The 55,764-nt window shown below is 63.5% G+C and carries 55 protein-coding genes and 1 pseudogene (1 of these 56 only partly in view); 26 read left to right on the top strand and 30 right to left on the bottom strand.

The window, feature by feature from the left end:
• From rsmI to YY7_RS0120140, 7 genes are all read left to right on the top strand, one after another.
• Positions 1-296 carry the final stretch of a 16S rRNA (cytidine(1402)-2'-O)-methyltransferase gene (rsmI, locus tag YY7_RS0120170; protein ID WP_028164796.1) on the top strand. Its footprint begins 658 nt before the window's first position, so 296 of the gene's 954 nt are visible here — the last part of the coding sequence; the start codon falls outside the window, past its left edge; it ends in the stop codon at positions 294-296.
• Positions 283-696, top strand: a complete 414-nt coding sequence (locus tag YY7_RS0120165) for a YraN family protein (RefSeq protein ID WP_028164795.1) — start codon at positions 283-285, stop codon at positions 694-696. Before rsmI ends, YY7_RS0120165 begins: the two co-directional genes overlap by 14 nt.
• 28 nt (positions 697-724) lie before the next feature.
• Complete coding sequence (gene gshB, locus YY7_RS0120160) at positions 725-1,672, top strand: glutathione synthase (RefSeq protein ID WP_028164794.1); 948 nt, start codon at positions 725-727, stop codon at positions 1,670-1,672.
• Positions 1,673-1,831: 159 nt separating this feature from the next.
• Positions 1,832-2,803, top strand: coding sequence for an MBL fold metallo-hydrolase (locus YY7_RS0120155; RefSeq protein ID WP_028164793.1), 972 nt, complete (start codon positions 1,832-1,834; stop codon positions 2,801-2,803).
• A gap of 112 nt (positions 2,804-2,915) precedes the next feature.
• The gene (locus YY7_RS0120150) at positions 2,916-4,454 is read left to right on the top strand and encodes a YifB family Mg chelatase-like AAA ATPase (RefSeq protein WP_028164792.1); all 1,539 of its coding nucleotides are present in this window, start codon (positions 2,916-2,918) and stop codon (positions 4,452-4,454) included.
• 108 nt (positions 4,455-4,562) lie between these two features.
• Entirely contained in the window at positions 4,563-5,030 is a 468-nt protein-coding gene (locus YY7_RS0120145; RefSeq protein WP_028164791.1) for a hypothetical protein, read from the top strand.
• Positions 5,031-5,185: 155 nt separating this feature from the next.
• A complete protein-coding gene (locus YY7_RS0120140; RefSeq protein ID WP_028164790.1) occupies positions 5,186-7,429 on the top strand; it encodes a PAS domain-containing hybrid sensor histidine kinase/response regulator in 2,244 nt (747 codons plus the stop codon).
• 133 nt (positions 7,430-7,562) lie between these two features.
• Here YY7_RS0120140 and coaA read toward each other — a convergent pair whose 3' ends face one another.
• The 7 genes from coaA to hisB form a co-directional block, all read right to left on the bottom strand.
• Positions 7,563-8,519 (bottom strand): type I pantothenate kinase, encoded by a 957-nt coding sequence (gene coaA / locus YY7_RS0120135; protein ID WP_028164789.1) that lies wholly within the window; start codon positions 8,517-8,519, stop codon positions 7,563-7,565.
• 75 nt (positions 8,520-8,594) lie between these two features.
• Entirely contained in the window at positions 8,595-8,918 is a 324-nt protein-coding gene (locus YY7_RS0120130; RefSeq protein ID WP_028164788.1) for a phosphoribosyl-ATP diphosphatase, read from the bottom strand.
• A 74-nt stretch (positions 8,919-8,992) separates the two neighbouring features.
• On the bottom strand, positions 8,993-9,769 hold the full coding sequence (gene hisF / locus YY7_RS0120125) for an imidazole glycerol phosphate synthase subunit HisF (RefSeq protein ID WP_028164787.1): 777 nt from the start codon (positions 9,767-9,769) through the stop codon (positions 8,993-8,995).
• Between the two features lie 8 nt (positions 9,770-9,777).
• A complete protein-coding gene (gene hisA / locus YY7_RS0120120) occupies positions 9,778-10,518 on the bottom strand; it encodes a 1-(5-phosphoribosyl)-5-[(5-phosphoribosylamino)methylideneamino]imidazole-4-carboxamide isomerase (RefSeq protein WP_028164786.1) in 741 nt (246 codons plus the stop codon).
• Complete coding sequence (gene hisH / locus YY7_RS0120115) at positions 10,515-11,165, bottom strand: imidazole glycerol phosphate synthase subunit HisH (RefSeq protein WP_028164785.1); 651 nt, start codon at positions 11,163-11,165, stop codon at positions 10,515-10,517. Before hisH ends, hisA begins: the two co-directional genes overlap by 4 nt.
• Positions 11,162-11,692, bottom strand: a complete 531-nt coding sequence (locus tag YY7_RS0120110) for a DUF2628 domain-containing protein (protein ID WP_028164784.1) — start codon at positions 11,690-11,692, stop codon at positions 11,162-11,164. Before YY7_RS0120110 ends, hisH begins: the two co-directional genes overlap by 4 nt.
• A 108-nt stretch (positions 11,693-11,800) precedes the next feature.
• Entirely contained in the window at positions 11,801-12,394 is a 594-nt protein-coding gene (hisB, locus tag YY7_RS0120105) for an imidazoleglycerol-phosphate dehydratase HisB (RefSeq protein ID WP_028164783.1), read from the bottom strand.
• Between the two features lie 182 nt (positions 12,395-12,576).
• Here hisB and hslV point away from each other — a divergent pair, with 182 nt between their 5' ends.
• The 3 genes from hslV to hslU all read left to right on the top strand — a co-directional run bounded on the left by hslV (position 12,577) and on the right by hslU (position 15,132).
• Positions 12,577-13,134: an ATP-dependent protease subunit HslV gene (gene hslV, locus YY7_RS0120100; protein ID WP_027581383.1), complete on the top strand. Its 558-nt coding sequence runs from the start codon at positions 12,577-12,579 to the stop codon at positions 13,132-13,134.
• A gap of 124 nt (positions 13,135-13,258) precedes the next feature.
• Complete coding sequence (locus tag YY7_RS0120095; protein ID WP_028164782.1) at positions 13,259-13,741, top strand: GNAT family N-acetyltransferase; 483 nt, start codon at positions 13,259-13,261, stop codon at positions 13,739-13,741.
• A gap of 89 nt (positions 13,742-13,830) precedes the next feature.
• Entirely contained in the window at positions 13,831-15,132 is a 1,302-nt protein-coding gene (hslU, locus tag YY7_RS0120090; protein ID WP_028164781.1) for an ATP-dependent protease ATPase subunit HslU, read from the top strand.
• A 97-nt stretch (positions 15,133-15,229) separates the two neighbouring features.
• On the opposite strand, the gene YY7_RS0120085 is transcribed toward hslU, so the two are convergent.
• From YY7_RS0120085 to YY7_RS0120075, 3 genes are read right to left on the bottom strand one after another with little or no spacing between them, the layout of a single operon-like run.
• Positions 15,230-15,817: a Smr/MutS family protein gene (locus YY7_RS0120085; protein WP_028164780.1), complete on the bottom strand. Its 588-nt coding sequence runs from the start codon at positions 15,815-15,817 to the stop codon at positions 15,230-15,232.
• On the bottom strand, positions 15,814-17,373 hold the full coding sequence (gene mltA, locus YY7_RS0120080; RefSeq protein ID WP_080663786.1) for a murein transglycosylase A: 1,560 nt from the start codon (positions 17,371-17,373) through the stop codon (positions 15,814-15,816). Before mltA ends, YY7_RS0120085 begins: the two co-directional genes overlap by 4 nt.
• Entirely contained in the window at positions 17,297-17,995 is a 699-nt protein-coding gene (locus YY7_RS0120075; RefSeq protein WP_028164778.1) for a Tim44/TimA family putative adaptor protein, read from the bottom strand. The genes mltA and YY7_RS0120075 overlap by 77 nt, the downstream gene beginning before the upstream one ends.
• Before the next feature lie 417 nt (positions 17,996-18,412).
• Between YY7_RS0120075 and secB the strand changes: the two genes are divergently transcribed.
• Entirely contained in the window at positions 18,413-18,907 is a 495-nt protein-coding gene (secB, locus tag YY7_RS0120070; RefSeq protein ID WP_028164777.1) for a protein-export chaperone SecB, read from the top strand.
• Between the two features lie 11 nt (positions 18,908-18,918).
• On the opposite strand, the gene dnaQ is transcribed toward secB, so the two are convergent.
• Genes dnaQ through YY7_RS0120050 form a run of 4 tightly spaced genes read right to left on the bottom strand, consistent with a single transcriptional unit; the run spans position 18,919 to position 21,744 of the window.
• On the bottom strand, positions 18,919-19,629 hold the full coding sequence (gene dnaQ / locus YY7_RS0120065) for a DNA polymerase III subunit epsilon (protein ID WP_028164776.1): 711 nt from the start codon (positions 19,627-19,629) through the stop codon (positions 18,919-18,921).
• 31 nt (positions 19,630-19,660) lie between these two features.
• Positions 19,661-20,260 carry a dephospho-CoA kinase gene (gene coaE, locus YY7_RS0120060; RefSeq protein ID WP_028164775.1) on the bottom strand — a complete coding sequence of 200 codons (600 nt, stop codon included), beginning with the start codon at positions 20,258-20,260 and terminating at the stop codon, positions 19,661-19,663.
• Between the two features lie 25 nt (positions 20,261-20,285).
• On the bottom strand, positions 20,286-20,894 hold the full coding sequence (locus tag YY7_RS0120055) for a Maf family protein (RefSeq protein WP_028164774.1): 609 nt from the start codon (positions 20,892-20,894) through the stop codon (positions 20,286-20,288).
• Positions 20,895-20,904: 10 nt separating this feature from the next.
• Positions 20,905-21,744, bottom strand: a complete 840-nt coding sequence (locus YY7_RS0120050) for a pyruvate, water dikinase regulatory protein (RefSeq protein ID WP_028164773.1) — start codon at positions 21,742-21,744, stop codon at positions 20,905-20,907.
• A gap of 447 nt (positions 21,745-22,191) precedes the next feature.
• On the opposite strand from YY7_RS0120050, the gene hemJ reads away from it, so the two are divergent.
• A complete protein-coding gene (hemJ, locus tag YY7_RS0120045; RefSeq protein ID WP_196237297.1) occupies positions 22,192-22,626 on the top strand; it encodes a protoporphyrinogen oxidase HemJ in 435 nt (144 codons plus the stop codon).
• 260 nt (positions 22,627-22,886) lie between these two features.
• On the top strand, positions 22,887-24,152 hold the full coding sequence (gene rho / locus YY7_RS0120040; RefSeq protein WP_027581395.1) for a transcription termination factor Rho: 1,266 nt from the start codon (positions 22,887-22,889) through the stop codon (positions 24,150-24,152).
• A 93-nt stretch (positions 24,153-24,245) separates the two neighbouring features.
• Here rho and YY7_RS61960 read toward each other — a convergent pair whose 3' ends face one another.
• Positions 24,246-24,506, bottom strand: coding sequence for a hypothetical protein (locus YY7_RS61960; protein ID WP_196237298.1), 261 nt, complete (start codon positions 24,504-24,506; stop codon positions 24,246-24,248).
• On the opposite strand from YY7_RS61960, the gene mnmE reads away from it, so the two are divergent.
• The 6 genes from mnmE to YY7_RS0120010 all read left to right on the top strand — a co-directional run bounded on the left by mnmE (position 24,442) and on the right by YY7_RS0120010 (position 31,181).
• Complete coding sequence (gene mnmE, locus YY7_RS0120035) at positions 24,442-25,776, top strand: tRNA uridine-5-carboxymethylaminomethyl(34) synthesis GTPase MnmE (protein ID WP_028164771.1); 1,335 nt, start codon at positions 24,442-24,444, stop codon at positions 25,774-25,776. The two genes, YY7_RS61960 and mnmE, sit on opposite strands and share 65 nt — an antisense overlap.
• A gap of 304 nt (positions 25,777-26,080) precedes the next feature.
• The gene (locus tag YY7_RS0120030) at positions 26,081-26,365 is read left to right on the top strand and encodes a hypothetical protein (RefSeq protein ID WP_028164770.1); all 285 of its coding nucleotides are present in this window, start codon (positions 26,081-26,083) and stop codon (positions 26,363-26,365) included.
• A gap of 207 nt (positions 26,366-26,572) precedes the next feature.
• Complete coding sequence (mnmG, locus tag YY7_RS0120025) at positions 26,573-28,456, top strand: tRNA uridine-5-carboxymethylaminomethyl(34) synthesis enzyme MnmG (protein ID WP_028164769.1); 1,884 nt, start codon at positions 26,573-26,575, stop codon at positions 28,454-28,456.
• Positions 28,457-28,592: 136 nt separating this feature from the next.
• Complete coding sequence (gene rsmG, locus YY7_RS0120020) at positions 28,593-29,258, top strand: 16S rRNA (guanine(527)-N(7))-methyltransferase RsmG (protein WP_028164768.1); 666 nt, start codon at positions 28,593-28,595, stop codon at positions 29,256-29,258.
• A gap of 31 nt (positions 29,259-29,289) precedes the next feature.
• The gene (locus tag YY7_RS0120015; protein ID WP_028164767.1) at positions 29,290-30,141 is read left to right on the top strand and encodes a ParA family protein; all 852 of its coding nucleotides are present in this window, start codon (positions 29,290-29,292) and stop codon (positions 30,139-30,141) included.
• Positions 30,142-30,296: 155 nt separating this feature from the next.
• Positions 30,297-31,181: a ParB/RepB/Spo0J family partition protein gene (locus tag YY7_RS0120010; protein ID WP_028164766.1), complete on the top strand. Its 885-nt coding sequence runs from the start codon at positions 30,297-30,299 to the stop codon at positions 31,179-31,181.
• Between the two features lie 4 nt (positions 31,182-31,185).
• On the opposite strand, the gene holA is transcribed toward YY7_RS0120010, so the two are convergent.
• The 4 genes from holA to YY7_RS0119990 all read right to left on the bottom strand — a co-directional run bounded on the left by holA (position 31,186) and on the right by YY7_RS0119990 (position 38,166).
• Positions 31,186-32,214 carry a DNA polymerase III subunit delta gene (holA, locus tag YY7_RS0120005; RefSeq protein ID WP_028164765.1) on the bottom strand — a complete coding sequence of 343 codons (1,029 nt, stop codon included), beginning with the start codon at positions 32,212-32,214 and terminating at the stop codon, positions 31,186-31,188.
• Positions 32,215-32,320: 106 nt separating this feature from the next.
• Positions 32,321-32,875 (bottom strand): LPS assembly lipoprotein LptE, encoded by a 555-nt coding sequence (lptE, locus tag YY7_RS0120000; protein ID WP_028164764.1) that lies wholly within the window; start codon positions 32,873-32,875, stop codon positions 32,321-32,323.
• Entirely contained in the window at positions 32,862-35,486 is a 2,625-nt protein-coding gene (gene leuS / locus YY7_RS0119995) for a leucine--tRNA ligase (protein ID WP_028164763.1), read from the bottom strand. Before leuS ends, lptE begins: the two co-directional genes overlap by 14 nt.
• A 982-nt stretch (positions 35,487-36,468) precedes the next feature.
• Positions 36,469-38,166, bottom strand: coding sequence for a diguanylate cyclase domain-containing protein (locus YY7_RS0119990; RefSeq protein ID WP_028164762.1), 1,698 nt, complete (start codon positions 38,164-38,166; stop codon positions 36,469-36,471).
• 211 nt (positions 38,167-38,377) lie between these two features.
• On the opposite strand from YY7_RS0119990, the gene YY7_RS0119985 reads away from it, so the two are divergent.
• Positions 38,378-39,067, top strand: coding sequence for a YggS family pyridoxal phosphate-dependent enzyme (locus YY7_RS0119985; RefSeq protein ID WP_028164761.1), 690 nt, complete (start codon positions 38,378-38,380; stop codon positions 39,065-39,067).
• 162 nt (positions 39,068-39,229) lie between these two features.
• Here YY7_RS0119985 and YY7_RS0119980 read toward each other — a convergent pair whose 3' ends face one another.
• Positions 39,230-39,799 (bottom strand): L,D-transpeptidase family protein, encoded by a 570-nt coding sequence (locus YY7_RS0119980; protein WP_035690486.1) that lies wholly within the window; start codon positions 39,797-39,799, stop codon positions 39,230-39,232.
• Positions 39,800-40,019: 220 nt separating this feature from the next.
• On the opposite strand from YY7_RS0119980, the gene YY7_RS0119975 reads away from it, so the two are divergent.
• On the top strand, positions 40,020-40,706 hold the full coding sequence (locus YY7_RS0119975; RefSeq protein ID WP_027582830.1) for a response regulator transcription factor: 687 nt from the start codon (positions 40,020-40,022) through the stop codon (positions 40,704-40,706).
• Positions 40,707-40,747: 41 nt separating this feature from the next.
• Entirely contained in the window at positions 40,748-41,188 is a 441-nt protein-coding gene (locus YY7_RS0119970) for a cyclic nucleotide-binding domain-containing protein (protein WP_028164759.1), read from the top strand.
• A 134-nt stretch (positions 41,189-41,322) separates the two neighbouring features.
• On the opposite strand, the gene YY7_RS0119965 is transcribed toward YY7_RS0119970, so the two are convergent.
• The 4 genes from YY7_RS0119965 to YY7_RS0119950 form a co-directional block, all read right to left on the bottom strand.
• Entirely contained in the window at positions 41,323-42,138 is an 816-nt protein-coding gene (locus tag YY7_RS0119965) for an exodeoxyribonuclease III (RefSeq protein WP_028164758.1), read from the bottom strand.
• A 151-nt stretch (positions 42,139-42,289) separates the two neighbouring features.
• Positions 42,290-43,093, bottom strand: coding sequence for an outer membrane lipoprotein carrier protein LolA (locus tag YY7_RS0119960; RefSeq protein ID WP_051396811.1), 804 nt, complete (start codon positions 43,091-43,093; stop codon positions 42,290-42,292).
• Positions 43,094-43,244: 151 nt separating this feature from the next.
• Positions 43,245-45,716 carry a DNA translocase FtsK gene (locus tag YY7_RS0119955; protein ID WP_028164756.1) on the bottom strand — a complete coding sequence of 824 codons (2,472 nt, stop codon included), beginning with the start codon at positions 45,714-45,716 and terminating at the stop codon, positions 43,245-43,247.
• A gap of 20 nt (positions 45,717-45,736) precedes the next feature.
• Complete coding sequence (locus YY7_RS0119950; RefSeq protein WP_028164755.1) at positions 45,737-46,963, bottom strand: aminotransferase class I/II-fold pyridoxal phosphate-dependent enzyme; 1,227 nt, start codon at positions 46,961-46,963, stop codon at positions 45,737-45,739.
• 174 nt (positions 46,964-47,137) lie between these two features.
• Between YY7_RS0119950 and YY7_RS0119945 the strand changes: the two genes are divergently transcribed.
• A complete protein-coding gene (locus YY7_RS0119945; RefSeq protein WP_028164754.1) occupies positions 47,138-47,374 on the top strand; it encodes an AbrB/MazE/SpoVT family DNA-binding domain-containing protein in 237 nt (78 codons plus the stop codon).
• Positions 47,371-47,781, top strand: coding sequence for a type II toxin-antitoxin system VapC family toxin (locus YY7_RS0119940; protein ID WP_028164753.1), 411 nt, complete (start codon positions 47,371-47,373; stop codon positions 47,779-47,781). The genes YY7_RS0119945 and YY7_RS0119940 overlap by 4 nt, the downstream gene beginning before the upstream one ends.
• Positions 47,782-47,972: 191 nt before the next feature.
• Here YY7_RS0119940 and YY7_RS0119935 read toward each other — a convergent pair whose 3' ends face one another.
• The 4 genes from YY7_RS0119935 to YY7_RS0119920 all read right to left on the bottom strand — a co-directional run bounded on the left by YY7_RS0119935 (position 47,973) and on the right by YY7_RS0119920 (position 51,826).
• On the bottom strand, positions 47,973-49,415 hold the full coding sequence (locus YY7_RS0119935) for an ammonium transporter (protein ID WP_028164752.1): 1,443 nt from the start codon (positions 49,413-49,415) through the stop codon (positions 47,973-47,975).
• A 38-nt stretch (positions 49,416-49,453) separates the two neighbouring features.
• Entirely contained in the window at positions 49,454-49,792 is a 339-nt protein-coding gene (locus tag YY7_RS0119930) for a P-II family nitrogen regulator (protein ID WP_028164751.1), read from the bottom strand.
• Positions 49,793-50,100: 308 nt separating this feature from the next.
• Positions 50,101-51,402 (bottom strand): ammonium transporter, encoded by a 1,302-nt coding sequence (locus tag YY7_RS0119925; protein WP_028164750.1) that lies wholly within the window; start codon positions 51,400-51,402, stop codon positions 50,101-50,103.
• 85 nt (positions 51,403-51,487) lie between these two features.
• Positions 51,488-51,826 (bottom strand): P-II family nitrogen regulator, encoded by a 339-nt coding sequence (locus YY7_RS0119920; RefSeq protein ID WP_028164749.1) that lies wholly within the window; start codon positions 51,824-51,826, stop codon positions 51,488-51,490.
• Between the two features lie 251 nt (positions 51,827-52,077).
• Between YY7_RS0119920 and YY7_RS0119915 the strand changes: the two genes are divergently transcribed.
• Positions 52,078-52,965: a DUF4339 domain-containing protein gene (locus tag YY7_RS0119915; RefSeq protein WP_028164748.1), complete on the top strand. Its 888-nt coding sequence runs from the start codon at positions 52,078-52,080 to the stop codon at positions 52,963-52,965.
• Between the two features lie 205 nt (positions 52,966-53,170).
• Here YY7_RS0119915 and tesB read toward each other — a convergent pair whose 3' ends face one another.
• Positions 53,171-54,031 (bottom strand): acyl-CoA thioesterase II, encoded by an 861-nt coding sequence (gene tesB / locus YY7_RS0119910; protein ID WP_028164747.1) that lies wholly within the window; start codon positions 54,029-54,031, stop codon positions 53,171-53,173.
• 116 nt (positions 54,032-54,147) lie between these two features.
• On the opposite strand from tesB, the gene YY7_RS0119905 reads away from it, so the two are divergent.
• A complete protein-coding gene (locus YY7_RS0119905) occupies positions 54,148-55,368 on the top strand; it encodes a ubiquinone biosynthesis hydroxylase (RefSeq protein ID WP_028164746.1) in 1,221 nt (406 codons plus the stop codon).
• A gap of 133 nt (positions 55,369-55,501) precedes the next feature.
• Here YY7_RS0119905 and YY7_RS61955 read toward each other — a convergent pair.
• Positions 55,502-55,764, bottom strand: a pseudogene (locus tag YY7_RS61955) (IS4 family transposase); the annotation flags it as partial.

Genomic DNA, 55,764 nt, shown 5'->3' with positions numbered 1-55,764 from the left:
AGCTGACAAAACTGCACGAAGAGATCAGGCGCGCCCCGATCGCCGAACTGGCGGCGGCCAGGGACGCGGTGGAGACGCGCGGCGAATTTGTGCTGGTGATCGGTCCGCCGCCGGCGGACGCGCAGGTGATGGGGCAGGATCAGCTCGACGAACTGCTGCGCGCGTCACTCCTGCGCGACAGCGTCAAGGATGCGGTTGCGCATGCAGTCGAGCTTTCCGGCCGACCGCGTCGCGAGGTCTATGCCCGCGCCCTCGAACTCGCAAAGGAACTGCGGGGCGACGATGGCCAAGAGTGACGGCAGCTCGCCGCAGGGGGCGGACACAAAGCTCGCCTCGCCCGAACGGGTCGCTGCGTTCCGCACCGGGCTATCGGCGGAAAGCCGCGCCGCGGCCTATTTGATGGCCAAGGGCTATCGCATTCTCGCCAAGCGCTTCCGCACGCCCTATGGCGAGATCGACCTGGTGGTGCGCAAGCGCAACCTGCTCGCCTTCGTCGAGGTCAAGGCCCGCGCCAGCTTTGATGAGGCCGCCTATGCCGTCACGCCGCGCCAGCAACAGCGCATCATTGCTGCGGCCCAGGCCTGGCTGATGGCGCATCCCGAACATGCGGAATTCGACATGCGTTTCGACGCCATGCTGATTGCGCCCAAGCATCTGCCGCGCCATCTGTTAGCGGCGTTCGACGCCAGCGCATGACTTCCTCGAGAGACCGGACCCAAAGCCCATGAAATTGAACGTCGCCGTCCAGATGGATCCCATTGAGCGCATCAACATCCGCGGCGATTCGACGTTCGCGCTGCTGCTCGAAGCGCAGAAGCGCGGCCACGGCATTTCCTACTACACGCCTGACAAGCTCTCGCTGCGCGGCGACGAGCTGGTCGCGCCGGTGCAGGTCCTTTCCGTGCGTGACGAGATCGGCGATCACTTCACGCTCGGCGAGCCGAAGCGCGAGCCGCTGACCAATTTCGACGTGATCCTGCTGCGGCAGGATCCGCCGTTCGATCTCGCCTACATCACTTCGACGCATTTTCTCGAGCGCCTTCACCCGAAGACCCTGGTCGTCAACAATCCTGCCAGCGTCCGCGATGCGCCGGAAAAGCTGTTCGTGATGAACTTTCCGCAGCTCATGCCGCCGACATTGATCTCGCGCGACCTCGACGAGATCAACGCCTTCCGCGACGAGCATGGCGCCGTCGTCATGAAACCGTTGCACGGCCATGGCGGCGCCGCGGTGTTCCGCGTAATGCCCCAGGACATGAATTTCGGCTCGCTGTTCGACATGTTTTCGGTGACGTTCAAGGAGCCCTGGGTGATCCAGCGCTTCCTTCCCGAGGTCAAGCATGGCGACAAGCGCATCATCCTGGTCGACGGCGAATTCGCCGGTGCCGTCAACCGCGTGCCGGCGGCGGACGATTTGCGCTCCAACATGGTGCGCGGCGGCGCGGCGCAGTCGACCGAACTCTCCGACCGCGAGCGCAAGATCTGCACGACGCTCGGCCCGGCCTTGCGCGAGCGCGGCCTGTTGTTCGTCGGCATCGACGTGATCGATGGCTATCTCACCGAGATCAACGTCACCTCGCCGACCGGCATCCGCGCCATCGCGCGGCTCGGCGGTCCGGACGTGGCCGCCAGGATCTGGGACGTGATCGAATCAAAGCGCACGAAATCGTAAGGCCGTTCGTCTTCCTTCCTCTCTGAGACCTCTTGTCAGCTTGCGGCAGCGGGCGCAGCATGCCCCTGCTCGCCTTCAGGTCGCGGGGCAGGACCTGTTCGCGGGCGGCAACGCGGCGACTTGCCAAAGATAACTCGACAAAAATCGTGGAGGAAAAGCATGACGATCAATGTCTCGCGAAGGTCCTTGCTCGCGCTCGGCGCCGGCCTTGGTGCAAGCACGCTGCTCGGCGGCAGCGCGCTGGCACGCGCGCCGAAGCTCGGCACGCAAACGCCTTACTGGCACCGCTTCATTCTCGGCGATGCCGAAGTCACCGTCGTCTCCGACGGCCCGCTCCCGCTCGGCGATCCCTCCGGCACCTTCACCGGCGTGCCGAAGGAAGAAGTGAAGAAGATGCTGTCGGACAATTTCCTGTCGCCCGACAATGTCGTGCTGGAGCAGAATTCGCCGATCGTGAACACCGGCGACAAGCTGATCCTGTTCGACACCGGCATGGGCACGTCGAAAGCGTTCGGTCCGACCACCGGCCGCCAGCAGAAGAGCATGGCGGAGGCGGGCATCAAGCCTGAGGACATCGACGCCGTCGTCTGCTCGCATGCGCATATCGACCACATCGGCGGCATCGTCGATGCCAACGACAAGCCGCTGTTCCCGAACGCGCAGGTCTACATCGCCCAGAGCGACTTCGACTACTGGACCGATGAAGGCAAGATGGGCAGCCCGCTGAAGGACTTTGTCATTCACGCGCGCAAGAATCTCATGCCGGTCCGCGACCGCCTGGTGTTCTTCAAAGACGGCCAGGAATTCCTGCCCGGCGTGCAGGCGATCGCAGCGCCCGGCCACACCGTCGGCCACCACATCTTCATGGTGAGCTCGGCCGGCAAATCCTTCGCCTTCCTCGGCGATCTCTCGCACCACGCGGTGCTGCTGCTCGAGCGGCCGCGGATGGAGTTCTCCTACGATACCGACCCGAAGCAGGCAGCGGCCTCGCGGGTGAGACTGCTGGAGATGCTGGCGGCCAACAAGACCCCGGTGATGTCCTATCACTTCGCCTGGCCCGGTTATGGCCATGTCGCCAAGGTCGGCGACGGCTTCCATTATTATCCCGAACCGATGCAGATGACGCTGTAAGCCTGCCCGGGCTCTGGGACGGCCGCGCGGTAGGTCCCGGAGCCCGCGTTCCCGTAATGTTCTTGCGCTTGGCGCTGCCTTCGGCTACCCTCGATTGTGGCAAGGGGGCAGCATGGTTCAACGCGTTTCCACCGTCGCTTTCGAGGGGATCGAGGCTCGCGCGGTCGACGTGCAGGTGCAGGTCGCGCCGGGACTGCCGGCTTTTGCGATCGTGGGCCTGCCGGACAAGGCGGTTTCCGAGGCGCGGGAGCGGGTTCGCTCGGCACTGATCGCCTCAGGCCTCGCTTTGCCGGCGCGGCGGATCATCGTCAATCTGGCGCCCGCCGACCTGCCCAAGGAAGGCAGCCATTACGACCTGCCGATCGCGCTCGGGCTGATGGCGGCGATCGGGGCCATCCCCCCGGATGCGCTCAACGGCTTTACCGTGCTGGGCGAGCTCGGGCTGGACGGCTCGATCGCGGCGGTTGCGGGCGTATTGCCGGCGGCGATCGGCGCCAATTCGCGCGACGAGGGGCTGATCTGCCCGGCGGCCTGCGGCTCGGAGGCGGCGTGGGCGAGCCCGGACATCCAGATCATCGCCGCACACTCGCTGATCCAGATCGCCAATCACTTCAAGGGCACGCAGGTACTGTCGCGCCCACAGCCGAAGGTGCATGAGCAGAAGGAGACGCTGCTCGACCTCCGCGACATCAAGGGCCAGGAAAGCGCCAAGCGGGCGCTCGAGATCGCGGCGGCCGGCGGGCATCACCTCCTGATGATGGGCTCGCCCGGCGCCGGCAAATCGATGCTGGCAGCGCGGCTGCCCTCGATCCTGCCGCCGCTGTCGCCGTCCGAACTGCTGGAAGTCTCCATGATCGCCTCGGTGGCCGGCGAGATCCGCGACGGCGCCTTGACCGCGCGGCGACCGTTCCGCAGCCCGCATCATTCCGCCAGCATGGCGGCGCTCACCGGCGGCGGCATACGCGCCAGGCCCGGCGAAATCTCGCTGGCGCATCAGGGCGTACTGTTCCTCGACGAACTGCCCGAGTTTGATCCGCGCGTGCTCGATTCGCTGCGCCAGCCGCTGGAGACGGGCGAGGTCTCGGTCTCGCGCGCCAACCATCGCGTCACCTATCCGGCGCGCTTCATGCTGGTGGCGGCAATGAATCCGTGCCGCTGCGGTCATGCCTATGAGCCCGGCTATGCCTGCAAGCGCGGGCCCATCGACCGCTGCACCGCCGATTACCAGATGCGCATCTCCGGTCCGCTGATGGACCGCATCGATCTGCGGATCGAGGTGCCGGCAGTGACCGCCGCCGACCTGATCCTGCCGCCGCCTTCTGAAGGATCGGCGGAAGTGGCGGCGCGGGTTGCTGCCGCGCGCGACATCCAGCTTGCGCGCTATGCCGCCGCCGGCATGCCCAACGTCCGCACCAACGCCGAGGCACCGTCATCGCTGCTTGAGACCATCGCCCAGCCGGACGCGCAGGGGCAAAAACTGTTGCGTGATGCAGCCGAGACCATGCGCCTCACCGCGCGCGGCTATCACCGCGTGCTGCGCGTCGCGCGCACCCTCGCCGATCTCGATGGCACGGAGAAGATCGGCCGATTGCACCTCGCGGAAGCGCTGTCCTACCGCGCGCTGGCCGACGATATCAGGCGCGCGGCGTAGAGCGCGTCCAGCAGTTTCGCGTCAACGCGACGGTAACCAGTTCTCTTTACACTCCGCCAACCATAAGTCCGCGCAATTCCAGCCGGCTGCGGTTGAGTGAGTGGTGTCATGTTGCGTTTGAAGATTCTGGCCTCGGTCGTGCCGCTGGCCGCGTTCGCGCTTGTTGCCCGCGGTGAATTGCTGCCGGGCTCGCACCCCTGCATCGAGGCCGGCGGTGCCACCATCCAGATCGCATCGATCCCCTGGCTCGCCCAGCTCCATGTCAGCTTCACGGACGATCCGGCTGCCGCCACCGTGCGGGTCCAGATCTCCGATAGCGCGGAAGCCGCCGATTTCACCGTCATCGATGATGTCGATGATAGCGAGCCCGGCGCCTGCGAGAGCAGCGGCGTCCCACAACTGGTCGCGATCTCGGCCAATCCTACGGCAACCGATCCCGTGATCTATCTTTCGCAGGACGGCCCGGCCGATTACCGGATCTTCGTTCATTCAAAGAGCTTCTCGGTGCGAGATGCCGCGGCGCTGATCGTCGGCGCGCATGGTGGGCACCGCCGACTGCAGGCCGCTTCGCTGTAGCAACGATCGTTAACGCATTATCAACCCTGTTCGCATCGCGGGCCGGAACGCGACGCCGTCTCAAGCACTTTGCAAGGTCGCCGACGCATCGTCGACCCAACATGCGGGGTGGCCCAAGCTGCCAGCCTCCAAAGCAGGTGATCAGGGGATCGGCGATGACGTGGACCTATCGGCTGAAGCTCCGCCTGCTTCGGTTCGGGCGGCGTCACGCCTGGATCGTCTTCACCCTCCGCGCCTTCATCGTCTTCGCCGCGGGCTTCACCGGTGGCTATGCATTGCTCATTGGCGCGGTTTCCGATCGTGACCCACGTTCCATCGCTGTGGGTGTCAGCTTGCTCTTCGCGCTCACATGCGTGGCGCTGGTCGTACTGAATGTCCGGCTGCGGCTGATGCGCGGCAAGTTGCGCATGATCGCCGAGCACAACGAGGCGCTCGCCGACCGCAACTGGGAGCTGCAGGAAGCCGAGCAACGCGCGCGCAGCCTGTTCGAATCGCAAAGCGACCTGATCGTGCTGCGTGACGCCGATGGCATGATCACCTTCGTCAACGACGCCTATTGCGACCTCGCAGGGAAACCGCGCGGCGAACTGATCGGCAGCCATTTCGCCTTCGAGGTACTGGAACAGGGCAACACTGCGCTGGAGCCAAGCGGCACCCGCGTCTACGACCAGAAGATCGCGCACCCCTCCGGGCCGCGCTGGATCGCCTGGCGCGAGGGCCTCGTCCGCACCGATGCAGGACGGCCTGCCGAGATGCAAAGCGTCGGGCGTGACGTGACCGACCGCACCGAAAGCGAGCGCGCGCTCGCTGACGCGCGCGATCAGGCCGATGCGGCCAACCGCGCCAAGTCGCGCTTCCTCGCAATGGCGAGCCACGAGATCCGCACCCCGCTGAACGGCATCATCGGCATGAGCGGCCTGTTGATGGATACGCCGCTGACGCCGGAGCAGATGACCTACGCCAAGGCGGTGAAGACCTCCGGCGACGCGCTGCTGTCGCTGATCGAAGAACTGCTGGACTATTCCAAGATCGAAGCCGGCAAGATCGATCTCGAAGAGGGCCCGTTCGCGCTTTCGAAACTGATCGAGGACATCACCGAACTGCTGGCGCCAAGGGCGGAAGCCAAAGGAATCGAGATCGCCGCCTATATCGATGAGCGGTTGCCGATGGAGGTGATCGGAGACGCGGCCCGGCTGCGCCAGGTGCTGCTCAACCTCGCCGGCAACGCCATCAAGTTCACCGCGACCGGCGGCGTCTCCCTCGTCGTCGAGCCCGGCATCCGGCCCAATGAGATCAGCTTCCTGGTGCGCGACACCGGCATCGGCATTGCACCGGAAGCGCAGCAACGCATCTTCCGCGAGTTCGAGCAGGCCGATGAAGGCATTGCGCGCAGCTATGGCGGCACCGGACTGGGCCTCAGCATCAGCGACCGCATCATCAAGCGCATGGGCGGCTGCATCGCGCTTGCAAGCACGCCGGGCGCGGGCTCGACCTTCGAAGTTTCGATCCCACTCGCCGCTTCCGACGGCAACACCGCGCCCGTGTTCAGCCCGCCCGACCTTGCGGGACGATCGATCATGCTGGTCGCCCCGCAAGGCAGCGAAGCCTCGCTGATATCGCGCCGCTTGCAGCGCTGGGGCGCACAGACCTGCATGGTGTCAGATACCACGGTGGCGGAGGCCTTGCTGCCCGAACGTTCATGGCACGCCGTGCTGATCGACCATGCGCTGGGAGCGGCCGAGATCAGCCGCATCAGTCAAGTGGCGCGGCTGCATGCGACGCAGCGGATCGTGATGTTCACGCCGGCGACCCGGCAGGAGCTGCGGCGGTCCGCCGACGCGCCGTTCACTGGCTACCTGGTCAAGCCGTTGCGCGCCGTCTCGCTCGCCGCTCGTCTGACTGCCACGCCCGAGGTCGCGTCGCCGAGCGTCGTCGCGGAGCCCGTTGTGGAGCCGATAGGGGACAGTTCAACGCAGGCCTCACTGTCCGATAAGAAGCTATCGATCCTGGTTGCCGAGGACAATGAGATCAACGCGCTCCTGATGCGCTCGCTGCTGACGCGTCTCGGCCACCAGGTGGTGATGACCACCAATGGCGAAGAGGCGCTTCAATCCTGGTCATCGGCGAAATCGACAGGGGCGCCATACGACCTCGTGCTGATGGACGTGCAGATGCCGCAGCTCAACGGCATCGAGACCACCAAACGCATCCGGCAACTCGAAGCCGGCGAGTCCGGCCGAGCAACGCCAATCCTCGCGCTGACAGCCAATACGCTGGCTGAGGATCGCTCCGCCTGCTTCGAAGCCGGCATGGACGGCTTTCTGATCAAGCCGCTCGATCGCGAGAAGCTGGAGAAGGCGCTGAAAGAACTCGCCGCATCGCGCCATCTGGCGGCGTAGCACGCTGTCGTCCCGGGCTTGACCCGGGACCCATAACCACAGGCTTTTGTGATGTGCTCCGCTGCAACCGCTTGACCGCGCCACAACGACTGCCTGTGGTTATGGGTCCCCGCCTTCGCGGGGACGACAGGAGTTACAACCTGCGCAGTGCGACTGTTTCCACCACGTGGTCGGCACCCTTCTTCAGGATCAGCGTCGCACGCGGACGGGTCGGCAGGATGTTGTCCTCGAGATTGGCGCGGTTGGTGCGTTCCCAGATCGCGATCGCGGTGGCGGTGGCCTCTTCGTCCGACAGCACGGCGTAGCGGTGGAAGTAGGAGCGCGGGTCGTGGAACGCGGTATCGCGCAGGGCAAGGAAGCGCTTGACGTACCACTCGCGCAACACCGGCTCATCGGCATCGATATAGACAGAGAAATCGAAGAAGTCGGAAACCACCGGCACCGCCTTGCCGTCGCGCGGCAAGCGGCTTGTCTGCAGCACATTGACACCTTCGACGATCAGGATGTCGGGACGATCGATCTCGATGAATTGGTTCGGAACGATGTCGTAGGTCAGGTGCGAATAAACCGGCGCGCGCACCGGCCGCCGCCCGGCCTTGATGTCGCTCACGAACGAGAGCAGCAATTGCTGGTCGTAGCTTTCCGGAAAGCCCTTCTTCTGCATCAATCCCAGCCGCTCGAGCACGGCGTTGGGATAGAGGAAGCCGTCTGTTGTGACGAGATCGACCTTGGGCCGCGGCGACCACCGCGCGAGCAGCGCCTGCAGCACGCGAGCCGTGGTCGACTTGCCGACCGCGACCGATCCCGCGACGCCGATGATATAGGGCATCTTGCGGTCCTGGATGCCGAGGAATTGCCGCTGCGCGTAATAGAGCCGCTGCGTGGAGTCGACATAGATCGACAGCAGCCGCGACAGCGGCAGATAGATGTCCTCGACCTCGTGGATGTCGAGCCGATCATGCATCGAGCGTAGCCGCTCGAATTCGCCTGGCTCCAGCGTCATCGGCGTGTCGTCGCGCAATTTCGCCCATTGCTCGCGCGAGAAGATCCGGTACGGATTATATTGCTGGTCGGGTGCCTGAATATCCATGGCCGTGCCCTAACTGAACTATTGCTTGGGCATGATCTTTTCGGAAAACCGGTGCCCACTTTTCCGGATCATGTCCTAGTCGCGCTTGCGCGCCGCTTTCTCTTCCAAGCCGGACATGGATGTGCGCTGCGCCAGCGCCGCCTCGACGTCCTCGAGCTTCACGCCGCGGGCCTTCAGCAGCACCAGCAGGTGAAACACCAGATCGGCACTTTCGGCGATGAGATGATTGCGATCGTTCTCGATCGCGGCGATCACCGTCTCGACCGCTTCCTCGCCGAGCTTCTTGGCACAATGCTGTGCGCCCTTGTCGAGCAGCTTCTTGGTATAGGACGCCTCTCCCCCCGACGCTGCGCGGGCATCGATGATGGCGGCCAGATCGTGGACCGTGAAACGCGACATACTCAAGCACCCAGACCGGCCGGACGCCGGCAATTTCCCCCGGAGGGGACTTAGCACTTTTGTGACGGCGAGTCCTAGGGATCGAGACGCATGGGCAGCCCTGCACGCACCATGTGCTCCTTGGCTTGGCGAATGGTAAATTCGCCGAAATGGAATATCGACGCGGCCAGGACCGCGGTGGCGTGTCCCTTCCGGATCCCGTCGACGAGATGATCGAGATTGCCGACCCCGCCGGACGCGATGACAGGTACGGGGACACTGTCAGCGATCGCCTGCGTCAGCTCAAGGTCGAAGCCCTGCCTTGTGCCGTCCCGATCCATCGATGTCAGCAGGATCTCGCCGGCGCCGAGCGAGACCACCTCCTGGGCATATTCGATCGCCTCGATGCCGGTGGGCTTGCGCCCGCCATGGGTGAAGATTTCCCAGCGGTCGGAACCGCCCGCACGGTTGACCCGCTTGGCGTCGATCGCGACCACGATGCACTGCTCGCCGAACTTTTCGGCACCCTCTTTCACGAATTCGCGACGGCTGACCGCCGCGGAATTGATCGACACCTTGTCCGCACCGGAGCGCAGGAGCGTGCGGATGTCGTCGATGGTGCGGACGCCGCCGCCGACGGTGAGCGGCATGAAGCAGGCCTCGGCGGTCCGCCGTACCACGTCCAGCATGGTGCCGCGATTTTCATGGGTCGCGGTGATGTCGAGGAAGCAGAGCTCGTCGGCGCCGGCGGCGTCATAGGCGATCGCCGCCTCCACGGGATCGCCGGCGTCGCGCAGATCGACGAAATTGACGCCCTTGACCACACGGCCGTCCTTGACGTCGAGACAGGGAATGACGCGGACTTTGAACATGTCGTCTCCTAAGCCGCGGCGCTGGCGCTGCGGATCAGTTTTAGCGCGGCGTCGGGATCGAGTCGGCCGTCATAGAGCGCGCGGCCAACAATGGCGCCGGCGAGTTTCTTGGCGCGTGGCTCCAGCAATGCCTTCACATCATCGATAGAAGCAAAGCCGCCGGACGCGATCACGGGGATCGAGATGCTCTCAGCAAGGGCGATCGTGGCCTCGAGGTTGAGGCCCTTCAAAAGACCATCGCGGGCGATGTCGGTGAAGATGATCGCGGCAACGCCGGCATCCTCGAAACGCCGGGCGATCTCGAGCGCCGTCACCTCAGAGGTCTCCGCCCAGCCCTGAACCGCGACCTTGCCGTCGCGCGCGTCGAGGCCGACGGCGACGCGGCCGGGATACTTCTTCGCGGCGCCCCTGACGAGCTCGGGGTCACGTACCGCCGCGGTGCCGATGATGACCCGCGCCACGCCCTTGTCGAGCCAGGCTTCCACGGTCCGGAGATCGCGGATGCCGCCGCCAAGCTGCACCGGCATCGCCACCGCCTTCAGCATCGCTTCGACGGCCTGCGCATTCATCGGCTTGCCGGCAAAGGCGCCGTCGAGATCGACGACATGCAGATATTCGAATCCCTGCGCAGCGAAGGCACGCGCCTGCGCCGCCGGATCGAGATTGAACACGGTGGCGCGCGCCATGTCGCCCTGCTCCAGGCGCACGCACTGTCCGTTCTTGAGGTCTATGGCAGGAAAGAGGATCACGGCTTCCACTTCAGGAAATTCGAGATCAGCGCCAGCCCGAAGCGCTGGCTCTTCTCGGGGTGAAACTGTGTGCCGATCGCGGTGTCTTTTGCAACGACGGCTGTGACCGGCCCGCCGTAATCAGCGCGCGCCAGCACGTCCTGCTCATTGGCCGCGTTAAGGTGATAGGAGTGCACGAAGTAAGCGTGGCGGCCGTCCGGCCCAAGGGGCAGGCGCTCCAGCACGGGATGCTCGCGCAGCACTTCGAGCGTGTTCCAGCCCATGTGCGGGATCTTCAGGTTCTCCTCGCGGGGCTGGATCTTCTCGACGTCGCCGGCGACCCAGTTGAAGCCGTCGGTCGTCACATGCTCCTTGCCGCGCGTCGCCATCAACTGCATGCCGACGCAGATGCCGAAGAACGGCCGCGCCTTGACCCGCACAGCTTCGGTCAAGGCCTCGAGCATGCCGTCGAGCGCATCGAGGCCTTTGCGGCAATCGGCGAAGGCGCCGACGCCCGGCAGCACGATGCGGTCGGCGCGGAACACCGCATCGGGATCGCGCGTCACCATGATCTTCTGCGGATCTTCCATGCTGCGCGCGGCGCGCTCGAACGCTTTCGCCGCGGAGTGCAGGTTGCCCGAGCCATAATCGATGATGGCAACCGTCATCGCGATCCTCCCGGCTCTGGAAACAACCCGATAATGCCGCCCTGCGGCAGCGGCGGCGGCTTGGAGAACGGTTGGCCCGGATTGTTCCGCGTCGGCGGCGGGCCACCGCGGTCGACCGACCATTGGTCGTTGACGACGCCGCGATGCGCTGCGGTCCAGCGATCGAAAAAGCGGCGCTCGGCGGATTCCTCGTCATCGGCCACAATGATGTCGAGCTGGCGCCATCTGCCGCGCGACAAGGTCCAGCGCTTCAGGCTTGCCGCCTCGAATCCCAAGAGCAGCGCCAGCACGACATCGACGGCCAGGATCGTGCCGCGGCCGATGCCGAGCTTTGCCAGGCCGTAATCGACCGCCGCCATCAACACGACCCAGCCGATCAGCGCCAGCCACAGCCGGTGCCAGGCCAGCCAGATCACGCTCGCAACCGCCGCCCAGAAATGAAAGCCGTCGCGCACGAAGGTGAACCTGTCAGTCGCCGCAAGATCGGCATTGTTCCCTACGGGGGCATGCACTGTGTAGACCGGCATCAAAACTCTCCGCCGCGAAGTTTTGGTTTGGCATGATCTCCGCGCAAACGCTTCGCGTTTGTCGCGAGGGAAAGCCGGGACCGAGTTTTCCGGGCCACGCCCGAAAGATCAGCCGCCGAGCTTGCCCTTGGTGGAGGGCACTTCGCCCGCGGCCTGCGGATCGATCGCGACAGCCGCGCGAAGCGCTCTCGCAAGACCCTTGAAACAGGATTCGGCGATATGATGGCTGTTCTCGCCATATAGGGTCTCGACGTGCAAAGTCACGCCGGCGTTCATCGCAAACGCATTGAACCATTCGCGCACCAGCTCGGTGTCGAACTCGCCGATCTTATCGCGGGGGAAGGTGACCTTGAACACCAGCACCGGACGGCCCGAAATGTCGATCACCACGCGCGACAGCGTCTCGTCCATCGGCATGTGGATCGAGGCATAGCGGGTGATGCCGGCCATGTTGCCGAGCGCCTGTTTCACGGCCTGTCCGAGAGCAATCCCGACATCCTCGGTGGTGTGGTGGTAATCGACGTGGAGATCGCCCTCGGCCCTGACCGTGATATCGACGCGCGAATGCCGCGCCAGGAGGTCGAGCATATGGTCAAAGAAGCCGATCCCAGTCGAAACCTGGGACACACCCGACCCGTCGAGGTTGACCGCCACCTCGATGTCGGTCTCCTTGGTCTTGCGCTTGATCGTCGCCGTGCGCATGAAAATTGAGCTTTCCCGTGCCGAAAAACGGGCGTCTTTTAACAGGCCGATGACCCCTTCGCTACTGCGGGATGACACCAAAAACGGCCAAGTTGCGGCCATGGTGACCAAACCGGCCTCAAATGACCCGATTGTAAGCCACTGGCCGACCGCCTAAATCTGCTCGGACAATGAGGTACCCCATGCAAGCATCCCCAAACGAGCCGACCGTCTGGCACGGCACCACGATCGTCACCGTCCGCAAGGGCGGCAAGGTGGTGATCGGCGGCGACGGACAGGTCTCGATCGGCCAGACCGTAATCAAGGCCAACGCCAAGAAAGTGCGCAGGATCGGCAAGGGCGACGTGATCGGCGGCTTTGCCGGCGCCACCGCCGATGCCTTCACGCTGTTCGAGCGGCTGGAAAGCAAGCTCGAGCAATATCCGGGACAATTGACCCGGGCGGCTGTGGAGCTGGCCAAGGACTGGCGGACCGACCGCTATCTGCGGCGGCTGGAGGCGATGATGATCGTGGCCGACAAGGACGTCTCGCTCGTCCTCACCGGAACCGGCGACGTGCTGGAGCCGGAGGCCGGCGTCATGGCGATTGGCTCCGGCGGCAATTATGCGCTGGCCGCGGCGCGCGCCCTGATCGACAGCGACAAGGATGCCGAGGCGATCGTGCGCCGCTCGCTCGATATCGCCGCCGACATCTGCGTCTATACCAACCGTAACGTGACGATCGAGACGCTGGGCGGCTGAAGCATGATCCGGAAAAGTGGGAACCGGTTTTCCTCGCGACAAACGCGAAGCGTTTGCGCGGAGATCATGCTCAGACAAAGAAACGAGATCATGATCCGATTCAACCCAACCGGATCATGATCTCATGGGACTCTACACCTTCCGGGAAATGACGACGGCCGACCTTGCGCTGATCGAGCGCTGGCTGGCGCTACCGCATGTCCGGGAATGGTGGGGCAATCCATCCGAGCAATATGCGCTGGTGAGTGGCGATCTCGATGAGCCGGCAATGGACCAGTTCATCATCTCCGCCGATGGCAACGATTTCGCTTACCTGCAGTGCTACGCGCTGACGGCCTGGAATGAAGGCTTCGGAGCACATCCCGAAGGCACGCGCGGCATCGATCTCTTCATCGGCGAGCCCGACATGATCGGGCGCGGACACGGCTCGGCATTAATCCGCCGCTTCGTCATCGAGCGGTTGGGGCAGGGCGCGCCGCGCATCGTCACCGATCCCGATCCGAACAATGCTCGCGCCGTGCGCGCCTATGAAAAGGCGGGATTTGAGAAAGTCCGCATGATCCACACGCCCGACGGCCCGGCGCTCCTGATGGTCTGTGACGCATGACCGCAGATTACGAACTCGACATGATTTCCAGCCCGACGGCGATCTAACCTCAGCTTGCTCTCGCAGCCTTGAACCCCTAGCTAGGTGACATGACCGACTTCTCCCCCCGCGAAATCGTTTCCGAACTCGACCGTTTCATCGTCGGGCAGACCGACGCCAAGCGTGCGGTCTCCATTGCCTTGCGTAACCGCTGGCGGCGACTGCAGCTTTCCGGTTCCCTGCGCGAGGAAGTGCTGCCGAAGAACATTCTGATGATCGGGCCGACCGGCGTCGGCAAGACGGAAATAGCGCGACGACTGGCAAAGCTTGCCGGCGCGCCGTTCCTCAAGGTCGAAGCCACCAAATTCACCGAGGTCGGTTATGTCGGCCGCGATGTCGAGCAGATCGTGCGCGATCTCGTCGAGGTCGCGATTGCGCTGATCCGGGAGCGCAAGCGGAAGGACGTGCAGGCGCGGGCGCAACTTGCCGCCGAGGAGCGCGTGCTGGACGCCCTGGTCGGACCGGGCTCGAGCCCGGCGACGCGCGAATCCTTCCGCAAGAAATTGCGCGCCGGCGAATTGAACGACAAGGAGATCGAGATCGAGACGCAGTCCTCCGGCGGCTTCCCGATGTTCGAGATTCCGGGCATGCCGGGCGCGCAGATGGGCGCGATTTCAATCGGCGACATCTTCGGCAAGATGGGTGGCCGCACCAAGACCCGGCGTCTGACGGTGGCGGGCTCGCACGAAATCCTCGTCAACGAGGAATCCGACAAGCTGCTCGACACCGACCAACTGGTGCAGGAAGCGATCAATGCGGTCGAGAACAACGGCATCGTGTTCCTCGACGAGATCGACAAGATCTGCGTGCGCGAAAATCGCGCCGGCGGCGACGTCTCGCGCGAAGGCGTGCAGCGCGACCTGCTGCCGCTGATCGAGGGCACCACTGTTACAACCAAGCACGGCCCGGTGAAGACCGATCACATCCTGTTCATCGCCTCCGGCGCATTCCATATCGCAAAACCCTCTGACCTGCTGCCGGAGCTGCAGGGGCGCCTGCCGATCCGCGTCGAATTGCAGGCGCTGACGCGCGACGACATGCGCCGCATCCTGACCGAGCCTGAGGCGTCGCTGATCAAGCAATATGTCGCGCTGATGCAGACCGAAGGCGTGAAACTCGAGATTACCGACTCCGCGATCGACGAGCTCGCCGACGTCGCCGTGGCCGTCAACTCCACCGTCGAGAATATCGGCGCGCGGCGGCTGCAGACGGTGATGGAGCGGGTGCTGGACGAAATCTCCTTCACCGCGCCCGATCGCCACGGCGACACCATCACGGTCGATGCCGATTATGTCCGCAAGCATGTCGGCGACCTCGCCAAGAACGCCGATTTGAGCCGGTTTATTTTGTAAGCCCAACCGTCATTGCGAGCGCAGCGAAGCAATCCATCTCTCCACTTGCGGAGAGATGGATTGCTTCGTCGCTTCGCTCCTCGCAATGACGAATCGACTAAACCCTCGCGCGCCGCACGCGCACGTAAAGCGCGCCCTCGCCGCCGTGGCCGATATGGGCTTCCTCGAAACCGACGACGAGCGCGCGGAATTCGGGCAGGCTCAGCCATTGCGGCACCTGGCGGCGCAGCACGCCACGCTCGGAATCGCCGCCGCCGGCTTTGCCCTTGCCGGTGATGACGAGCACAAAAGTCAGCCCGTCGCTATGCGCGCGTTGCAGGAACGTGAGGAGCACGCGATGCGCGCGCGTCTGCGTCATGCCGTGCAGGTCGAGCCGGGCATCGATCTCCTTCTTGCCGCGCGACAGTTGCGCGCGCTCGCGGCGGCCAATCGGTGCCAGTGGCGGCGGCGTCTGCGGACGCGGCGCCGCTGCTGATTTGACTGGGATCGGTTTCGCCGGCGCTGCAGTTTTGGCGGCGGCCTTGGTCTCCGCTTCGGGTCCGGCATGCGTCTTCACAGCGGGTTGGCGTTTGCGCAGCGGCTTGACCTGCTTCGCGACGCTTTCCCACAGCGCACGCTCTTCTTCGCTGAGCGCGCGCCTTCGCCGCGGCGGCGCGGGATCTGCAATCGGAACGGGACGCTTCATCTGTAGGTGCGGTAATGGCGGTAGTGCCGATGACGCCGCGGCTCATCAGTCTTGATGGCGGGCCGCGGCTCCGGCATCGGCACCGCGTTGGTCGACGCGGATGCATCCGCGGGCTTCGCCGCGCTCTTTTCCTTCTGCGGATCAACTTGCGGAAACAGCTTTGCGATCTTTTCCGACGGCCGCTCATCCGGCACCGGCATTTTGCGCCCGCGGGCGACGGGATCGAGGCTCCTCGGCACCAGCATCACGAAGCGCATATTGTGCCGCAGCCGGCCCGACACTTTTCCGGCATCGGCTCCGGCACCGAAATAAAGGTCTGCGCGGGCCGGGCCGACGATCGCCGAGCCAGTATCCTGCGCGATCATCAGGCGGCGGAACGGCGTCTTCGATTGCTCTGACTCGATCGGCAATTCGCCCTCGATGAAGAACGGCGTGCCATAGACGTGCAGCGCCTTGTCCACCGCGATCGAGCGGCCCGGCGTCAGCGGCACGCCCTGCGCGCCGACCGCCTCGTCCTTGTCGGAGAGCTGCACCTCGCGGAAGAAGACATAGGAGCGGTTCTGCCGCCGCAATTCCTTGGCTCCGTCAGGGTTCTGCGCCATCCAGTCCCTGATCTTCTGCATCGACATCTGCTCTTTTGGGATGATGCCGCGGTCGATCAAAATGCGGCCAACCGGCGTGTAGGGATAGCCGTTGTGAGCATCATAGTTGATGCGCAATGTCGAGCCGTCCTCGAAGCGCACCCGCGCCGAGCCCTGGATCTGCGCGAATAGCAAATCGGTCTGCTCCTTGAGCCAGCAGATCTCGAGGCCGCGGCCGGCGATCGCACCGTCCTCGATCTCGGCGCGATCATAGTAGGGCACGAGCTTGCGGCGGCCGATCTTGCGGAACACCTGGCCCTTGTTCGGCAGGCCGCTCGAGCTCTGCTTGGCGCCGCGGACGAACAGGTTCGACGGCCGGCGGTAGACCGGCACGTTGTAGACGTCGGTCTGGGTCCGCGACCCATCCAGCACTGGCTCGTAATAGCCGGTGACGAAACCCTCGCCCTCGCCGAGCCGCGAGATGCGCAAGGGCAGGAAATGCTCCTCGAAGAAGGCTTTCGCCTTGGCTTCGTCGGTGAGCTCCGGCCCCTTGGCGATGCGGCAGGGATCGCGCAACGAGGTGCCGAGCGCCTTCGATTCCGAGGGCAGCCCGTGCTCGGCGGCGATCGGCCGGCAGCTCGCGCGAAAGGCCTTATAGGCCGCAAGGTGATCGTCATCGCTCCAGCCCGGCATGTCGGTCCAGGCCAGCGGTTCATACTGGCTGCTGCTGATCTGCAGCGGCAACTCCAGGTTCGGATAGGGGAGGTGACGGGTGTGCTGGACGGCCGAATGCCTGGTCGCCTTCGCTGGCGACCTTGCGCGCGCTTCTAGCGCGGCCGTTGAGCATAGAAGAGCGATTGCGCAGCACGCGGCCGTGAGACGCGCAAGGCGAAGCCGATCAGTGGGCGCTTCCAGTGCCAACCAGTTTCCAGTTCGGATCGCGCGACGCCGTATCGCGGGCGAATGTCCAGACATCGGTGATATCGGCGACCTTTTCCGGGTTGCCGTCGACGATGGTACCGGCCTTGTCGCGGGTGACGGAAATCATTTGCGACACAAAGCGGACCGTGACCTGTGCCGCACGGTCGCGTGCTTCCGCGCTGACAATCTCGGCCTTGTCTATCGAGACGAAGCGGGTTTCGGTCTTCTGCTCGTGCTTCTCACGATCCTTGATCGCGGCATCGAAGCTGTCATAGACCTCACTCGACAGCAGGTCGCGCAAGGCGCGGCGATCGCCGTTGGCAAAGGCCAGCACGATCATCTCGTAGGCGCTTCGCGCACCCGAGATGAAATGGCGTGGATCGAACGAGGAGTCCTGGGCGACAATGGCGTCCAGCCCCTGCGCCAGCGCCGTACCGGGTTCCGCAATTCCCTTCCAGCGGTCGGACGGCGGCGTCACGTCCTTGCTCGGCAGCGGAGGCGGCTGGTCGATCACCGAGCCCGGCATCGGGACGACATTATTGTCCCGCTGCAGCACATTCGGGGCCGCACGGTCATAGGGGGGCCGCTCGCTGCCGGTGCGCTGTCCGAGGACACTCCGCAGGCGCAGGAAAATGAAGACGGCCAGCGCCAGGAAAATGATGGTGTAGATATCCACGTCGTGTTCGCTTTCTGATCTGCACCGGCAACGGTCCGCCCCCAGCGGGCGTTCCGCTCAGGAAACGGCGGAGATTACCTCGCCAATTGAGTCCGCAGCATGTAGGCACGAAACTCCGCTCGGCCAATGGCGCGTTTTGGCGCGGCCATTCTAGCGCGTTTTGGCCGCGAGGGGAAATCCGATGATGCCTGGAAATCACGCATCTTCAAATATTTAGGGCGCAAATGGTGCCGCCTTTCAGCCGCGATTGACGATCTCGGCGCCAAATCGGCGAAGGTTTGGCAATCAAGGACTGTCGCCTTGTGGTGCAGTGTGGGGCTATGATAGCCACTCGCCCGGCACCAGCATTTCCAAAACCTTAACTGCGGCTTCGGACGTCAGACCGTCTCCGATCGCCAGTGTTCAGGAGAGCTTCCCATGACCAACGGCAACGGCGCACCCCCCGAGCAGGCCCCGCCCCAGCTCAACGTGCTGGCGCAATACACCAAGGATCTCTCGTTCGAGAACCCGAACGCGCCGGCCTCGCTCGGGCCGCAGGAGCAGCAACCGGCGATCAATATCCAGATCAATGTTTCGGCCAGGAATCTCGCCGAGAGCGAATATGAAGTGACGCTGTCGGTCGAAGGCAAGGCCGAGAGTGCCGGCAAGGTGATGTTCAGCTTCGATCTGCAATATGCCGGCGTGTTCCGGATCCTGAATGTGCCGCAGGAGAACCTGCACCCGCTGGTGATGATCGAATGCCCGCGGCTGTTGTTCCCGTTTGCGCGCGAGATCATCGCCACCGCCGTGCGCGATGGCGGCTTCCCGCCCTTGATGCTGGATCCCGTCGATTTCGTCGGCCTGTACCGCCAGAACATGGAGCGGCAGGCAGCGACACAAGCCGCCCCGGCACCCGGCGTGAAACCGAGCTGATCTTAAGGAATCTACGCGGCGGCTTCGGCCGCCGCCGGCAGGTACTCGTTCCAGATCGGCTTGTCGCCGAGGGTCGCGATGAAGGCGCGGTGTGCCTCGCGCTCCGCGTCGGTCACCCGCGGCGCCAGCGGAATCTCGCGCTGCCGCCGCGGCATATCGCCATGGCCGACCTGGGTGATCTCGGCTTCCGAGGCGAGGATGAGCTGCGATTGCCGCGCCCCGATCAGGTCGACATAAACCTCCGCCAGCAACTCGGCATCGAGCAACGCGCCGTGCTTGGTGCGGCGGGAATTATCGATCGAATAGCGCGAGCAGAGATCGTCGAGCCGATTCGACACGCCCGGATGTTTCCGGCGTGCCAGGAGCAGGGTGTCGACCAGCCGATCCTTGGCGATCACCGGCCGCTTGATTCGATCGAGTTCGGCATTGATGAAGCTGATGTCGAACGAGGCGTTATGGATCACCAGCGGAGTGTCGGCGATGAACGCCAGGAATTCGTCGACAACTTCGGTGAACACCGGCTTGCTGGCCAGGAATTCGGTCGAGAGGCCGTGAACGGCGAAAGCCTCGGCCGGCATGTCCCGCTCGGGATTGATGTAGACGTGGTAGGTTTGCCCGGTCGGCATGCGGTTGAAGATTTCGACGCAACCGATCTCGACCAGCCGATCGCCGCGCAGCGGATCAAGGCCGGTGGTTTCGGTATCGAGAACGATTTCGCGCATGGATTTTTAGGACCGCAGAATACCAGGCGAATCAGATTCGCCGCCTCGGCATCTTAACGACCTCAGCCAGAATGTCCTTGATTTGCGCGCGCACGGGATCAAGGCCGTGTGAGGTATCCACCACGAAATCCGCCCGCTTGCGTTTCTCGGCATCGGGCAATTGTCGCGCCAGAATCGCATCGAGTTTCTCGTCGTCCATCGTGCCCCGTGCCAGCACGCGCTCGCGCTGTATTTCCGGCGAGGTCGTCACGACGACCACCGCATCGACCCGCTTCTCTCCGCCGGTCTCGAACAGCAGCGGCACGTCGACGACCACGACGGGGGCGCCGGTGGCTTCCGCATCCGCAAAGAATTTCTGCCGGGACGCGCCGAGCATCGGGTGGACGATCTGCTCCAGCTGCTTCATCGCCGCTGGATCGTGGACCACGCGCGCGGAGAGCTTTGCACGATCCACCTTGCCATCAGCGGTGGTGCCGGGGAAGGCAGCTTCGATCGCCGGCACCGCTTCGCCTTCGTAGAGTTGGTGCACGGTCGCGTCGGCGTCATAGACGGGGACGCCAGCTTCCGCGAACAGTTTCGCGGTGGTGGATTTCCCCATCCCGATCGAGCCGGTCAGTCCCAGGATCAGCATCTTTCAGTCATCACTCGGAAACATGTCAGATTGCCAGCAAATTCTCGCTGCGCAGGAAGGCTAACACCGACAATAGCGGCAGGCCGAGGATGGTGAAATGGTCACCGTCGATGCGCTCGAACAGATGTACCCCGAGGCTTTCGAGCTGATAGGCGCCAACGCTGGTGGTCACGGCCTCGCCGGCCTGGCCCAGATAGGCGGTGATCTCGTCCTCGCGAAGCGGGCGCATCGACATGCGTGCCACGCTGGTGTCGGCAAACAGTATTTTGCCGTCTTGGGCGACGGCAACGGCGGAATGCAGTTCGTGAACCCGACCCGCGAGCGCACGCAATTGTTCGGCCGCCTGATCGCGGCCAGCGGGTTTGGTGAACAATCGATCGCCGAGCGCCAGGGTCTGGTCGGCGCCGACGACGAATCGTCCCGGCCGCCCGGAGGAAACGAACAAGGCCTTTTCGCGCGCCAGCAGCAACGCGATTTCCGCCGGCGCCGAAAGGCCTGAATTTTCCTGGATCGCCCGTTCGTCGATATCCGCCGGCATCGCCTCGAACGCGATCCCCGCATTGGCCAGCAGCATTTTTCGCGCACGGCTCTGGGAGGCGAGAATCAGCGGACTTTTTCCGCGCCAGATCGTCATCGCCACCGAATCACTCCAGCGGCCGCTGCCGCTGGCGGTCATTATAGAGTTTCATCACCGCTGCGGCCGTCTCCTCGATCGAACGTCGCGTGACGTCCAGCAGCGCCCAGTTGAACTTGGCGCTCAGGCGGCGCGCGAACGCGACTTCATCGGTAACCGCCTGCCTGTCGATATATTCGTCATTGCCGGACGCCGCGCCCATGCTCAAGAGCCGGTTTTGCCGGACCTGGATCAGGCGCTCCGGCGTCGCATGGAGGCTGACCACCAGCGGTTTCTTCAGGTGCTCCAGTTGATGCGGCAGCGGAATGCCGGGTACGAGCGGGACATTTGCGGTGCGGATGCCGCGGTTGGCGAGATAGATCGACGTCGGCGTCTTCGAGGTGCGGGACACCCCGACCAGAACGACATCAGCCTCCTCAAGGCCTTCGACATGCTGGCCGTCGTCATGCATCATCGTGTAGTTCAGCGCATCGATGCGCTTGAAATATTCCGCGTTCAGCACGTGCTGCGCGCCGACCCGACCCGAAGTGGCCGCACCCAGATACGCCTCGAACAACTGCATCACCGGCCCAATGATCGACAGGCTCGGGACGTTGATCTCCCTGCATTTGGCTTCCAGCCGGCTGACGAGATCTTTCTCGAGCAGCGTGAACAGCACGATCCCGGGCGATTCCTCGATTTCATCCAGCACGCGGTCGAGCTGCTTCTGGCTGCGCACCAGCGGATAGACGTGTTCGACCGGTGAGACATTGGCGTATTGCGCGGCCACCGCGCGCGCCACCGTGATCAGCGTCTCGCCGGTTGAGTCCGACACCAGATGCAGGTGAAAGTAATTGCCTGATGTAGGCACCAGAACCTCTGTCTATCCTGTGAATCCCTGTGGAGGTTGCCTACAACTTTTCAGCTGAGATCGCCGCCTTAGGGATATCTAAACCTTTTCTTCACAGCGCCTCCCCCGAGGACAAGTCCGCCGTGCCGGTGGGATGATAGTGAGAATATGTGAATTTGTCTCTTGATAAGCTGGTCAAGGAACGCCGCAAGCGCTTGAGGCCTTGGGCGATATTCCGTTGCGCGACAGCGCGGGCCGAATTGTTGAGCGGTGTGAACAAGCACCCGAGAACGGCGGGATCGCGTTGCGTGAGTCAAATTCACGGTCACTTAGACTCAAACCTAAGATTCTAAAATTAATTGGTTTTAAGAGAGCGATGCTTGCGGATATGTATCCGTAACCTCGCTGGCAGGCCCTCTTTTGAAACGGCGAGGCTGCCCGAGATGTTCCAGGAGCGCGGCGATCACGATGCAAGACGGGATCTACGAGTGGATCAAGGCGCTGCACATCATTGCGGTCATCTCCTGGATGGCCGGCATGCTCTATCTGCCACGTCTGTTCGTCTATCACTGCGAGGCCGAGAAAGGCTCCAAGCAGTCCGAGACCTTCAAGATCATGGAACGGCGCCTCCTAAGGGCGATCATCAATCCGGCCATGATCGTTACCTGGCTCGCTGGCCTCTATCTGGCCTGGACTGGTCACTGGTTCAGCTCCGGCTGGCTGCATGGCAAGCTCTTGCTGGTGCTCGTGCTCTCCGGCGTCCACGGATTTTTTGCCCGCTGGATGAAGGATTTTGCCGCCGACCGGAATACCCGAAGCCAGAAATTTTATCGGATTATCAACGAGGTGCCGACTGTCCTGATGATCGGCATCGTCATTCTTGTGGTGGTCAAGCCATTCTAGAGGAGCCGTTTGCCCAGGAATCAGGCTTCAGTCCTTCTTGCGGAGCGCAAAGCGATTTTCTATATTTGCCCCAATCCCACCCCACGCAGGCGGATGTGATCGCGTTCCGGTTCCATCAACGGGCCGGCCGCCACATCAGGTTTGAAGCCCCACCGGCGCTTTCCTTGCTTAGACCTGCGGACCTTCATTTTTGCGTCCGCTTTTTCTCAAAGCCACCTCGCAAGATCCTTCTCTAAAAAATGCTCCACAGGACCACCCCCATGCGGGAAATCAAACTTCAAGACCTCAAGTCCAAGACGCCGGCCGAGCTTGTCTCGTTTGCCGAGGAAAATGGGGTCGAAAACGCCAGCACCATGCGCAAGCAGGAGCTGATGTTCGCCATCCTCAAACAGCTCGCTATCCAGGAAACCGACATTATCGGTGAAGGTGTCGTCGAGGTGTTGTCGGACGGTTTCGGCTTCCTCCGTTCGCCCGATGCCAATTATCTGCCGGGCCCCGACGACATCTACGTTTCGCCCTCGCAGATCCGCCGCTTCGGCCTGCGCACCGGCGATACGATCGAAGGCCACATCCGCAGCCCGAAAGAGGGCGAGCGCTATTTTGCGTTGCTGAAGGTCAACTCGCTCAATTTCGAGGACCCTGAGAAGTCCAAGCACAAGGTCAATTTCGACAACCTGACGCCGCTGTTTCCCAATCAGCGGTTTCGGATGGAAATCGATGACCCGACGCGAAAAGACCTTTCTGCAAGGGTGATCGACATCGTTGCGCCGATCGGCAAGGGCCAGCGCGCCTTGATCGTGGCGCCGCCGCGCACGGGTAAGACCGTGCTGATGCAGAACATCGCGCATTCGATCACGCACAATCATCCCGAATGCTATCTGATCGTGCTTCTGATCGACGAGCGTCCGGAAGAAGTCACCGACATGCAGCGCTCGGTGAAGGGTGAGGTGGTGTCCTCGACCTTCGACGAACCGGCCGTGCGTCACGTCCAGGTGGCCGAGATGGTGATCGAGAAGGCCAAGCGCTTGGTCGAGCATGGCCGCGACGTGGTTATCCTGCTCGACTCGATCACGCGCCTGGGCCGCGCCTACAACACGGTGGTGCCGTCATCCGGCAAGGTGCTGACCGGCGGTGTCGACGCCAATGCGCTGCAGCGGCCGAAGCGCTTCTTCGGTGCCGCCCGCAACATCGAGGAGGGCGGCTCGCTCACCATTATCGCCACCGCGCTGGTCGATACCGGCAGCCGCATGGACGAAGTGATCTTCGAAGAGTTCAAGGGAACCGGTAACTCCGAATTGATCCTCGACCGCAAGGTCTCCGACAAGCGGACCTTCCCGGCGATCGACATCTCCCGCTCCGGCACCCGCAAGGAAGAGCTGATCACCGATCCGCAAGTTCTGAAGAAAATGTACGTGCTGCGCCGGATCCTCAATCCGATGGGCACGATGGACGCTATCGACTTCCTGCTCGACAAGCTCCGGAATACGAAAAACAACTCTGAGTTCTTCGATTCCATGAACACGTAAGCGCCGGCCGACAGGTCCGCTTATGTTGCGGTGCAATATATCTGGTTATGCTGCGGTATAGCTGCAGCATAACCGCATGGTTCCAGAATTCCGTCATCTAAGTATTTGATAATTATTGTACTTCTTCCATTCGCGGATCTGCCGATGATGGGGCGCCTCCAATCTCGTAGCAAATTGCTGCACAATTGCTGCAGCAAGATTGGCTGATTGCTGCGATGCAGCGTAGACGCGAACGATGAGACGCGCGAATTGTGCGTTGCCTTCCCGGCCGTTCGCTAACAAATAGGCGATGCATCCGCGAGACCAGACCATCTTTGCGCTTTCCTCGGGGCGACCGCCAAGTGCGATCGCCATCGTCCGGGTGTCGGGGCCGCAAGCCGGTCCGGCATTGGTGAAGTTGGCCGGCAGGATTCCATCGGCGCGGACGGCGACCAGAACGCTGCTGAAGGATGCCACCGGCCAGCCGATCGACGATGCGGTGGTCCTCTGGTTCCCAGCGCCCGCGAGTGCCACGGGCGAGGACGTCGCCGAATTTCATGTCCATGGTGGGCGGGCGGTGCTCGGCGCGGTGTTCAATGCGCTTGCTGGCGTTGACGACGCTCGGCCTGCCGAAGCCGGCGAATTCACCCGCCGCGCCTTCGAGAACGGCAAGCTCGATCTGACCGAGGCCGAGGGCCTCGACGACCTCATTCATGCCGACACCGACCGGCAGCGTCGCCAGGCGCTGCGACAGTTGAAGGGCCTGCTCGGCGATCGTGCCCGCAACTGGCGGGCACAGATCATCGAGGCGTCGGCATTGATAGAGGCTGGTATCGATTTTTCCGACGAAGGCGACGTGCCGGCGGAATTGATCGCGCCGGCGCTCAAGAAGGTCAAAGCGCTGCTGACCGAAATTCAGCAGGTGCTGGCGGCCCAGGCGCAGAGCGAACGACTTCGCGACGGTTTGGTGGTCGCAATCGCGGGTCCGCCTAATGTCGGCAAGTCGACCCTGATCAACCAGCTTGCGCGGCGCGACGTCGCGATCGTCTCGCCGCACGCCGGCACGACGCGCGACGTCATTGAAGTGCAGCTCGATCTCGACGGCTACCCGGTGACGGTGATCGACACCGCCGGAATCCGAGAGACCGACGATCCGATCGAGCAGGAGGGGGTGCGCCGCGCCCGTGCCCGCGCCGAAGAAGCCGACCTGGTTTTGTGGCTCACCGATAGGACGAGCGCGGCAGCTTCAAACGACGGGTCCGCGCCGGTCTGGTTGGTGCGTAACAAGATCGATCTGGATGCTTCGGCGTCGGAGCTACAAGGATCGGAACTACCGTGCGCCACGTTCAGGATCTCTGCTCGGAGCGGGGAAGGGATTCCGGAACTGATCGCGGCCCTTGTCGGCTTTGCGCACGACTGCTTCGGATCTGGCGAGGGCGGTCTGATTACCCGGACGCGGCAGCGCAAGCTGTTGCGAGAGACGGCCGAATCGTTGCGGCGGGCGATCGATGTGGTCGGGGCGGGCGAAGAACTTGCCGCGGAGGAACTCCGGGCGGCCGCCTATAGTCTTGGACGGCTTCTCGGCCGCGTGGATGTCGAGGACATCCTCGACGTGATCTTTCGGGAATTCTGCGTCGGGAAGTAGGTCGCTGGATCAGTAGGCCACTGAGTCAGGGAAGCGATCCGGAAAACGACACCATACTCGCTCCTCAGGTCGCGCAAATCATGAACGAGGCTTAACGAAACTGCGTCTTATCCGTCCTGGTTATCCATCTTGCTGCCGAACCGTTGGCGGCCGATCGCTCCTCGCAGATGCTGGAGAAGGGTCATGGCAAAACATCTAACGGGGCGCACGGAACTCCCACCGGACAGGGCCTTCCGGATTCCATCCGCTGGTCTACAAGGCCGCTATCGGGCTCGTTGCCTTCTTCGATCTGGCGGCCCGGATATTGTTTGATCGTCAGAACGACACCGAACTTCCTCTCGCAATCGTCAATCTGTTCCTGCTGATGGCCGTGATGCTGCCTTATCTGCTGCGGCGGACTTGGCGGAACCATCAACGACTGCCACCGTCACTGACGACTAATAGCGGCTTCCGTAAGTGGACCAATGAATCGGCCCAGGCCTGGCAGAGCCGGCTTAAGGGCTCGGATGCCGCAATCGACATGTTGCTGTCGCTGGCCTCCGTGGCGTTCGGCTTGCTCGCTTTGGGTATCGTCTTCAACCTGAGCTGACGATCCGACCGCGCAGCACCGGCGCCGCGCTTCTCGACGTGAGTTCTCGACCTTCGCCCCGTTCCGGCACTGTTTCACGTGAAACACCCGGCGCAGGGGTCCGGTGGAACACGAACAGGACTGGCATCCTGTTTCACGTGAAACAGCGGATCAGGCTCGTTGAAACTTGTCTTTCGACTTTCACCGCTCCGCGCTAGAAGTTTGCGCATGTCTACCCAATCGCTTTCATTCGACGTCATCGTCATCGGTGGCGGCCATGCCGGCTGCGAGGCCGCCAGTGCGGCTGCCCGGATGGGCGCGAAGACCGCGCTGGTGACGCATCGTTTTTCGACCATCGGCGCGATGTCCTGCAATCCCGCGATCGGAGGCCTCGGCAAGGGTCATCTGGTCCGCGAAGTTGACGCTCTCGACGGCTTGATGGGCCGGGTCGCGGATGCCGGCGGCATTCAGTTTCGGATGCTGAACCGCCGCAAGGGTCCTGCCGTCCGTGGTCCGCGCGCTCAGGCTGACCGCAAGCTCTATGCCGCTGCGATGCAAGCCGCGATCCTTGAAACCGTCAACCTGACCGTGGTCGAGGGCGAGGCGGATGATCTCCTGACCTCCAATGGCCGCATCAATGGAATTCGCCTCGGAGACGGGCGGATGCTCTCTGCCGGCGCCGTTGTGATCACGACCGGCACCTTCCTGCGCGGTTTGATCCATCTCGGCGAGAAGAATTGGCCGGCGGGCCGGGTCGGTGAGGCTCCGGCCATGGGGCTTTCAGCTTCGTTCGAGCGTCTGGGCTTTACGCTTGGCCGGTTGAAGACCGGGACGCCTCCGCGCCTGGATGGCACCACGATCGACTGGTCTGCAGTCGAGATGCAGCCAGGCGATGATCCACCTGAGCCGTTCTCCATCATGACGGACCGGATCACGACGCCCCAGATCCAGTGCGGGATCACTCGCACCACGCCCAAGACGCATGAGGTAATCCGGGCCAATGTGCATCGTTCGCCGATGTATTCCGGTCAGATCAAGAGCACTGGGCCGCGCTATTGCCCCTCGATTGAAGACAAGATCGTCCGCTTCGGGGATCGCGATGGCCACCAGATCTTTCTTGAGCCCGAAGGCATCGACGACAATACGGTCTACCCCAACGGCATCTCGACCTCACTTCCGGAAGAGGTCCAGCTCGCTATCCTCGCCTCCATCCCCGGCCTTGAGCGGGTCAAGATGGTCCGGCCGGGCTACGCGATCGAGTACGACCATGTCGACCCGCGTGAGCTCGATCCGACGCTTGAGACCAAGCGATTGCCCGGACTGTTTCTGGCTGGCCAGATCAACGGTACGACCGGATACGAGGAAGCAGCCGGGCAGGGGATCGTCGCTGGCCTGAACGCGGCACTCGCTGCCGGCGGCACTGATCCAATCGTGTTCGACCGCGCCGACGGCTATCTCGGCGTGATGATCGATGACCTGGTCACGCGTGGGATCACCGAGCCCTATCGCATGTTCACCTCGCGGGCCGAATACCGGCTGACGCTGCGGGCCGACAATGCCGACCAGCGGTTGACCGATAAGGGGATTGCGTTGGGGTGCGTCGGCGAAGCCCGCTCCAAGCGCCACACCGCAAAGATGGCGGCGCTGAATGCCGCCAAGGCGCTGGCCAGGTCGCTCTCGATTACGCCCAACGAGGCCATAAGACACGGGCTGGCGCTGAACCGCGATGGCGTCCGTCGCTCCGCCTTTGAACTGCTGTCGTACCCCGAAGTGGAGTGGTCGACGCTGCGAGGCATCTGGCCGGAGCTGTCGGTCATCGATCCATCGACTGCCGTGCACTTGGAGATCGACGCGAAGTACGATGTCTATCTCAAGCGCCAGATCGCAGACGTCGATGCCTTCCGCCGCGACGAGGGACTTGTCCTGACCGGCGTCGACTATGACGATGTACCCGGCCTCTCCAACGAGGCGCGCGCGAAGCTGAAGGCTGCGCTGCCGCGGACCGTGGGTCAGGCGGGGCGGATCGACGGGATGACTCCGGCGGCGCTGGGCATTCTGGCCGCTTACCTGCGTCGGGAGGCACGGCGGAAGAAGGCGACGGCGACCGCGTAAGCGTTTCACGTGAAACGGCGCGCCACCGTCATTGCGAGCGCAGCGAAGCAATCCATTTATCCGAGCACGACGGCGTCAATGCATTGCTTCGCTGCGCTCGCAATGACAACCTGGCTTCCGACTGACATTGCGAATCATGGTCAAAGCATCGCTAAACAGAGCGCTACCGAGCGCAGCCGCCGACAAGAGGGCGGCCCTCGCCCTCGCCCCCGTTTCACGTGAAACGGAAGCCCGGCTCGACCGCTACGTCGCGCTTCTCCTGGAGTGGCAGGCCAAGACCAATCTCGTTGCGCCGTCGACGCTGCCCGAACTCTGGACCCGCCACATCGCTGATTCGCTGCAATTGCTCGACCTCGCTCCAACTGCCAAGGTCTGGGTCGACCTCGGCAGCGGCGGCGGCTTTCCCGGTGTCGTGCTCGCCTGCGCGCTCGCCGATACGCTTGGCACTAGCGTCCACCTGGTCGAGCGCAACGCCAAGAAAGCGGCCTTCCTTCGCGAAGCACTGCGGGTGACAGCGGCGCCGGGGACGGTGCATCTGGCTGACATCGGGGATATTGTGGAAAGAATCAGCGGCCCGATCGATTGCGTGACCGCGCGGGCGCTGGCTCCGCTACATCAGCTCATCGGCTTCGCGGAACCGTTGGTGCGAAAGGGTGCAAAAGCGCTGTTTCTCAAAGGCCAAGATGTAGAGGCCGAATTGACCGAAGCCACTAAATATTGGAAAATTGAGCCGCAGCTTCATCCGAGTCGGACCGGCGGACACGGCTGGATTGTCGAGCTTAGCTCCATCGGGCGCCGTTGAGCTTTACGCAGGGGATTACCAGGGCAACGCCATGACCGTAATTGACGAGATTTATCGAGAGGATAGGGCGCCACAACCGGCTGGCCATCCACGCATCTTGTCGCTTGCCAACCAAAAAGGGGGCGTCGGCAAGACAACCACAGCGATCAATCTCGGGACGGCACTCGCGGCCATCGGCGAGCGGGTCCTGGTCGTTGATCTCGATCCGCAGGGCAACGCATCGACCGGGCTCGGCATCGACCGGCGCAATCGGGGCTGCTCGACCTATGACGTTCTGATCGGCGAGGCGCCGCTGCGCGAGGCGGTCGTGGCGACCGCGGTGCCACGGCTTCACATAGCGCCCTCGACCATGGATCTCTCCGGCCTCGAGCTTGAACTCGGCACGACGCCGGGCCGCGCGTTCCGCCTGCGCGACGCGATCGCCGGGCTCAACAACAACACCTCGCCGGATGCCGATTACACTTACGTGCTGATCGACTGTCCGCCGTCGCTCAACCTGCTGACCGTGAACGCGATGGCGGCGTCGGACGCGATACTGGTGCCGCTGCAGTGCGAGTTCTTCGCGCTCGAAGGTCTGTCGCAGCTCTTGCAGACGGTCGAGCAGGTGCGCTCGACGCTCAACCCGAACCTGTCGATCCACGGCATCGTGCTGACGATGTTCGACTCCCGCAACAATCTGTCGAACCAGGTCGTCGCCGACGTCCGGCAGTTTATGGGCAGCAAGGTCTACAACACCATGATCCCGCGCAACGTGCGCATCTCCGAGGCGCCGTCCTACGGCAAGCCGGTGCTGGTCTACGACCTCAAATGCGTCGGCAGCGAAGCCTATCTGAAGCTCGCCACCGAAGTGATCCAGCGCGAACGCGAGTTGCGCACGAATTAAGGACCATTCGTAGGATGGGTAGCGCGCAGCGAAACCCATCATCTTTCCATGCGAGGAGCGCGATGGGTTCGCGGCGCTCTACCCATCCTACGATCCGACCGATCTGAAATTCGAATTCCGGAGTTTGCTACGTGAATCCAAGGGAGCTGGCGACAATGGCCGACGAAGCGCGTTCGCGACTGGGCCGTGGGCTTGCAAGTCTGATCGGGGACGTCGGCGGCGAGGCGGCGCATGTCGAGCGGCCGCGCACGCAGCGCAAGGTGCCGATCGAATTCCTCAAGGCCAATCCACGCAATCCGCGCCGCAGCTTCGCCGATGCCGAGCTCCGTGAGCTCGCCGATTCGATCAAGCAGCGCGGCGTGATCCAGCCGATCGTGGTGCGGCCGGTCAAGGGCGCGCAGGACCGCTACGAGATCATCGCTGGCGAGCGGCGCTGGCGCGCCTCCCAGCTCGCCGGCCTGCACGAGGTGCCGATCGTCCCGATCGAGGTCAACGATAGCGACGCGCTCGAGATGATGATCATCGAGAACGTGCAGCGCGAAGACCTCAACCCGATGGAAGAGGCGCAGGGCTATCATGCGCTCGCCAACGAGTTCAAGCGCAGTCAGGAAGATATCGCGCGGGATGTCGGCAAGAGCCGCAGCCATGTCGCCAACATGATGCGGCTGACGAAGCTGCCCGCCGAGGTGCAGGCCTTCATCGCCAGCGGCGAATTGTCCGCAGGCCATGCGCGCGCGCTGATCGGCGTGCCCGATCCGCTCGCAGCCGCCAAGCGCATCGTCGCCGAAGGTCTCAACGTGCGCCAGGCCGAAGCGCTGGCACATGACGAGGGCGTGCCGGTGCGCAAGCCGCAGAAGGCGCGCGGCGGCGCCGCCGGCAAGGAGAAGGACCCGGACACGCTCGCGCTAGAGAAGCGCGTCTCCGATGCGCTGGGCTTGACCGTCAGCGTCAACCACCGCGATCCCGGCGGCTCCGTCCAGATCAGCTACCGCAGTCTCGAGCAGCTAGACGAGGTGATGCGGCGGCTCGAGGGCGGCTAGCAACTTACCCGCGCCGCCGCGCATTGGCGGCGATCGAGAGCAGGGTGCGTTGCGCAATCACTGCGGCGAGCGAATTCTGCTTGCGCATATCGAGCGCCGCGGTGCCGAGCTGCTCGATGATGCCGACCAGCCGCTGCGGGCTGAAATTGCGGAGTGCGATTTCAACCGCGCCTTTCCGCGAGAAATGCAATCGCGGGTATCCGCCCTCCAGCACCGACGCGGCCGGCGCACCATCGGCAATCGCCAGCGCCGATTTGTGCAGCCAGGCCGCCTGGCGCTGCGCGGCAGCGATGATGACGCCGGGATAGGTACCGGCGACCATCGCTTTCGCAAACTCCGTCTCGACCGCGGCGGCATTGCCGGCGAAGGCACCGTCCACGATCGGATCGAGTTTCAGCTCGGATGCGTCGGACACCACGGTCATCACGTCCTCAAGCGTGACCTCGCCCTTGCCGTGGGCGTAGAGCGTGAGCTTGCGCACTTCGTTGCGCGAAGCCTGGCGGTCGCCGCCGAGCAGTGACATCAGCACGGCACGGGCATCTTGCGCGATGCGCAGGCCGGATGTCCGCAGTTCGTCGTCGATCAGCTTGGCGAGATCGCGCTCAGTGTCGGGATAGCAGCCGATCGCCGCCGCATTCTTGGCGCGCTCGCAGATCTTGCGCAGCGGCGAATCCGGCCTGATGTCGCCGGCCTCGATCACGATGCGGCAGTCCTTCACCGGCGAATCCGTCAGCGTCTCGACGCCGCTGGCAAAATTGCGCGAGCCGGCGCGAACGCGGATCGCGCGCCGTCCGCCGAACAGCGGCACCGTCATCGCTTCATCCACCAAACGCGAAGGCTCGGCGGCGAGGTCGTCACCGTCGAGGCGGACCAGCGAGAACGGATCGTTGGGGTCATCGACCGCGGACGCCATCAGCGCGTCGGCGCGCTCGCGCACGAGGCCGGCATCGGGGCCGTAGAGCAGGATGATCGGACGGCCGGGATCGGGCCGGGCGAGGAAGGCGTCGATCTCTTTTCCGCGGAGCGCGACCATTTTATTTGAGTGTCATTCCGGGGCGTGCAGAGCACGAACCCAGAATCTCCATCCATCATCTCTGGATTCCGGGTTCATGCTTCGCATGCCCCGGAATGACGGTGTTTCAGGTCCCGGCGGTGAAGAAGGAAGCCAGCCGGGTATTGATGTTGTCCGCGATCTCCTGCGCGGCGCGATCTTCGGCGTCGCGCAACGCGCGCGTGCGGGTGAAGCGCTGGTAGGAGCCCGGCATGTCGTAGGACACCCGCGAGAAGGTGGAGCCCGTCATCACCGACTTGTTGGAGGCGATCTCGACCAGGTTGTATTGCGCGTCGATGCCAAAATTCTCGCCGGTCGGCAGCGCCGTGTTCGGATCGATCATCAGCGAGGAGCGGCTGGTCGTGAAGCGGATCACCAACCGGTGGGTCGGCGGCATGCCGGTGGCGTTGCCATAGAGTTTGAACGCCAGCGCATTGCGGACCTCCACGCCGATGCGAGCCTCGCGGGACGCGTTCGGCTTGTCGTTGATCGGCGGGAGCTCGACGCCCATCAGCTTCTCGCGCAACGCCGGCGTGCCGTCGGTATGCTCGGCATACATCGGCTGGAAACAACCTGCCGTCACCGCAGCCAAAGCGGCCACCGCGACGAGCCGGAGAGCGATCCGGATCCTAGCCGACGACATTCACGATCCTCATGGGCACCACGATCACCTTGCGGACGGGCTTGCCGTCCAAGGCGGCTTTTACCGCATCAAGCGCCAGAACGGCAGCCTCGATCTCAGCATTTTCCGCCGCCCGTGGCAGGGTAACATCACCCCGCTTCTTGCCGTTGACCTGGACCACCAGGGTCACGCTGTCTTCAACCAGCAAATCGCGTTCGATTTGCGGCCAGGAAGCCTCCGAAATCAGCCCCTGCTGGCCTAGAACCTGCCAGCATTCCTCGGCGAGGTGCGGCATCATGGGCGCGAACAGTTGAACAAGGATGACCGCGGCCTCCCGGACCGCCCAGGCGACGTCGGGGGCAGGCTTGCCGCCCTTGGCCAGGGTCTCGGCGAGCGCATTGGCGAATTCCCGGATATGGGCGAGGCAGACATTGAAATGCAGCCGCTCGATCCCGGAGGACACCTTGTCCAGCGCGCCATGGGCCGCCTTGCGCAAGGCGAGCGCCTCGGGGGTGAATGACGCCGGCCGGGCCGCCGGCACACCCTTCGCGATCTCGGCGGATTCATTCACCAGCCGCCACAGCCGCTGCACGAAGCGCGCCGCGCCCTGCACCCGCTCGTCGCTCCAGATCACATCGCGATCAGGCGGGGAGTCCGACAGCATGAACCAGCGCGCGACGTCGGCGCCATAGGTCGCGATGATGTCGTCGGGGTCGACCGTGTTCTTCTTCGACTTCGACATCTTCTCGATCGGGCCGATCGTGATCGCTTCGCCGGTGTCGATCGTCGTCGCGCGCCGCTCGCTGCCGACGACCTCGATCTTCACGTCCGCCGGCATCACGTAGGTACCGTCGGCCTTCTGGTAGGTCTCGTGCACCACCATCCCTTGTGTGAACATGCCGGCGAACGGTTCATCCATCGCGATGTGGCCCGTCGCCTTCATCGCGCGGGTGAAAAAGCGGCTATAGAGCAGATGCAGGATCGCGTGCTCGACGCCGCCGATATACTGGTCGACCGGCATCATCCGGTTGGCGACTTCAGGCGTGGTCGGCGATGTCTCGTTCCAGGGATCGGTGAAGCGCGCGAAGTACCAGGACGAATCCACGAAGGTGTCCATGGTGTCGGTCTCGCGCTGTGCCGGCCCGCCGCATTGCGGGCAGGTGACCTGCTTCCAGCTCGGATGGTGGTCGAGCGCATTGCCCGGCTTGTCGAAGGTCGCGTCCTCCGGCAGCGTTATCGGCAGCGCGCTGTCGGGCACGAGCACGACGTCGCATTTCGGGCAATGGATGATCGGGATCGGGCAGCCCCAATAGCGCTGGCGCGAAATGCCCCAGTCGCGCAGGCGGAAGTTCACCTGGCGCTCGCCGACGGGTGCGTTGCCGCGAATCTCGCTCTCCAGCCGCTTCGCGACTTCTTCCTTCGCCTGCTCGATGGTCATGCCGTCCAGGAAGCGCGAATTGATCATGCGGCCGTCACCGTCATAGGCGGTGTCGGTGATCACGAACGTCTTCGGATCCTGCCCCTCCGGACAGACAACAGGCGTGTTGCCGAGGTCGTATTTGTTGACGAAGTCGAGGTCGCGCTGGTCGTGCGCCGGGCAGCCGAAGATGGCGCCGGTGCCGTATTCCATCAGCACGAAATTCGCGACATAGACCGGCAATTTCCAGTTCGGATCGAACGGATGGATCGCCTTGATGCCGGTGTCAAAGCCCTGCTTCTCGGCGGTGTCGATGACCTCCTGCGCGGTGCCGATCCGTTTGACCTCCGTGATGAACTCGGCAAGCTTCGGATTCTTTGCCGCCGCGGCCTGCGCCAGCGGATGGTCCGCCGAGATCGCCATGAACTTGGCGCCAAACAACGTGTCGGGCCGCGTCGTGAAAATCTTCAATTCGCGCTCGCCGTCCGGCGTGGTTGTGGGATCCAGCGCGAAGCGGATCAAGAGGCCCTCGGAGCGGCCGATCCAATTGCGTTGCATCAGCCGCACCTTGTCGGGCCAGCGATCCAGCCCGTCGAGAGCGTCCAAGAGCTCCTGCGAGTACTTCGTGATCTTGAAGACCCATTGGTTCATCTCGCGCTGCTCGACGACAGCGCCCGAGCGCCAGCCGCGGCCGTCGATCACCTGCTCGTTCGCGAGCACGGTCATGTCAACCGGGTCCCAGTTGACCTTGCGCTTCTCGCGCTCGACCAGGCCGGCGCGCAGGAAATCCAGGAACATCTTCTGCTGATGCTTGTAGTAGCTGGGGTCGCAGGTCGCGAACTCGCGTGACCAGTCCAGCGACAGGCCGATCGAGCGAAGCTGCTTCTTCATCGCCGCGATGTTGTCGTAGGTCCACGCCTTCGGCGCCACCTTGCGCTCGATCGCGGCGTTCTCCGCCGGCAGGCCGAATGCGTCCCAGCCCATCGGGTGCAGCACGTTGAGCCCCTTGGCGCGCATGTAGCGGGCCAGCACGTCGCCGAGCGTGTAGTTCCGGACATGGCCGATATGAATGCGCCCGGAAGGGTACGGGAACATCTCAAGCACATAGTATTTCGGCCGCGGATCGTCGTTTTTCGACGCAAAGATCGCCTTCTCGTCCCACTGGCGCTGCCAGCGCGGCTCGGTTTCACGGGCGTTGTAACGTTCGGAGGTCATGGAGCAGGGCTCTTGGGGGCCTTTCGGCCGTTTCGAAGACGGCGGACTAGGCCATAGAATTGGCTGCGGGGTCAACGGGTTGGGGCACGCCGCACGGCAAGGGCAGATAGGTCATTATTATGCGCCGCTCTACACGTCATTTTCGGTTTCGTCCCGGGCTTGACCCGGGACCCATAGCCACAGGTGCTCGTGATGCGAAAACTCGGGCCACTTGCTCGCGCCACAACTCAGATCGGTGGTTATGGGTCCCGGGTCAAGCCCGGGACGACGTGGGGTGGATTCGGATTCAATTTTCGAACAGCGGAGCGGATGTGAGTTCGCGTTCTCGCGGCGCGTTGCGTCCGAGCTTTGCGTTTGTTTCACCCTCCTCAATATCAGAGGGCGCAGGGAAAGCCGGGTGCTGGTTGCACCCGTGGGTCCCGTGCAACAAAAAGCACGGGCGTAGGACCACAGGTTCAACCGAAGCATTCCGGCTTTCCCTGCGCGATGGTGTTACGGCTTATTTCGCGCTCTCCCCGGTGACCGGGCTTTCTTGCCACCGTCGCTCTGTTCAACGAACAGAACTTAGCGCCAGCGTCGGGGCGCCAGGACCACACGACTTCGCCGTCCGCTGATGTCGCGTTCGTCTGTCGCAACACCTGCGTCCACCGCATCTCACCGCAACGTTCGTGACGATCGCGAGCCGCCCCTCATCCGCCGTGAGACGCGCGGAGTCATAGTGCTGATTTGCCCGACGGCGGAAGCGGAATGTTTTTTGTGCGAGGGCTGGACGGGACAAATCACGTTGGAATTGCTTGCGAATTTTTCTCCGCCGTCATTCCGGGGCGTCCGAAGGACGAGCTATGATGTGCTCTTGCACATCAGAGAATCCATCCAGCCAGGAAGGAAGTGGCGAAATGGATTCCGGGCTCGCGCCAAGAGGCGCGCCCCGGAATGACAGAGGATGTGGTGATGTCGTCGCGCCCGAATGACAGCAGCGAAGTTAGCTCGCCATCGCCATCGCTGCCGCACCTTCCGAGCCTCGCACCAGGCCGTGCTCGACGACGGTGTTGCGGCCGAGATGTTTGGCGGCGTAGAGGGCGGCGTCGGCGGCTTCGATCAGGTCGCCGGGGCGGAGCGCCGGGCTTGGCTTGGTGCAGGCGACGCCGACGCTGGCGGTGACGATCTGGTAGCTGGAGGTTGCGTGCGGCAGGCGGAGATCCTGCACCGTGGCGCGCACGATCTCGCCGATCTCTTTTGCGCGTGTGGCACCGGTGTTCGGCAACAGCAGGCAGAGTTCCTCGCCGCCATAGCGGCAGGCGAAGCCCAGCGTATTGGCGGCGATGCCGGAGAGCGTTTCGCCGAGCCGGGTCAGGCAGGCGTCGCCTTCCGGATGGCCATAGGTGTCGTTGTAGAGCTTGAAATGATCGACGTCGATCATCAGGAGCGACAGCTCGCAATCATATTGCTGCGCCTTCATCCACTCGAAATCGAGCCGGCTCTGGAAACCCCGGCGGTTGGCGAGCCCCGAGAGCATGTCGATCGAGGCCATCACCGTCAGGCGGTCGTTGGTCGCGACCAGGTCGCGTTCGCGCTGGCTGAGTTGCGCGGCCATCGCATTGAAGGCGCGGGCCAGCGGAACGAACTCCGCGGGCAGCTTGTTCTTGGCGACGCGGACCGACCAGTCGCCCTCGCCGAAGCGCCTGGCCGTGCGGGTCATCACGTCGATCGGCTGGATGATCAATTTCTCCGCGCCGACCAGCGCGCCGAACAGCACGAGCAGGCAGACGAAGCCGAGTTGCAAATAGGCGGTGCGGATATCGCGATCGATCGCCGCCGTCACCTTGGCTTCGTCGATGCTGACGATCAGCCGCGAGCGTGTGCCGGGAATGCGGGCAAAGCTGATCGTGCGGTTCGTGCCATCCGCCGCGGTAAAGGAAATCGAGCCGGAGGACTCACCATAACTAAGCGCCTTGTCCGCGACCGCGGACATCAGCGGCACGGTGTCCAGCGAGCGGCCGATCATGCTTGCCTGATCCAGCGGTGCCGCGAGAATCGTGCCAGTGCTGTCGACCAAGACGGAGGAAACGCCGGCACGTCCGCCGTAATTGCTCATGATCTTGGACATCCAGTCCAGATTGATCGCGGCCAGAACCACCGAGTCGGTTTCACTGTTGACGGCCGCCACCGGGTAAGCGGCCATCACGACCGGTGTATTGGTGGGGCGGCTCACGATCAAATCGCTCAAGACAAATTCCCGGCGCCCCCTCGCTTCGGTCACATAGGGCCGGTCGCTAAGATCGATGCCGACATAGGCGTTGTCGGTCGAGCACTGGATCCAGTTGTCGCTGCCGAGAAACATCAGGCTGCGGATCCAGGGCATGTTGGCCGGCACGCTGGCGCGCAGGATCTCGCAGCTCTTGCCGATGCCGCCGGCGGAGGCACGGATATAGGCGGTGGATTTCAGCACCGTCTCGACCGAGGAGATGACCTCGCGCTGGGCGTCGGCGCTGTGTGCGGCGAGCGCGGCGAATTCCTCGGCGGCGTGTGCGATCTGCTTGGCCCGCGAATCCTCCAGGGTGCGGACGCGGTCCAGCATCATGGGCGCCACCAGCAACAGCGCAAGCAGCGCCAGCCGCCCGCGGATACCCAGAAGAGTCTTGAGTTTGGCGCGGTGGCGGTTGAAATTAATTTTAGACATTAATGTCCCCTAGCCCCACTGGTGAAAGTAGAACGAAGGGTTCAAGAAGGCTTTCCCGGATTTGATAAAATTCGAGGGAACCCCCGCTAGAGCGTTTTCGAGCGAAGTGGATACCGGTTCGCGTGAAGAAAACGCGTCAAATCAAGAATCTAGAGATTCGGTTCTGATTCAATCAGAACCGAAAATGCTCTAGCCTGCGTTGGTAGATGACATGACACCGGAAAACACAGCGGCGCTAACCGCGCATTCACCAAACGGTCTCGCAGAAGTCGAGGAGGAAATCGCGCGCGCCTGCAAGGATGCGCGTCGCGATCGTGGCTCGGTGACGTTGATCGCGGTGTCGAAAACATTCAATGCGGATGCGATTTCGCCCGTCATCGTGGCCGGACAGCGCGTTTTCGGCGAGAATCGCGTGCAGGAAGCCAAGACGAAGTGGCCTGCCTTGATGCAGGCCCACCCCGACATCGTGCTGCATCTGATCGGACCGTTGCAATCCAACAAGGCGAAGGAGGCGGTGGCGCTGTTCGATGCCATCCATTCGGTGGACCGCCCCAGCATTTGCGAAGCGTTAGCCAAGGAAATTAAAAACCAGAACCGGCAGCCGCAATTGTTCATCCAGATCAATACCGGCGAGGAGCCGCAGAAGGCCGGCATTTCTCCGTCCGAGGCCGATGCCTTCATCGCGCGCTGCCGGGAGCATTACGGGCTTTCGATCTCGGGCCTGATGTGCATCCCGCCGGTCAACGACCCCCCTGCCCCGCACTTTGCGCTGACGGCCAAGATCGCCGCACGCAACGGCCTGGCGAATCTCTCGATGGGTATGAGCGCCGATTTCGCCACAGCGATCCAGATGGGCGCGACCCATGTGCGCGTGGGATCGGCGATTTTTGGCGCGCGGTGAATTGTTGTCGTCCCCGCGAAGGCGGGGACCCATAACCACAGGAAGAATGTGATGCGCGAAGCTGGGACTGCTTGTTCGCGCCACAACTAGCGCCGGTGGTTATGGGTCCCGGCTCAAGGCCGGGACGACATCGGAGAATGACGTAACGACATCGCAAAACGGTCAGCCAATCACGATTCTCGTCTGCGGGCTCATTCGCCGTAACAGCCGCAGCATCGAGGATTTGGTCATCGAGACGCAGCCGGCGGTCGGCGCGAAATTTGGACGGGCCAGATGCAGGAACACCGCGCTGCCGCGGCCGGCGATGCGCGGGGTGGTGTTGTGGTCGATCTCGATGATGAAGTCGTAGAGACGATCCTCGCGCGTCAGCCGGTCGCCGTTCTGCTCGCGCGTCAGTCGCACCGGCTGGTTGTAATGGCGGTCCCGCGGGTCCTCGCACCAGGCGTCCTCGGGCCGAATGGGACGGGTCGGCAGGAAGCTCGCCGGTCGCGGGGAGCGGTCCGCCCGCCACCATAATTGTCGGGGGCGGAAGACACCCCTAGGGGTGCCGCCGTCGCCCTCGCGCTTATTGGCGAGGATGCCGCCCCGGCCAAGCGCAACCGGTACCGACCAACCGTCGGCGGTCAGCCACCCCCGGCACGGGTTACCAGCGGCAGGTTGGACGCGGACCAGGGACAACGGCCGATCACGCGCGGTTGTCTCATAAGTGATTGAAAAACTGGAACTTCTCATGTGAATCAAAAAGCCCGCGCCTTGCCTGCCCGGCCCCGATTGTTCTATCTGGCGGGATTACAGCACATTCATCCAATCGGCTGCTGATTTGGGATAGACTGTGATCGGCTTGTGAATCGGTAATGAACGACTACCTACACAGCGAGTCTCGCCATCAAGTCTCGGCCAAAGCGCTGTCCGCTTGTGTCCGCTGCTGCCTGCCTCCAAGAGGATCGTTCCTATGGCCAATGCCCGCAAGATTTTGATCGTGGATGACGACACCGACCTGCGTGACACGCTGGTCGAGCAACTTTCCCTTCACGAGGAATTCGAAGCCTCCGCAGTCGATACCGGCGCCAAGGGCGCCAGCGCCGCCAAGACCAACTCTCCCGATCTGGTCCTGATGGATGTGGGCCTTCCCGATACCGATGGCCGCGAGGTGGTGCGGTCCTTGCGCAAAGGCGGCTTCAAGGCGCCGATCATCATGCTGACCGGCCATGACACCGATTCGGACACCATCCTCGGCCTCGAATCCGGCGCCAATGATTATGTGGCAAAGCCCTTCCGCTTCGCGGTGCTGCTGGCCCGGATCCGCGCGCAGCTCCGCCAGCACGAGGCGAGCGAAGACGCGGTGTTCTCCGTCGGTCCCTACAGCTTTCGGCCCGGCTCGAAGATGCTGACCGCCGCCAATGCGCGGAAAGTGCGGCTGACCGAGAAGGAGACCGCGATCCTGCGCTTCCTCTACCGCGCCGGCCAGATGCCGGTGTCGCGCGAGACGCTGCTGCAGGAGGTCTGGGGCTACAATTCGGGCGTCACCACCCATACGCTGGAAACGCATATTTACCGGCTCCGGCAGAAGATCGAGAAAGATGCCGCCAATCCCGAGATCCTGGTGACGGAAGCCGGTGGCTACAAACTGGTGCCGTGATACGATTCGCGACCGAATCGTATCCCCGGTCACCGGCCTGAATGTCGATCGAAGATGACGTAGCGCTGCTCGAACGCGTCTCCACCTTGCGCCTGCTGGGGGATACTGCTTTGCGCATGCTTGCGATCGGCTCCGAACAGCGCAATTTCGAACCCGGCGACGTTATTTTCCATGCCGGCGACCAGGCGGATGCGGGCTATGTCGTGCAGCGCGGCGCTTTCCGCGTGGAAGATGGCGGTGCCGAGATCATCGCAGGCCCCGGCGCGCTGATCGGCGAGCTCGCGCTGATCGTACCGATGAAGCGGCCATCGACCGCGACCGCGCTGGAGCGCGCCACCTGTGTTCGAATTTCGCGCAGCCTGTTTCAACGCGTGCTGGAAAGCGATCCCGCCGCGGCGCGAAGGCTGCGCGACGAATTCGCCACCCGCACCAGCCAGCTTGCCAGCGATATCGTGGTGGCGGGCGGGAAGTTGAGTTCGTAACTGCCTGTCGTCCTCGCGAAAGCGAGGACCCATAACCACAGGCAGCCGTTGTGGCGGAAGCAAGTGGTTGCGGCGGAGCACACCACAAAAGCCTGTGGTTATGGGTCCCGGGTCAAGCCCGGGACGACAGCTGGCTACACCTCCAGCGTCACCGTCACCGGCACGTGGTCCGATGGACGCTCCCAGCCGCGGGCGTCGCGGGTGATCCTGAAATCCGTGACGCTGTCCTTCAGCGCGCGCGAGACCCAGATGTGGTCGAGCCGGCGGCCGCGGTCGCCGACAGTCCAGTCGGCGGCGCGATAGCTCCACCAGGTGTAGACTTTCTCCGACAGTGGAATGCGCTCGCGTGCGACGTCGAACCATTCGCCATGCACCTGCGCTGCGAGCAGCTTCTCGGTTTCGATCGGGGTGTGCGAGACGACCTTCAGGAGCTGCTTGTGCGACCACACGTCGTTTTCGTGCGGGGCCACGTTGAGATCGCCGACCAGGACGTGACGGTCGTCGCCGCGCGGATGCAAGGGCTCGCAGGCTTTCATCTCGTCGAGGAATTGCAGCTTGTGCTCGAATTTCGGATTGAGCGCGGGATCGGGGATGTCGCCGCCGGCCGGCACATAGAAATTATGCAGCACCAGCGGCTTTGACAATTGTGCCTTGTCGCCGAACTCGACCGAGATGTGGCGGGAATCGATCTTGTCGCAGAAGGTGCGGATGTCGGTCTTCTCGAACGGCACTTTCGAGATGATGGCGACGCCGTGATAGCCCTTCTGCCCGTTCAGCGCGACATGCTCATAGCCAAGCCGTTTGAACCGCTTCAACGGAAAGGCGTCGTCGATGCATTTGGTCTCTTGCAGGCAGAGCACGTCCGGCCGCGCCTGCTTGATGAACTTGGCGACGAGGTCGATGCGCAGGCGCACCGAATTGATGTTCCAGGTTGTGAGGGAGAGACGCATGGGAACTGCGTCTTAGCATGGATTGCGGCGGTGGATAGGATTGTCCACAGGGGACGCGTAGGGTGGGCAAAGCGAAGCGTGCCCACCATTTACGTCGGAGTGTTGATGGTGGGCACGCTGCGCTTTGCCCACCCTACAAACGACGAACTCGCTAGCCCGGCGGGGTCGCGTAGTTGGTAAAATCGATCTTGAACAGGCCCGGATCGATCTTCCTGGTGGAATCGAGATTGTAGACGGCGACGGTGGTGTCGTAGCCCTGCGGATCGGTGATGGTCCATTGCTTGAGCTGGCCGTCCTTGGCGCCGACCATCAGCATCAACCGGCTGGTGCCGATCAGCGCCTGCTTCTCCTCGATGATGATCGAGACGAAGACATCGTCGGCGGTGACGCTGACGACGTTGGTGTCCTTCATCAGGTCGATGCGGTCGGATAACAGATAGCGCAGCGGCGTCTGCGACAACGGATAGATATCCTGCGTGGCGAGCTTGCGGTCGCGCACCGCGACCGAGGAGCCGTCGGCGACGATGTCGATCGGGCTTGGCGGCTCATATTCGAAGCGCACCTTGCCGGGCTTCTGGATATAGAAATCGCCCTTGGTCTTGGAGCCGTCGGGGCCGACCTGCACGAAACTGCCGGCGAGCGACTGCAGCGAGGAGAGATAGCTGCTGATCCTCGCGGCCTGCGCCTTCTGGTTGGCATCGAACGTCGTGAAGATGCTGGCGGGAACGTTGCGGCGCGGATCGGGGATGACGGGGGTCGGCGGCGTCTGTGTCGAGCCTGTCGTCGCGGGGCCTCTCTGCTCCTGCGCGCTCATCTGCGTGCCGTCGCGGCCCTTCGGCGCGGGCTTCGGCACCGGCACGTTCTGCGCCGATGAGGGCGCGGCGCCGGCGATCGACGTGGCGATCAGGATCGCCAATCCGGAATGGATGGCGCGATGGACGTGCTGTTTGGCCATTCGGTATTTCGGATTCTGATGCAACGCGTGTTCCGACTTTAGGGGCATGATCTTTTCGGAAAACCGGTGCCCACTTTTCCGGATCATGCCTGAGTTTATCGTGGGTAGTGCCGCGGGGATATCGCTTTTCCGTGAAATTCTCGGGGCAGGATCACATGCTGCCTTCTTCTTCGATCAGGACCTCGCGCTTGCCGGCATGATTGGCCTGGCCGACAACACCCTCGAGTTCCATCCGCTCCATCAATGAGGCGGCGCGGTTGTAGCCGATCTGCAGCCGCCGTTGAATATAGGATGTCGAGGCCTTGCGGTCGCGTTTCACGATCGCCACCGCCTGCGCATAGAGGTCGCCGCCGCCGCCGTCCGCGCCCATGCCGGTGGAGTCGAATACCGCGCCGTCCTCGTCGGTCGGCTCTTCGGCGGTAACGGCTTCCAGATACTCCGGCGCGCCCTGCGTCTTCAGGTGGCGCACCACCTTCTCGACTTCGTCGTCGGAGGCAAACGGGCCGTGCACGCGGCTGATGCGGCCGCCGCCGGCCATGTAGAGCATGTCGCCCTGCCCCAGCAGTTGCTCGGCGCCCATCTCGCCCAGGATCGTGCGGCTGTCGATCTTCGAGGTGACCTGGAAGGCGATGCGGGTCGGGAAGTTGGCCTTGATGGTGCCGGTAATGACGTCGACCGAAGGACGCTGCGTAGCGAGGATCACATGCAGGCCGGCGGCGCGCGCCATCTGCGCCAGGCGCTGCACCGCGCCTTCGATGTCCTTGCCGGCGACCATCATCAGGTCGGCCATCTCGTCGACGATGATGACGATGTAGGGCAACGGATCGAGGTCGAGCTTCTCCTCCTCGTAGATCGCCTTGCCGGTCTCCTTGTCGAAACCGGTGTGCACGGTGCGCGTCAGCTCTTCGCCCTTGCCCTTTGCCTCGACCAGGCGCGCATTGTAGCCGTCGATGTTGCGCACACCGAGCTTGGCCATCTTCTTGTAGCGCTCCTCCATCTCGCGCACGGCCCATTTCAGCGCGACCACCGCTTTCTTGGGATCGGTGACGACCGGCGTCAAAAGATGCGGGATGCCGTCATAGACGGAGAGTTCGAGCATCTTGGGATCGACCATGATCAGGCGGCACTGGTCGGGGCGCAGCCGATACACCAGGCTCAGGATCATGGTGTTGATCGCGACCGATTTGCCGGAGCCGGTGGTGCCGGCGATCAGCATATGCGGCGTGCGCGCGAGATCGATGATGACGGGCTCGCCGCCGATGCTCTTGCCGAGGCAGAGCGGCAGCTTTGCCACCGAGTCGATAGCTTCCTTCGCGACCAGGAGTTCGCGCAGGTAAACCTTTTCGCGATGCAGGTTCGGCAATTCGATGCCGATGGCGTTGCGGCCGGCGACGACGGCGACGCGAGCCGACAGTGCGCTCATCGAGCGGGCGATGTCGTCGGCGAGGCCGATCACGCGCGACGACTTGATGCCGGGCGCGGGCTCGAGCTCGTACAGCGTCACGACCGGGCCCGGATTGGCTTTGACGATCTCGCCGCGCACGCCGAAATCCTGCAGCACGCCTTCGAGCGCGCGCGAATTGGCTTCGAGCTCAGCCTTGCTCTGCGGCTGGCGATCGGCAGCCTTCGGCGCTGACAGCACCGAGACGGAGGGCAGCTCGAACTTGTCGGAGGATTTCTTCTTCGCGCGCGGCTCGGCCTTCTTGCGCGGGGCGCGGGCGACGGGCGCTTCCTCGGCTTCTTCCTCCTCGTCTTGTTCCTCTTCCTCTTCGATCTCCTCGTCGAATTCCTCGCTCGCCTCCGGCACCACGGACGGCGCGGCGCGGCCGCCGAGACTGGGCTCCTGCCGCTCGAACGCGGCTGCGCTGCGTTGTGGCGCGCTCGAGACCAGCGACCGATAGGCGGTGCCGAAGAGCCAGCCGAGCCGCGCCTTCGCGCTCATGACAGCGTGGAACAGCCAGCCGAGCGAGATCGAACTGCGGTCCTCCTCGTCGTCTTCTTCGACGAACGGCTCGTCACGATCCTCGATCGCCGTCAGCTCTTCTTCGCTCTCCCTTGCGCCCCAGCCGCTCGCGAACAGGAAGCTCGCGGTCATCGCGACGAACAGGATGGTGCCGAGCACCAGGCGATAGATCATGCCGGCCGGGCCGAACACCACCGCCGGCGCGCGAACCAGCGCGTCGCCGACCACGCCGCCGAGCCCGGTCGGCAATGGCCAGGCGCCATTATGCGGGAAGCAGCTCGCAAAGCCCGCAGCGATGACGGTGGTGAGGATCCAGCATGCCAGCCGCAGCGCCTCGCGGTCGAAGGCGCGATGCGTCAGCATGCGCCAGCCCCACACCGCGATGGGGAGGATCAGCATGATGGCGCCGAGGCCCAGGATCTGCATCAACAGATCGGCGCCTATCGCGCCGGGATAGCCGAGGATGTTGCGGATCGGGCGCGAGGTGGCGTGGCTGAGACTCGGGTCCTGCACCGACCACGTCATCAGCGCCGCGGCGGCGACGCCGGCAAGCGTGATCAGACACAGCCCGCCGAATTCTCGCACCCGCCGCTCCAAGGCTTCGCGGATCGGGACCGGCAGATGGCCGACCAGGGGAATGACACGTTCGATCGCTGGCATACGCTTCCAAAGCCTTGCGATTAACTTAAGGTTTCGACCAGGCGGTGCAGCGCCTCGGCCGTCGATTCACTGTCGGAGACCAGCGCGAGCCGGATATAGCCCGCGCCCGGATTGGAGCCGTCGGCTTGCGGCCGCGCCAAATAGCTGCCCGGGATCACGCGCACGCCGGCATCGCGATAGAGTTTCACCGTCGCCGCCTCATCGCCGCCGCGCTCGGAGACGTCGAGCCAGACGCAGAAGCCGCCGGCCGGACGCTGATAGCCGTAGCGGCTGCCGAGGATCTGGTCGGCGAGATCGAACTTGATCCGGTAGAGCCTGCGGTTCTCCTCGACATGCGCCTCGTCGCTATAGGCGGCGACCGCGACATGCTGCAGCGGCACCGGCACTTGCGGCGCCGCCACGTTGCGTAGCTCGTGGAAGGCGGCGAGGAACTTCTTGTCGCCGGCGGCAAAGCCGACGCGCATGCCCGGCAGGTTCGAACGCTTCGAGAGCGACTGGAACACGACCACATTGGTGAAGTCGGGGCCGGCATGTTCCAGCGCGCTGCCCGGCGCTTCCCTGGTGTAGATCTCCGAATAGCATTCGTCGCTCAGGATGATGAACCCGAAGCGGTCGGCGAGCGCCTTCAGCCGCGCGAAATAATCGCGCGAGGCGACCGAGCCTTGCGGGTTTGCGGGCGAAGCGATGTAGAACGCCACCGTGCGCGCCAGCAGCGCGTCATCCAGCGCGTCGAGATCGGGCAGGAATCCGTTGGCCGGCGTGGTCGGCAGATAGACCTGCTCGCAGCCGGACGCGCGGGCGCCGGCGCCATAGGCCGGATAGAACGGGTTCGGCATCAAGATTGCCGGCGTCCCAGAGCGCGCGCCGACATAGCGGGCGGCGGTGATGGCGGCGAAGAACAGGCCCTCGCGGCTGCCGTTCAGCACCAGCACTTCGCTCTCGGGATCGACCGGCCGCGGCAGGCGGAACCGGGTCGACAGCCAGTTCGCCGCCGCGCGGCGGAACGGCTCGATACCCTTGGCGAGCGGATAGCGCCCGAACTCGGCGGTATACTTGGCCAGCACTGGCCCGACAAAGGCGGGAACCGGGTGCTGCGGCTCGCCCAACGACAGCGTAATCAATGGCTTGCCGGGTTGGTACGGTGCCAGCAGCTCGGCCGTGCGCGCAAAGGGGGAACGTTCGGCCTGACCGGCCGGCATTACACTGCCGGCGTCTTGCGCCACGCCGGAGGGAGCGGTCATTGCCATGTCTAAACGCCAGCACTTTCAATGCGGTCGAGGGGAATCCAGCTCGACCGTAAATTGATCAAGTCACCATAGATACGGCGAGGTTAAGACGCGATTAACCATCGGTGTCGCTGGACAATTTGCGTGGTATTACCATATTTTCTCTGGGTATTACCGGGCAATTGGAGATCAGCGATGACAACGACTGTCACCCGCAAGGGCCAGGTGACAATCCCAAAGCCGCTTCGCGATTACCTGGGTATTGGTCCGGGCAGCCAAGTCAATATTCGCCGTAGCGACGACGGCAGCGTTCTGATCGAGAGAGCTGATGGACCGCGGCCGGCCAGCCGATTTGCCAAGGCGCGTGGCTCCGCGGGGCGGGGCATGACGACTGACGAACTGATGGCCCTTCTGCGTGATGAGCCGGAATGACCCTCGTCGATTCGAATGTCCTTCTCGACCTCGCGACCGACGACGAGAAATGGGCCGACTGGTCGCAGGTGCAGCTCGAACGGGCGGCATCGGCCGGGCCATTGTTCATCAACAATGTCATCTACGCAGAAGTCTCGATACGCTACGACAAGGTCGAAACCATCGACGCCACACTCTGCGACTTGAAAATCGAGCTGGCAGAGATCCCGCGCGCCGCGCTCTTTCTTGCCGGCAAGGCCTATCTCCAATATCGCGCCGCCGGTGGCAGCCGCACAGGGGTACCATCTGATTTCTTCATCGGAGCCCATGCTGCGGTGGAGCAGCTGCCACTCTTGACCCGCGACGTGCGGAGCTATCGCGCCTATTTTCCAACTGTCGCGCTGATTGCGCCGGAAGGCGAACGGTAGCACCTCGAGCAGCCCTGCCGCGTCGGCAGCCGTTAGAAGGCCGGCATGCCCTCTCCTTTCTTCGGGCCGCGGTCAAAAAGAAAGGGGCTCCAACTTGCGCTGGAGCCCCTCAACGGTCAGGGCATTGCCGGGTATGTGCCCGAACCGTAGTTCTGGGTGTGATCCCGGGAGAGATCACACCCCGGGAGAACTCACATGTTGTAGGCGCGCTCGGTGTGCTCGGTGATGTCGAGGCCCTCACGCTCGGTCTCGACGTTGGCGCGCAGGCCGACGATCACGTCGACGACCTTGTAGATGATCGCCGAACCAACGCCCGACCACACCAGCGTGGTGCAGACGCCCCAAATCTGCGAGGTCAGCTGGGCGACGAAGTCGTAGTCGGCGATCTTGCCGGCGACGTAGTCCATGATGCCGGTGCCGCCGAGCGCCGGGTTCACCAGGATGCCGGTGCCGAGCGCGCCGACGATGCCGCCGATGCAGTGGACACCGAACACGTCGAGCGAGTCGTCGTAACCCAGCGCGTTCTTCACCACGGTGCAGAAGAACAGGCAGACCACGCCGACCACGAGGCCGAGCACGATCGCACCCATCGGACCGGAGAAGCCGCAGGCGGGCGTGACCGCCACCAGGCCCGCGACCGCGCCGGAGATGGCGCCGAGCACCGAGGGATGACCCTTGATGATCCACTCCGCGAACATCCAGGACAACGCCGCCGCCGCAGTCGCGACAAAGGAGTTGGTCATGGCGAGCGCGGCGCTGCCATTGGCTTCGAGGTTCGAACCGGCGTTGAAACCGAACCAGCCGACCCAGAGCAGCGAGGCGCCGACCATCGACATGGTCAGGGAGTGCGGAGCCATCAGCTCCTTGCCGTAACCGGTGCGCTTGCCGATCAGCAGCGCGCCGACGAGACCGGCGATGCCGGCATTGATGTGCACGACGGTGCCGCCGGCGAAGTCGATCGCGCCCTTCTTGAAGATCCAGCCGGCATCCGCGTTGATCTCGTCGAGCTTGGCCTGCGCCGCGGTCTTCGCCGCGCCATCAGCCGCAGCGGCCAGTGCCTTCGCCGCATCGGTGATCGCGTCCGGACCGGCCCAGTACCAGACCATGTGCGCGATCGGGAAGTAGATCAGGGTCACCCAGAGCGGGATGAACAGCGCAACCGCAGCGAACTTCATGCGCTCGGCAAACGCGCCGACGATCAGCGCGGGCGTGATCGCCGCGAAGGTCATCTGGAAGCAGATATAGACCAGCTCCGAGATGTTGGCGTCGACGCTGAACGTCGCCGCCTTGGAATCCGCGTTGATCCCGGCCAGGAAGGCCTTCGAGAAACCGCCGATGAAATCCGAGCCGCCGGTGAAGGCGAGGCTGTAGCCATAGATCGCCCAGATCACGACGACGATGCAGACGCTGTAGAACACCTGCATCAGCACCGAGAGCATATTCTTGGTGCGGACCAGGCCGCCATAGAACAGCGCGAGCCCCGGGATCGTCATCAACAGCACCAGCACCGTCGAGGTCAGCATCCAGGCGTTGTCGCCCTTGTTGACGGTCGGCTCGGCATAGGCGGCGGTCGCAGCGAACAAGCCGAATGCGAGTGCCGCCAATCCCGCGCCATGGGGACGTTTGAACGTCATGTTATTCTACTCCTGAATTGTAAGGTTTGAGCGCGAAATCAGAGGGCCGCGGCATCGGCCTCGCCGGTGCGGATGCGCACCGCGTGGTCGAGGTTGATGACGAAGATCTTGCCGTCGCCGATCTGGCCCGTCTTTGCCGCCGATGTGATGGCGTCGATGGTCTTGTCGACCTGGTCGGCCGCAACCGCGACCTCGATCTTGATCTTGGGCAGGAAACTCACGGCGTATTCAGCGCCGCGATAGATCTCAGTGTGGCCCTTCTGACGCCCGTACCCCTTGACTTCCGTCACCGTGAGACCGTGAACGCCAATGGCGGTCAGGGCGTCGCGGACTTCTTCCAGCTTGAATGGCTTAATAATCGCCATAACAATTTTCATGTGTCCTATCCCCGCTTGGGCCCGGTGCGAACGAACCGGGTGTTTTTCGACTGAGATCCACCACGCGGAGAAAATTCACGACGCGGTCACAGCCGCCGACGTTAGAATCAAATGCCGTGCCAGATCGACGGCACCGCCTAACGGATTATGAATCCGCCCGTTTTCACGTTTGACGGGAATTGGTCGGACCTGCGCTATTCCGTCGCGCTCAAAACGTAATCAATATTGCCCGATTCATGGGCACGCCAGAGTCTGGACATAATCCTGCCCAGCACGGTGGCAAATATTAGGTAATATGATAGTGGAAACTACTGAAGCGCCTCGCCGTGCTGCGAAATATCCAGGCCTTCCAGCTCCTGCTGCAGCGACACCCGGAGCGGGACGAACGCGCTGACCAGCTTCAGCAGCACGAAGGTGATGCCGCCGCACCACACCAGCGTCACGGCGACGCCGGCGAGTTGGATCAGCAGTTGCTGCGGACGGCCCTCGAGCAGGCCGGCCGTGCCGCCGATGGCGCTGGTGGCGAACACGCCCGCGAGCAGCGTCCCGGCCATGCCGCCGATGCCGTGGACGCCGAACACGTCGAGTGAATCATCATACTTGAAGCGGAGCTTCAGCCAGGTGCAGGCCCAGAAGCACACGAAGCCCGCGATGATGCCGATGATGACCGCGTGCCATGGTTCGACGAAGCCCGAGGCCGGCGTGATGGTGCCGAGCCCTGCGACCGCGCCCGAGATCATGCCGAGCACCGACGGCTTGCGTCGCGTCGCCCATTCGATCGCGCCCCAGGTCAGCGCGCCCGCGCAGGCGGAAAGATGCGTGGCGATGATCGCCATCACCGCGCGCGAACTCACGGTCAGTGCCGATCCGCCATTGAAGCCGAACCAGCCGACCCAAAGCAGCCCGGTGCCGATCACTGCGAGCGATAGGTCGAACGGCGACAAGTTCTCGCTGCCATAGCCGTGGCGTCGCCCCAACACTTGCGCGGCGACCAATCCGCTGACGCCGGCCGAAAGATGCACGACGAGCCCGCCGGCGAAATCCAGCACGCCGAGACTGGCGAGGAAGCCGCCGCCCCACACCCAATGTGCGAGCGGAATATAGGCGAAGATGAACCAGCCGACGGAGAACCAGAGATAGGCCGAGAAGCGCATGCGATCGGCGACCGAGCCTGCCACCAGCGCCACGGTGATGATCGCAAACGTCATCTGGTACAGCATGAACAGCGCTTCCGGGATCGCCTTCGCCGCCGGATTGACGCCGTCCATGGTCATGCCGGCGAGGAACCAGCGGTCGAGCGTGCCGATCCACGGTCCATCACCGACGAAGGTGAGCGAGTAGCCGAACATCGCCCAGAGGATCGAGATGATCGCGACGGCCGACAGGCTCTGCGCCATCGTCGCAAGCACGTTCTTCTTGCGCACCATGCCGGAATAGAACAGCGCAAGCCCCGGGATCGTCATCATCAGCACCAGCGCGGTGGCAACGATCATCCAGGCGGTATCGGCGGCGTTGATGGCCGAGGCCTCGGCATGCGCCGGCGTCGCCGACAACAGCGTCGCAAGACCAAGCGGCGCGATCAGCGGCGCGGCACGAGAGGATGCCCCCATGGTGTTTCCCCGGCAGAAATGAAATGAGTCTGGTTGATGCAACCGGCGGCGTTGTCGGTCGCTCTCGCAGAGAGGTTTGGCGACCTTAGAGCGCGTCGCTGTCGGTTTCGCCGGTGCGGATCCGCAGCGCGTGATCGATCGGCGTGACAAAGATCTTGCCATCCCCGATCTGGCCGGTGCGCGCCTTTGCCGTGATGACTTCGACCGCCTTGTCGGCGATGTCGGATGCGACCGCGATCTCGATGCGCAATTTAGGCAGGAAGTTCACGACGTATTCTGCGCCGCGGTAGATCTCGGTGTGCCCTTTCTGTCGGCCATAACCTTTGACTTCAGTGACGGTCATGCCGTGGACGCCGATCTCGGTCAGCGCCTGGCGCACCTCGTCCAGTTTGAAGGGTTTGATGATGGCGACGACAAGTTTCATGGCTAGCGGCCCGCATTTTCCTTAAGCACAGCCACCCTTGCTCTTTGGATGGCCTTCGATCGCGGGCCAATCTGGCATCTTTCTGGGCAAATGGCACAAAAAAGTTGCAGGTTCAGGGGGAAAACATTGGCAGACCCTGACCTCGCTCCCTGTACAGGGGACATGATCGTCCGTCACAATGCGGCTTTCCTGCTTCGCCAGTCGCTCTGCTGGCGTCTGTTCCCAAGAATCGTGTTTTCCAAGGAAATGCCATGGCCGATCGATCCTGGTTTTATGCATCCGAGGGCGAGCAAAAGGGCCCGTTTCCCGAATTCCAGCTCCGTGATCTCATCATGCGGGGCACCGTCGGGCCGGATACGCTGGTCTGGACCGAGGGGATGGCCGGTTGGCAGAAGGCGCGCGAGATTCCCGGACTGATTTCGGATCCTTCCAGTTCGGCGATGCCCTCGCAGGCGGGCGGGCCGCCGATCGTCACTGCGGCCGGCTATGCGGGTGGGACGGTCTCGGCCGATCTGCCGATCTGGGAGCTGTTTGGGCGCAGTCTGTGGTTCGCCATTGGCCAGCTCCTGGTGGTCCCGGCGCCGTGGTCCGCCACCGGTTTTTATCGCTGGATCATCCCGCACATCAACGTCCCCGGCCGGCCGAATCTCGGTTTCACGGGACAGGTCGCTGACATCTGGTACGTGTTCGTCGCGATCGGGCTCTTGAGCTATACGGGCTGGACCGAGAGCACGACAGTCGAGCTGCTTGCGCCGCTGCTGCAGGCGGCGCTCGGATGGGTGGTGATCCGCTGGATCGCCAGCCATCTCACGTCAAACGGACAGCAGCTCCCGATCGCCTTCAACGGCAGCATCATCGCCTATATCGGGTGGTATCTGTTGTTGGCGATCTCCTTCATCACCATCATCGGCTGGGCGTGGGTGACCACGGCGTGGATGAGGTGGATGTGCCGCAATATCGAGGGCACGCGCCGCGAAATCATCTTCAAGGCGTCAGGCCTCGAGATGCTTTGGCGAACCGTCCTGTTCGCAATCGGCTGCCTATTGCTGATTCCAATCCCGTGGGCGTTGCGCTGGTATGCGAACTGGTACCTGTCGCAATTCGCGCTGGTCGAGCGCAGTACGCTGGCGAATGCTTAGAGCAGGGCAAGACGACCTCGGGTTAGTTTCGCGTTGGAGGCACCTCACCTCTCCCCATCGGGGAGAGGTCGGCGCGTAGCGCCGGGTGAGGGGCCGCAGCTCCCACGAGAGAGTGTGACCCCTCACCCGCGCCTCCGGCGCGACCTCTCCCGATGGGAGAGGTGGGGCATCGCAACCTTCGCCGCTATCCCAGCTCTACCGCGCGCTACTTCCTCTCGCGCACCGAACCTTCCTGTGCCACTGACGCCACCAGCGTGCCGTCGGGCTTGAAGATCATGCCGCGCGTCAAGCCGCGGCCGCCTTGTGCGCTCGGCGAATCCTGCGCGTAGAGCAGCCATTCATCGGCGCGGAACGGGCGGTGAAACCACATCGCGTGATCGAGGCTTGCCGGCATCATGCGCTTGTCGAACAGCGTGCGGCCGTAGCGCGCCATGATGGCGTCGAGCAGTGAGAAGTCGGAGGCATAAGCGAGCGCGCACAGATGCAGTGCGGGGTCGTCTGGCAGTTTCGCCGCGGTGCGGATCCAGACATGGATGCGGCCTTCGTCGATCTTCTGGCCGAAATAGCGGCCGAGCTCGACCGGGCGCAGCTCGATCGGCCGATCGGATTCATAATAGCGGCGGATGAAGTCCGGCATTTCGCGGAACATCGGCTGCTTCGACACTTCCTCCGCGGTGAGCTTTTCCGGCGGCGGCACGTCCGGCATCTTCTCCTGATGATCGAACGCGCCCTGCTCCTCGGCATGGAACGACACCATGATCGAGAAGATGGCATTGCCGTGCTGGATCGCGGTCACGCGACGGGTCGAATAGCTCTTGCCGTCGCGCAGCCGCTCGACCTGGTAGATGATCGGGACCTGAGGATCGCCCGGCAGGATGAAATAGCAATGGATCGAATGCGGCAGCCGGCCCTCGACCGTGCGGCAGGCTGCAACCATCGCCTGGCCAATCACCTGCCCGCCGAACACCCGCTGCCAGCTCGTTTTCGGGCTGTTGCCGCGGAACAGATTCACCTCGAGCGGTTCGAGATCCAGGATGGAAAGCAGGTCAATCAGGCTTTTTGACATGGATGGCCTTCCATTTTGTTGCGCGGCATTAAGTACCTTGTTTGGTGCCACTGTTTCGCCCAGCTATTATCAGGTAGCAAGCATACTCTGAGGGCATGAGCGCGTAAGGGACTTGCATGTCGGCACAACGAGGCATTGTCATTTGCGGCGGCGCTTTTGCGGGCTTGGCGCTGGCGCTGGCGCTGCGGCAGGGGCTTGGGACCGAAATCCCCGTCATCGTGGTCGATCCGGCGCTTGGGCAGCGCCCAAGCCGCGATCCGCGGGCGACCGCGATCGTCGCCGCCTGCCGCCGGCTGTTCGAGGCGATCGGCATCTGGGCCGAGATCGCCGACACGACGCAGCCGATCCTCGACATGGTTGTCACCGATTCGCGGCTCGACGATGCGACGCGGCCGGTGTTCCTGACCTTTGCCGGCGATGTCGAGCCCGGCGAGCCGTTTGCGCATATGGTCGAGAACAGGCTGCTGATCGACGCGCTGGTGGCGCACGCCGAGGCCGCAGGCATTGATCTGCGCGCGACCGCGGTTTCGACCTATGAGGCCAATGCCGATCTCGTCAGCGTGACGCTCGCGGATGGCAGTGCGATCGAAGCGAGCTTGCTGGTCGCCGCCGATGGCGCCCGTTCGAAGCTGCGCGAGCGCGCCGGCATCGTCACCCATGGCTGGGACTACGATCAGTCCGGCATCGTCGTCACCGTGGGCCATGAGCGCGATCACCAGGGCCGCGCCGAAGAGCATTTCTTGCCCGCGGGTCCATTCGCAATCCTGCCGCTGAAGGGAAAACGCTCCTCGCTGGTGTGGACCGAGAACCGCAAGGAAGCGTCCCGCATCGTCGGCTTGAGCGAGGCCGAATTCCACGACGAGCTGGAGCGACGTTTTGGTTTGCATCTCGGTGAGGTCAAGGCGCTCGACAAGCCGCGCGCGTTTCCGCTCGGCTATTTCGTCGCGCGCTCCTTCATCGCCGAGCGGCTGGCGCTGGTCGGCGACGCCGCGCATCTGATCCACCCCATCGCAGGGCAAGGGCTCAATATGGGCCTGAAGGATGTCGCGGCACTGGCGGAAGTGGTGGTCGATGCGGCGCGGCTCGGCATCGATCTCGGCCAAGCCGATGTGCTCGAGCGCTACCAGCGCTGGCGCCGCTTCGACACCATGGCGATGGGAGTTGCGACCAATTCGCTGAACTTCCTGTTCTCCAACGAATCGACGCTGCTCAGGACCGTGCGCGACGTCGGGCTTGGCGTCGTCGACCGCCTGCCGCCGCTGAAGAGCTTGTTCATCCGTCAGGCGGCGGGGCTGTCGGGCGAAGTGCCGCGGCTGTTGAAGGGCGAGGCGCTGTAGCTGCGCGACCTCAGTCGCCGTCGTCCCGGCCTTGAGCCGGGACCCATAGCCACAGGGAGGTGTTGTGGCACAAACAAGCGGTTGCAGCGGAGCACACCACATACGCCTGTGGTTATGGGTCCCTGCTTTCGCACTAGGGCATGCACGGATCTCTGAGGCTCCATCCGACTGCGACGGCATGGAAGTATTCAAGGCCGGTTTTGAAGGTGATCGGGCCTGGCGGCTTGGATGATGGATAGCCATCCCAGCCGCCGAGGCGGCCGATGATCCAGGCGGCCCAGGCGAGGCTGTCGGGGGGATGTGGGTTTTTCAGCCGTTTGGTTCTGGCTTCGAGCTGCTGATTGAGGGCGGTAAGCGCGGCGACCTCGCTGGCGGTGAAGGCGATGTGGACCGACT

This window comes from Bradyrhizobium elkanii WSM2783, from assembly GCF_000472865.1.
GTDB classification, from domain to species: Bacteria; Pseudomonadota; Alphaproteobacteria; order Rhizobiales; family Xanthobacteraceae; genus Bradyrhizobium; species Bradyrhizobium elkanii_A.
Note: the sequence above shows the minus strand (reverse complement) of the source record. Positions and strands in the feature narration are given on the sequence as shown.

What these genes read in the sequence shown, in the direction of transcription:
- YY7_RS0120165 (WP_028164795.1), top strand. Translation starts at nt 283, where the DNA reads ATGGCCAAGAGTGACGGCAGCTCGCCGCAGGGGGCGGACACAAAGCTC.
- gshB (WP_028164794.1), top strand. Translation starts at nt 725, where the DNA reads ATGAAATTGAACGTCGCCGTCCAGATGGATCCCATTGAGCGCATCAAC.
- YY7_RS0120155 (WP_028164793.1), top strand. Translation starts at nt 1,832, where the DNA reads ATGACGATCAATGTCTCGCGAAGGTCCTTGCTCGCGCTCGGCGCCGGC.
- YY7_RS0120150 (WP_028164792.1), top strand. Translation starts at nt 2,916, where the DNA reads ATGGTTCAACGCGTTTCCACCGTCGCTTTCGAGGGGATCGAGGCTCGC.
- YY7_RS0120145 (WP_028164791.1), top strand. Translation starts at nt 4,563, where the DNA reads ATGTTGCGTTTGAAGATTCTGGCCTCGGTCGTGCCGCTGGCCGCGTTC.
- YY7_RS0120140 (WP_028164790.1), top strand. Translation starts at nt 5,186, where the DNA reads ATGACGTGGACCTATCGGCTGAAGCTCCGCCTGCTTCGGTTCGGGCGG.
- coaA (WP_028164789.1), bottom strand. Translation starts at nt 8,519, where the DNA reads ATGGATATTCAGGCACCCGACCAGCAATATAATCCGTACCGGATCTTC.
- YY7_RS0120130 (WP_028164788.1), bottom strand. Translation starts at nt 8,918, where the DNA reads ATGTCGCGTTTCACGGTCCACGATCTGGCCGCCATCATCGATGCCCGC.
- hisF (WP_028164787.1), bottom strand. Translation starts at nt 9,769, where the DNA reads ATGTTCAAAGTCCGCGTCATTCCCTGTCTCGACGTCAAGGACGGCCGT.
- hisH (WP_028164785.1), bottom strand. Translation starts at nt 11,165, where the DNA reads ATGACGGTTGCCATCATCGATTATGGCTCGGGCAACCTGCACTCCGCG.
- YY7_RS0120110 (WP_028164784.1), bottom strand. Translation starts at nt 11,692, where the DNA reads ATGCCGGTCTACACAGTGCATGCCCCCGTAGGGAACAATGCCGATCTT.
- hisB (WP_028164783.1), bottom strand. Translation starts at nt 12,394, where the DNA reads ATGCGCACGGCGACGATCAAGCGCAAGACCAAGGAGACCGACATCGAG.
- hslV (WP_027581383.1), top strand. Translation starts at nt 12,577, where the DNA reads ATGCAAGCATCCCCAAACGAGCCGACCGTCTGGCACGGCACCACGATC.
- YY7_RS0120095 (WP_028164782.1), top strand. Translation starts at nt 13,259, where the DNA reads ATGGGACTCTACACCTTCCGGGAAATGACGACGGCCGACCTTGCGCTG.
- hslU (WP_028164781.1), top strand. Translation starts at nt 13,831, where the DNA reads ATGACCGACTTCTCCCCCCGCGAAATCGTTTCCGAACTCGACCGTTTC.
- YY7_RS0120085 (WP_028164780.1), bottom strand. Translation starts at nt 15,817, where the DNA reads ATGAAGCGTCCCGTTCCGATTGCAGATCCCGCGCCGCCGCGGCGAAGG.
- mltA (WP_080663786.1), bottom strand. Translation starts at nt 17,373, where the DNA reads ATGTCTGGACATTCGCCCGCGATACGGCGTCGCGCGATCCGAACTGGA.
- secB (WP_028164777.1), top strand. Translation starts at nt 18,413, where the DNA reads ATGACCAACGGCAACGGCGCACCCCCCGAGCAGGCCCCGCCCCAGCTC.
- dnaQ (WP_028164776.1), bottom strand. Translation starts at nt 19,629, where the DNA reads ATGCGCGAAATCGTTCTCGATACCGAAACCACCGGCCTTGATCCGCTG.
- coaE (WP_028164775.1), bottom strand. Translation starts at nt 20,260, where the DNA reads ATGCTGATCCTGGGACTGACCGGCTCGATCGGGATGGGGAAATCCACC.
- YY7_RS0120055 (WP_028164774.1), bottom strand. Translation starts at nt 20,894, where the DNA reads ATGACGATCTGGCGCGGAAAAAGTCCGCTGATTCTCGCCTCCCAGAGC.
- hemJ (WP_196237297.1), top strand. Translation starts at nt 22,192, where the DNA reads ATGCAAGACGGGATCTACGAGTGGATCAAGGCGCTGCACATCATTGCG.
- rho (WP_027581395.1), top strand. Translation starts at nt 22,887, where the DNA reads ATGCGGGAAATCAAACTTCAAGACCTCAAGTCCAAGACGCCGGCCGAG.
- mnmE (WP_028164771.1), top strand. Translation starts at nt 24,442, where the DNA reads ATGCATCCGCGAGACCAGACCATCTTTGCGCTTTCCTCGGGGCGACCG.
- YY7_RS61960 (WP_196237298.1), bottom strand. Translation starts at nt 24,506, where the DNA reads ATGGCGATCGCACTTGGCGGTCGCCCCGAGGAAAGCGCAAAGATGGTC.
- mnmG (WP_028164769.1), top strand. Translation starts at nt 26,573, where the DNA reads ATGTCTACCCAATCGCTTTCATTCGACGTCATCGTCATCGGTGGCGGC.
- rsmG (WP_028164768.1), top strand. Translation starts at nt 28,593, where the DNA reads ATGGTCAAAGCATCGCTAAACAGAGCGCTACCGAGCGCAGCCGCCGAC.
- YY7_RS0120015 (WP_028164767.1), top strand. Translation starts at nt 29,290, where the DNA reads ATGACCGTAATTGACGAGATTTATCGAGAGGATAGGGCGCCACAACCG.
- YY7_RS0120010 (WP_028164766.1), top strand. Translation starts at nt 30,297, where the DNA reads ATGGCCGACGAAGCGCGTTCGCGACTGGGCCGTGGGCTTGCAAGTCTG.
- holA (WP_028164765.1), bottom strand. Translation starts at nt 32,214, where the DNA reads ATGGTCGCGCTCCGCGGAAAAGAGATCGACGCCTTCCTCGCCCGGCCC.
- lptE (WP_028164764.1), bottom strand. Translation starts at nt 32,875, where the DNA reads ATGTCGTCGGCTAGGATCCGGATCGCTCTCCGGCTCGTCGCGGTGGCC.
- leuS (WP_028164763.1), bottom strand. Translation starts at nt 35,486, where the DNA reads ATGACCTCCGAACGTTACAACGCCCGTGAAACCGAGCCGCGCTGGCAG.
- YY7_RS0119990 (WP_028164762.1), bottom strand. Translation starts at nt 38,166, where the DNA reads ATGTCTAAAATTAATTTCAACCGCCACCGCGCCAAACTCAAGACTCTT.
- YY7_RS0119985 (WP_028164761.1), top strand. Translation starts at nt 38,378, where the DNA reads ATGACACCGGAAAACACAGCGGCGCTAACCGCGCATTCACCAAACGGT.
- YY7_RS0119980 (WP_035690486.1), bottom strand. Translation starts at nt 39,799, where the DNA reads ATGAGAAGTTCCAGTTTTTCAATCACTTATGAGACAACCGCGCGTGAT.
- YY7_RS0119975 (WP_027582830.1), top strand. Translation starts at nt 40,020, where the DNA reads ATGGCCAATGCCCGCAAGATTTTGATCGTGGATGACGACACCGACCTG.
- YY7_RS0119970 (WP_028164759.1), top strand. Translation starts at nt 40,748, where the DNA reads ATGTCGATCGAAGATGACGTAGCGCTGCTCGAACGCGTCTCCACCTTG.
- YY7_RS0119965 (WP_028164758.1), bottom strand. Translation starts at nt 42,138, where the DNA reads ATGCGTCTCTCCCTCACAACCTGGAACATCAATTCGGTGCGCCTGCGC.
- YY7_RS0119960 (WP_051396811.1), bottom strand. Translation starts at nt 43,093, where the DNA reads ATGGCCAAACAGCACGTCCATCGCGCCATCCATTCCGGATTGGCGATC.
- YY7_RS0119955 (WP_028164756.1), bottom strand. Translation starts at nt 45,716, where the DNA reads ATGCCAGCGATCGAACGTGTCATTCCCCTGGTCGGCCATCTGCCGGTC.
- YY7_RS0119950 (WP_028164755.1), bottom strand. Translation starts at nt 46,963, where the DNA reads ATGGCAATGACCGCTCCCTCCGGCGTGGCGCAAGACGCCGGCAGTGTA.
- YY7_RS0119945 (WP_028164754.1), top strand. Translation starts at nt 47,138, where the DNA reads ATGACAACGACTGTCACCCGCAAGGGCCAGGTGACAATCCCAAAGCCG.
- YY7_RS0119940 (WP_028164753.1), top strand. Translation starts at nt 47,371, where the DNA reads ATGACCCTCGTCGATTCGAATGTCCTTCTCGACCTCGCGACCGACGAC.
- YY7_RS0119935 (WP_028164752.1), bottom strand. Translation starts at nt 49,415, where the DNA reads ATGACGTTCAAACGTCCCCATGGCGCGGGATTGGCGGCACTCGCATTC.
- YY7_RS0119930 (WP_028164751.1), bottom strand. Translation starts at nt 49,792, where the DNA reads ATGAAAATTGTTATGGCGATTATTAAGCCATTCAAGCTGGAAGAAGTC.
- YY7_RS0119925 (WP_028164750.1), bottom strand. Translation starts at nt 51,402, where the DNA reads ATGGGGGCATCCTCTCGTGCCGCGCCGCTGATCGCGCCGCTTGGTCTT.
- YY7_RS0119920 (WP_028164749.1), bottom strand. Translation starts at nt 51,826, where the DNA reads ATGAAACTTGTCGTCGCCATCATCAAACCCTTCAAACTGGACGAGGTG.
- YY7_RS0119915 (WP_028164748.1), top strand. Translation starts at nt 52,078, where the DNA reads ATGGCCGATCGATCCTGGTTTTATGCATCCGAGGGCGAGCAAAAGGGC.
- tesB (WP_028164747.1), bottom strand. Translation starts at nt 54,031, where the DNA reads ATGTCAAAAAGCCTGATTGACCTGCTTTCCATCCTGGATCTCGAACCG.
- YY7_RS0119905 (WP_028164746.1), top strand. Translation starts at nt 54,148, where the DNA reads ATGTCGGCACAACGAGGCATTGTCATTTGCGGCGGCGCTTTTGCGGGC.